This window comes from Acidobacteriota bacterium (assembly GCA_018001935.1).
Classification (GTDB): Bacteria; Acidobacteriota; JAAYUB01; order JAAYUB01; family JAAYUB01; genus JAGNHB01.
Genome location: JAGNHB010000038.1, coordinates 1 through 54,779 on the forward strand (window position 1 = coordinate 1; position 54,779 = coordinate 54,779).

Sequence of the window (54,779 nt, forward strand, 5' to 3'; positions counted from 1 at the left end):
CAGGAAATGGACATGCAGGACGATACTCCGTTGGGTTCAATGGGTGCAGGTGCGAAACCACCGTTCATACCTTTCGCATCGGAAGAAAACCTTGGACAAATTATCGCAAGTGACGTTGTAGGGCTATGGGGTGCCAAATCTGGATCGGGCACTCCATTGCGCGGCACATTCGCTGACCCTGGTGGCGCAAGCGGAGCTTCAACCCTTCGAAGAGCGAGACGGCCAGCGCGTAACGAAAGACATGCATTTCTATCGGTTGCCATGGCCTTCGGAAGTGCTTGCCGACCTGGGCGAAACACCGGTCAGCATGCGGGTGACCCTCTCCTATTTCATCGAGCCCGGGCCGGGGGAGGTGGGATGGCGCGACCGGTATCGATACGCTTCTCATGTGCTCCGCTTTGCGGTGAATGGGCCGATGGAGACGGAAGAAGAGTTCATCCGGCGGATCAACCGTCGCGCAAGAGAAGATGGAGCGTCACCTGATACCGAGGGGCCGCAGGATCGCTGGTTGATCGGAGAAAATACCCGGAATGTCGGCTCCATTCACTCCGACATCTGGCGCGGGTGGGCGGCCGATCTTGCTCAATCCAACCTGATCTGCGTGTACCCGGCTGTGGGCTGGTGGAGGGAGCGGCATCACCTGGGCAAGGTCAGTTATCGCACACGATACGCCTTGCTTATCTCCATCAATACTCAAGAATTGGATATCGACATCTACACGCCAGTAGCGGTGAAGGTGGGGACAGCTATTCCCGTCACGATTCGCGTGAGATAAAGGAATCGAACTCATCCTCTCATCGACCATACGGAAATCGTCTCCAGTCAACGGATTCGATTTCGTGCAGGTCTCCGCCTGAGGATCTTTTACGGCATCGACCGACTCGCCAATTTTCCTCGACAAACCCAACGCCGGCATCGAGGGCGAGATGAGGGACATCCAGCGCCAGAAAGACCCGGAGCTGCGGGAAGCGGTCCGGGAGACGGTGCAGGGGGACGTGTCGAAGGCGCTCGAGCGGCTCGGGGGAATGTGGTCCAGGTGGAGGAGCGCGGGCAGCGGCTCGGCCGCGTCGCGGGCGACTATGCCGCGCTCGCCCGCCCGGAGCGCCGGGAGACGGTGATCGTCACGGGGACCAACGCGGACCGGCGGGAGATCAACGAGCGGGTGAGGTTAAACCTCAAGGCCCGGGGCGAGCTGGAAGGCGACCGAGAGTACCGGACCTCCCAGGGCGCCCGGGAGTTCGCGCCGGGGGACCGGGTGATCTTCCTGAAGAACGACCGGGAGCTGGGGGTGAAGAACGGGCAGGTGGCAACCGTCCGCGTGGTGGGGGAAGAGCGGATGACCGTCCAGGCGGGGCGCCGGCTGCTGACGGTGGACCTGGGCCGCTACGACCACCTGGATCATGGCTACGCCCTGACGGTGCACAAGGCACAGGGGATTACCGCCGACCGGGCGCTGGTGCACCTGGACACCCGCCAAGGCGGGGTGAACAGCCGCAACGCCTTCTACGTGGACATCTCCCGGGCCCGTCACGCGGTGACCCTCTACACGGACGACGGCGCGAGGGTGGCCGACGTCAAGATGTGGGTCAAGATGGGGGTGCTCGCCCTGCTGGTCTGCCTCGTGATCCAGGTGACCCTCGTGGCGCTGGTCGCCCGCAGTGCCTACCGGGAGCAATTCACCTTCCAGGTTCGGCCGGGGTTGACCAAAGCGCTCCCCTTCAGCGTGCTCTGGAAATACTACCTGCCGTCCTTCGTCCTCTTCGGGCGGGAGTCCCGGGTCACACCCCACGCCGAAGTGAGGGGGTTCTTCCCGGGGAAGACCACCGTTCCCGTTTCGGAGTACCGTCAGGGCCTGGACCGTTACCTGGGAAGAAGGATAGCGGCGTTCGAGGCAACCTTCGTTTCCGTTTTCCGGTGGTCCTTCTTCAACGAGATCCGCTCCGACGCCGACTTCGACGTGTACGCCAAGATCGTCTTCACCCCGCCCAAGGAGGCGGTGGCCGACCCCTTCTGGCTCAACGCCGCCAAGGACGTCTTCGTCGCCGGGCTTCGCTTCCTCCACCTCTCCGGCAAACGCGCCAACGCCGACATCTGGGACTTCTTCTGCCAGGACCTGCCGGACATCACGCACCAGCTCCAGGCGCTCCCGCTCCACCACCGCATGGCCCTCAAGCACATCGACACCCAGAACAAGGGGCCCGGGGCCTCGGTGATCTCCGTGCTCACCGAGAAGATCTCCTTCTTCCGCTACCTCTCGGGCCTGGACGGGACCTTCTCCTTCAGAGACTTCATCACGTCCTCCCGGGGTCGGAACCTTTTCCTCCTCAATATCAAGAATTACGCCTCGATCTTCCGGCCCCTGATGACCTTCGCCTTCGACGTCATGATCCGCGAGACCCTCTCCCTGCCCGACACCGACCGGAAAGAAAACCGCCGGATATGGTTCTGCATCGACGAGATCGGGAGCCTGGACCAGATCTCCGTGCTGTTCGACCTGCTGACGGTGGCCCGTTCCAAGGGCGGGTGCCTCCTGGTGGCCAACCAGGACCTGGGGCGCATCGAGGACATCTACGGCCGGGCCAACCGGCGGACCTTCTACAACAACTTCAACACGAACTTCATCCTGCGGCTGAACGACCCCGACACCGCGGATTTCCTGAGCCAGAGCATCGGGGAACGGGAGGTGATCAAGGTGATGGGGTCCCGGCAGATGAGCCCCCGGGAGTCGGGGGACCGGAAGTCCTTCACGGACCAGGACAAGACCGAGAAGCTCATCCTGCCGTCGGAGTTCATCAACCAGCCGGACTTCCACTGCGTCGTCAAGGTCTCCGGCCACGGGATCTCCGAGGGCGTCATCCCCCGGACCTTCTATGACCCCGTCGCCCCCCACTTCCTGGACCGCTATGCGGGGCAGCCCCTGGAAGAGGCGATTTTACCGGAGGGATCCAGGGATACAATCGGCGAGAGAGGCGAAACCGCGCCGGCAGGGCCGATGACGGAGAACCCATCCCTTCCGGAGCACACAGAGAAAAATGGTGTTATCGAGTTTTGAAACCGGTTCAATTTCGCTTGCCGTCATCCAAGACCGGCATGCTTCTATTTGTCGATAAAAGGGGGAGACTTCTGTGGGGCGATGCCGGTCAAACACGGTTCCGGGAAGATCACCCCTCACCCAGGATGTGCCTCTCCCGCCATGCCGATCTTGGGCCGTAGTGGGGATTCATTCACCAACAAGTGACGGTCACCGAATGAACGGATTCCGCGAAGCGTACCTCGTCCGGCACTTACGGCAAGGACTCCCCGGCCACCACCCGCAGGTTCCAAGGACCTCCGCAAGGCCAAACTTTCTCTAGTAATTCGCCTTCTAAAATAGCGTCTCTGACTGGACCGAGGAACCGAATGATGCGTTCACCGATTTCATCGAACCGCGCGGGCGGCGGCACAAGCACTGCGCTGGCCGCACGGTAGTTACGCCAGCGTGTCGCGGTTTCGATCATCTGGTAGAAGGCCGGAGTGAGGACGCGAGGCGCTTCGTCCGTCCAGGCCGTCTCTCGGCGCGAAAAGCAGGCGGCCACTGCGCGTTGCAGTGCCGGCCCGGCGAACGTGAATGCACCGGCAAGCGCCCAGATATCGTGGAAATCCTTCATCCGGCTATTCCGGGTGTCGAGTTTGACCATTGTCTCGAACTTCTCCGCCACCGTCAACTCGCGTGGATAGGCCAGTAACCGGGGAGCAGGCAGCGATGCCAGCATTGTCGGATACGTGATCTCCTCCGGGTCGATTACCACGGCATCACCGACGCCGATGTCCAGTTGTACCGCGATGCGCGCCTTGCCGAGGAATGCGCGGAAACGAGCCCGTTTGCCGGAGTACTCTTCCTCCGGTCGGATCGTCTCGACGACCAGTTCGGAAAGATCGAAGCGCAGACCATCCTCGGAACAATGCACGGCGCAGATCTCTGCGACGAGGGACCGGATAGACTCGTCGTCTGTGGTGCCTGAGGCGAGAACATCCACGTCCCGGGTGGCGCGATAGGGATCGGGGAGCCAGACGGCTAGCAGGCTTGCCCCCTTCAGGAGGCAGCGATCCCGAGCTGCGGAGGCGCCGAGGCGGTAGAGCAGGCGCTCGGCGGCGAAGCGGGTAAGCGTGAGCTCGAACTCTTCGCTTTTCGCTTTCGCTCGGTTCAAGAGGTGGGATCGGATCGAAGCCGATATGTCAGGGCTCATATCACACCCACGTCCAGTGCTGCGTTCAGGCGACGCGACGGCAGGACCTCCGCCGCGTGCGACAGCTCCGCAACCGTCACCTTGCGCCGGCGCAGCGCATCCAGGAATGCCTCCATCGCGGCTTCGGGCCCTACGAGTCGCTCGAAGCGGAAGCAGTCGGCGATGGTGCGAGCGGGCGAGGTGATGCGCGATGGCACGCCCTCGAACTCCGTCTTCTGTATCCCGAAAGTCCATGCCGGACCGCTGAACCGTACGATGCGCAGTCGGAGTTCCCTCAGACACGGCCGGCGGGCCTTGTGCGGAATGGCGAGCCAGACCTCGGCCGGCACCTGGGTCCCGATGCCATGGACGCGCAGCGCCGAGAGCAGGCAGACGATGCTGTTCGGTACACGTGTGCAGGCCATGGCGAGGGAATAGTTCTCTGTCGGCTCAGAATCGCTAAGCCGGTAAATGCCCCGGGACACGCGTTCGACCAATCCGGAGCGAAGAAGGGCCGGGAGATGATTGCGTGTCAAACCAGCCGCCTCGAGCTGGCCGGCGCGGAAGAACCCAGTCATTCCGGCGGCGCACAGAAGGTCGAGGGGTTTGGTCCGTTTATTTCGATGCGTTTTGTCGGCATTCTCACATGACATGCCGACAATATGCGTCATTCTGGGCCGCTTGTCAAAGGAAAATGTCGGCAAGTTGGTGCCATGCACGATCTAACAAATCACACACGCCATAGAACAGGGCGTAATACAACCGGTTCACGGCCAGGGTCAACCGCCCCGCATTCAGAAGGCGAGGAGGAGAGAATATGTTCCATCCTCTAACTCCATTTTTTTCTTTCAAATATGACTACTCGACTCGCAATCCCCATAATATCAATCAGACATAGCGACGGTTCACCGGAAACGTACCTTCTTGGAAAGGTTTAGCCCCACCTGCACTTCCGCTCCGCGCACAAAGCGGGATTTTGGCAGACACACGGGTGTTTCGGGTTTCCTCCCCCCGCGCACCGTTGGGGATAGATCGCGCCGTGGGACCAGATCCCGTCCGGCGGCGCGTGGGGGGAAAGGGAAAAAGCGGGCCTTTGCTCTATAGAAAGCGCTTGCATGACATTGCAATAAAATGGGTTGCAAATGATGCTTTTTGGTTGAACGGACGGCATTCATGCCGCCCGGCGCTACCAAAATTCGGCTCCTGTCGGAGCCGGGCATCCCGCTGGGGAGTGCGGCGCGGAGGCCGCCGGAGCGCCGCTTTCAGCCATGCCCCGACAAGAAGGCGCGCAGGTTTCCGGAGCGCCGGAGTAAGGGGCATGCCCGTCTGTCGCGGGCGAATCGTGTAGTCCGGCTGGGGCACCGTCGATGCGCATTTTCCTCGGCCGCGGGCGAGGTTCCCGCGCCGCTCCGGAAGCCTGCGCGGCGCGCACAAAGCGGCGCTCCGTTCGAACTCCGCGCCGCACTCCGCGGTGATCCGGCGACTCACCGGTCTTCGCATCCCACCCCCGTTCCGGATGGAGCAGGGTATTGGCAGACAGGCGGGAGTTTCGGATTTTCTCCCACCGAGCGCCGCTGAAGGCAGATCGTGCCGTGGAAACAGATTTCGAGTGACCTGGCGGCGATATCGGACAAAACACAGTCCACTGAAATCCTTGGTCAGGAGCATCATCCATTCATGAACTGTGCGTTGCCCGGATCGAAGGTGTATACAGTTCCTAGCCTCTCGATTGAATCGAGTACAATACAGAAATCATTGAAGAAGCTCATCTCGGGATCATCGTCCCCCGAAATCTCGACCCTGACGGAACATTGCGAGATACGTTGCCGATGCGGGTGCGCAACGGCGAAACGATTTGCTATGTCGTCTGATTCCACGAGGACTGATCGTCCGGTATTTAAGGTAACCTCGAGCGCGTATCCCGGCCATTTTAAAATGAAACCCTCACCTTTTCGGATCATTTGTGCATTTCGAGATCCGGGATCTCTGCAGAAGTCCTTCAATTGCCTTTCAATATCGTCTGCCGTGATGGTTGTTTCCGGATCGATCAAGACGAGGGTGTCGTACATGTTTTCTCAAGATGCTGCTATATGCTTGGATTCCCCAACGCGCCGTTCATAGGCGTCATCTTTGCCTTCCGTGCCACCGATCATGCCATGACCGGCACTTGGTGTAAAGTCCCGCGTCCAGGGTTGACGAGAAGTGTCGGAGATCGTGCCAGGTACTGGCCCTACTGCAGAACCTTCCGCCTCGATCCGCTGGTGGAGGTGCATGACCCGGGGAGGGACGAATTCCATCAGAAGAGAGAAAGAGTGCCAGTCACCCACTAACTCCAATCGATTCAGTCAGACATAACTGCTCAACGCGCAACTCCCACAATAACAATCAGACATAGCGACAATTCACCGGGAACACGCCTTCTTGAAAAGGTTTAGCCACACCTGCGTTTCCGCTCCGCATGGAGCGGGATTTTGGTAGGCCGGCGTGTGTTTCGGGTTTCCTCCCCCCGCGCGCCTCCGGGGGGAGATCACACCGTGGAACCAGATCCCGCCCGGCGGCGCGCGGGGGAAAGGGGAAAAACGGGACATTTGCTACCCAAATGCGGCTCCTGGCGGAGCCGGGCATCTCGCGGGGGAGTGCGGCGCGCAGGCCGCCGGAGCGCCGCTTTCAGCCCTGCCGACAAGAAGGCGCGCAGGCTTCCGGAGCGCCGTCGAGACGGATCCGCCCGCCTTCTGCTTGGACGACCGTTGCCGGGCGGTCTAAACACTTGTCAAGGCGCCGGATCCCCGGTCTGGAGAAGGATGCTCCCGCTGCCCGGGAATCTGGCCGGTTTCGCGGGCCGACTTCTGTTTTGGCTCAAGCTCTCTCTTGGAGGTGTCAATTCAACTTCCGAAGCAGGAACTGGTCGGATCCACCAAGACCTGATCCGTGAATGGGCGGGATGATCAAGGTTGATTGGCGAAAATTGCCAAGGTAAAATGCCCGAGGTGAATTCTCGAATCAGGAAATGCGTGTAAGAGGAGGGCACAATGTCTGAGTACAATGTCTACCTTGTACCCGTCGACGAACCCACGTCTGGGAGGCGAGGAATTGGTGATCGGGTCCTGGCGAGCCTTGAGCGAAGAGAGATTATCAGTGCGTTTTATGATGAGGAGTTGGGTTGGTACGCTGCCGGGCCGAAGTCCAGGGATCTCTTCACCGATGTCACGTCCGAAGGACCAGCTTTCGAATATGCAATCATCTATGACCGTCAAGAGGCTCATTTCGTCCCGGACTCGCAGACCGCCGGTTTCGGCGCTCGATGCAGTGGCTGTCAGGCGGACTTGGACGAGGAAGTGTATGAGCTGTTGGAGGAACAGGGCGAAGGCGAGGAAGTCATCGATGTCGCGGGAAGAAAGCTGAATTGTTCCAAGTGCCGCCTCCCAAACCCTCTGGCGACCTTGAAAGCTGAAATCGACACCGCTGTAACCCGTTTCTACGTCAACTTCTGCGCAGTGGACAGTTTCAACCTGAACCCCGAGATTCTGGATGAACTCCAGAAGATCGTGGGTACCAAGTTCCGGCTGGTGGGTGAGCGTCTCTAATCTGAATGGACTACTGGATACTACTGCCAAAGGTCATAATTTGCTGAATGATCAGAGCAACGCGGAAATTTGCACCGAGGGCACTTTGATGGAGAAGCAAAAGCCGGAATTGGATTCGTGGGGTCGAAAATACTACGAACCAGGCGGAGGAGACGCGCTTCTCTTCTACGTCGTCTATGGGCGGGCCGATACAACCGCGCCACTCTCGCGATCTAACTACCGTTCGGACGGTATTCCGGCAGGGCTTGATGTCATGGCGTACGGTCCGCAGTCCAACCCGGAGGTCCCAGGTTCATTTCTCGAAGGTTACCTGTGGGAGCAACTCCGGTCAGAGAAGCCTGAGATGGCTGAAAACATTTCAGCACAGGATTCCTGCATCATTCTTCGGGGTACGTTTCCCGATCCACCTGACCTCAATTACCTTCGAGATACCATCGGATTGATTACCCATTTCCTCGATCATGGCGGAGTTGCGGTGTACGATCCCCAGATGTTCCAATGGTGGTCGCCCGACAAGTGGCGACAGCGAATCTTTGATCCGGCCGGTCCTGTCCCTCGCCACCACACGGTGATCCTCGTTTCCGGGGATTCCGGGGGCACAGAATGGCTCCACACGAGAGGACTCCGAAAATTCGGGCGACCGGACCTGAGCATTCCCAGAGTCCCGGAATTTCAGAAAAATGCATTCATCGATCTGTGCAACCGTTTTATTGAACTGCAAGCGTTCGGTGGCGTCATTCCCGAAGGTCAGAGGATTCGGATGCCATCCCTGCCCGACGGCTTGGTCTGTCACCACGAAGGCGATCTTGAAGACCCCGATTTTAACAACGTCCACGTCCGCATCGCACAAGAAAACAGCGAATATTAGACTGCCTCGAGCTGCTTTCGTGAAACGTGTTTGCCGTCAAGGGCCAAGCCGCTCTTTAAAACATTCGTTCGAGCAGTTTGAGGAAGAAGTCCTGACACCACACCCGGAGTCCCTCCTGCTCCCGAAGAGGCAGAAAGCGCTGCACGTCGGCCCGCGTGCCGTCCCAATCGATGCGCCGGATGGCCGCCGTCATGTTTTGCCGTAACCATTCCGGCGTCACTTGAGGGGGATCTCCGGCCCAGGGCCCCTGCTGGTACAAGGCATTCTGCAACAGACCGAGATCAGGTTGGGTTCTGCGCGAAACATACCACATGAAATCATACCAGTCGCGACCTTTAACGTACGGACGGCAGAGAAGAGCGTGCAGCTTCAGAGCGAATCCCGACTCCAGGGACTGCGCCGTCAAGGGCGTCGTGACCGGGAAGGTCAGGTAGTGGGTGGCGAAGGTCGATCCAAGGGGTGGATTGGTGTCAATTTCCAGTTTGATGCGGATCTTGCGGGCCTGGAATCGCTCGAAGGGGAGGTCGAGCATCAGGATCTTGCCGATGGAATCGGTCTTCAGGAATGCTTTCTGAACGGCTGCCCCCGCCTGGGACTTGTCCTGCACCTCGAACGGGATGCCGTCCAATTCGAGGTCTTTCCGGACCGATTCCAGGTAGCCCTGCCAGCGGAAGTCGGGGCCGGGTTCCTTGAGCAGGAAATCCAGGTCTTCCGAAAAGCGATTCATGCTCCATAAAATACGCAGACAGGTGCCGCCGTGGAACAGTGCCTTCAGGAAAAGGCCCGCCCGGGCGAGACTCGACAACACGTAATGCTGCATGAGTTCCTGGAGCATATTCTCCTGCTCCACCGGGTTCGCGGGCGAGTACTCGCGGATTTTCGCGCCGAGGACTTTATTCAGCATGACGGATCGCTCCTTTCAGCCCTTCGAGGTAAGCCTGGACGCGCCGGTTGCATAGGCTTTCCTTGATTTCCTCCAGCCGGTCGAAGGAGAGCGAATGAAGGTCGTCCTCCTCGATTCTCAGTGATTCGGTCAGGTAGCCGAGGCCATCCCGACGCCAGGTAATACCCCGGTTCAGGTAGACGGCGTCGGCGATGGCGCGCAGGGGGGTGGCGACGAAGGCCCAGGCGGCCCGGCCGACGGAGACGGCCTCCACCCCGGCCCGGGGCTGGCGGGCCGGCACGCGCTGGAAGCTGAACACCCCCTCCGGGGTGGAGAACACCCGGCTGCGGCCGGCCGTGACGCTGCTCACCTGGTAGACGGCCTCGGGGATGAGCCCGTGGTGGGCCAGGGCCGATTCCAGGCTGACGTGGGAGGGGAAGTGCAGGACTGCCGCCGTCACGAAGGGGTGCAGGGGCGACTTCCGAAAGGGTTGGGCCAGAACGAACAAGCCGGGTTTCAGGCGCAGGATCTCCCCGGCCCGGCACGCCCGGTGCACCAACTGCGTCCGGGCCCCCTCGCTGCTGTCCGGAAAGAGGTTGTGAATCACGGTCTCATCGAACAACCCGCCGGGTGGCGCCAGTAAAAATACTTTTTCGGTCAGTTTTTGCATTTTTTGCCTTTAGTTTATAATATTCGTAATCCGGATGCAAGAATTATTGCGGGTGCCGACAGGGGGTCCATCAAGGTTTCCGCCAGGACTGGCTGATCGGGTTGGGGTTGGCGTGAGGGGAGAAGGAACGGGAACACTCCACCTGGAGCAGGATGTGCCTTTCCCGCCATGCTGGATCTTGGGCCGTGAGATCGGATCGAAACCGCTGTGTCGGGGCTCATATCACACCCACGTCCAGTGCTGCGTTCAGGCGGCGCGACGGCAGGACCTCCGCCGCGCGCGACAGCTCCGCAACCGTCACCTTGCGCCGGCGTAGCGCATCCTGGAATGCCTCCATCGCGGCTTCGGGCCCTACGAGTCGCTCGAAGCGGAAGCAGTCGGCGATGGTGCGAGCGGGCGAAGTGATGCGCGCTTGCACGCCCTCGAACTCCGTCTTCTGTATCGAAAATTTTATCCTCCATCGCCCGGTTTGAAGACGCGATCTGTATATGCTTGCGTTTTAATGATGCCATCAACATTCTGCAAGGGTATTTTGCCGAACGGTGCTCGGTACCGCCTGCACGCGCTCAGGTCCGGCTCTTTTTCCATAATCCGAGCGCAGGGAAGATTTTGTCGACGAGTGATCCCGAGCCCATGGAGTGTTTGGATAGTGTGCATTACATATCATGCTTTTTTGATTGAAATGGGATTTTGATTTATATAAAATGCATTCATGTTGATCGATATCGGCCATCACATCCAATCCGAGAGAAAAAGGCGGGGACTCACCCAAAGCCAGGTGGCGGCGGCCCTGGGGATGAGCCGGACCACCATCGGCCAGATCGAGAACGGCACCGTGCAGGACGTGGGGGTCCGGAAACTGATCCGTCTGCTGGAGTTCCTCGAACTCGAACTGGCGGTCCGGCCGGCAGGGGCGCCCCCGACGCTGGATGAACTCCGTGAGGAGGTGGACCGTTGACGACGGGACCCGGGCCCCTGGCTGTCTGGGCGGGAGACTCCCGGGCCGGGACCCTGACCCGGGAACGGCGTCAGGACTACGTTTTCGCGTACCTCCCCGACGCCTCCCTCCCGGCGCAGGTGTCGCTGACCATGCCGATCCGCCTGGGGAGCTGGAACAGCCGGGAGCTTCACCCCATCTTCCAGATGAACCTGCCCGAGGGGGCCCTCCTGGACGTCGTTCGGCGGGCCATCGCCAAGTTGGTCGGCGAGGACGACCTCGCCGTCCTGAGCGTCACGGGCGGCAACCCGGTCGGGCGCAACCGCTTCACGGCACCCGGCGCCGACCCGCCGACCCAACCCCGGGCCACGGAGTCGCTGGACGCCCTGCTGACCTACCCCGACGCCCGGGAACTGTTCCACGAGCTTCTGGAACGCTATGCGCTCCGGTCCGGGGTGTCCGGGGTCCAGCCGAAGGTGCTTTTGGACGCGGCTGACCGGGGGGCCCTGGCTTCCACCCGCTTCATCGTCAAAAGCTGGGGGACCGACACACCGCAGCTGGCCGCCAACGAGTTCTTCTGCATGAGTGCGGCCCGGCGGGCGAGGATCCCGACCCCGGAGTTCCACCTTTCCGACAACGGCGGGCTGTTCGTCATGCGGCGCTTCGACGTCGCCCCCGATGGCGCCGCCCTGGGCTTCGAGGACATGGCCAGCCTGCAGGGGCTGGGGACCCCCGACAAGTACCGGGGGAGCTACGAGCGCGTGGCGCGCAGCCTCACGTCGTTCGTCTCTGGGGAACACCTGCCGGCGGCCCGTGAGACGTTCTTCGCCGTGCTGGTCCTCTCGGTGGTGGTCCGCAACGGCGACGCCCACCTCAAGAACTTCGGCGTGCTCTACCCCATTCCCGGCGGCCCGGTGGCGATGGCGCCGGCCTACGACATCGTGACCACCGCGGCCTACCTCCGCCACGACGTGCCGGCGCTCACCCTGGACGGGACGAAGCGATGGTGGCCGCGAAAGGCCCTTGAAAAATTCGCCCGGGTCCACCTGACCTTGCCGGTGAAGACCGTCCGGGAGACTTTCCAGCGGGTCGCCGACGCCGTTTCCGACACCCGCAAGGACCTCGTCGCCTACGCGGCGGAACACCCCGACTTCCGCGCCGTGGGTGACGCGATGCTCCGGGCCTGGGAGGAGGGGCTGCGAGAGTTGAAATGAGAGCCCACGGTCCTCACCGTGAAAGAGCATCCCCCGGGAGACCCCCGATGATCTTCGGCAGCTCCGACAGGGCGTAGAGGGGAACATTCACCAGCGGTCCCTCCGCGCGGTAGTCCGACAGGGAGGTCCTGACCGCCAGGGCCGGCCGGAACTTTTGAGTATAGACTTTCAGGCTTTTCGCCTGCAGGTTCTCCCCCGCTTTCACCTCGAGGGGGATCACGTCGCCGCCGAACTGGGCGACAAAATCCACTTCGGCGTTGCCGGAATCCGACGACCAGTAATACAACGGCGGCGGGTTGTCCATCGAGGTCAATTGTTGCATCACGAATTGTTCCGTCAGGGCACCCTTGAACTCCGAGAAAAGGCGGTTGCCGTCCAGCAGCGTCCGGGGATCGAGCTCACCCATCGCACCCAGGAGCCCCACGTCCACCAGGAAGAGCTTGAAGGCGCCCGTATCCTCGTACGCTTTGATGGGGATGGAGGGAGCGGACAACCGGTGGATCCGGTGCAGCAGGCCGCAATCGCACAGCCACGCCAGTTCCTGAAGGATCTCCCGCAATGCGCGCACACTGTCCTCGACTGTATGCGCCTCAAATCGCGCAAGCATCTGACGTACGGCTTCATTCATCTTCAATGACCTCCGAGATGCGGCATCGGCGTCCCGCCGAGGATAAACAGAAGAGTCGCGAATTGATCTGGAGAGACTTTTCGATTGTTGCCGGCATTATCATGCCTTGCCCAATCGCCGACTGAGGTTTCGGACCAGTCCGCCCAACAGACGCATTTTCCGGGAACGACAGCGCTCCGCGATGGTATCGATTGCCTTTGCGTTGAATTCGGCCAGGGCTTGGTCATCGATGCGCAGATTCTCAACCAGATAAGAATGGATCTCGGCCTGGCTGTGCAAGCCAGCGCCGCGATCATGGTGGATTTTGTCGCAAAGGGCCTTTTCCGGGGTGGCGATGAGAAATGCACCCTGATCGAGAGCGACCCGGTCAATGCCCTCCTGATAAGCGGCTGACGGCGTCATGCTGTAGGTGAATAGCCCGGCCGGGGTTTGAAAGCGGCGGCTGCGTCCGTAGGACACGGAGGTGAGGGTCTCAACCCGCTCGGGGATCAGACCATGGTAATGCAGGGCATAGTCCAGAGAGACATAGGAGGGGCCGTAGATCATGTTCGCGAGGATCTCACGGGAATACGGGCGGCGGGCGTAAGCTGGGCCGAAGACATAGATGCCCTTTTTAATGCGCACGATGACGCCTTGGCGCAGCAGGGCGGTGATCTTATCTCGCGGACGCTCATAGCCGCGCAGGCAGTCGAGAAGTGCCTGATAGTCAAACTCCTCGGTGGATATGCGCTTGCGTAGCTCCAGTATCATAAAAAATCGCATCCTCTCCTTTGCGGACATATATCATATTACAGCATAGTATGTCGACAGATTTTCGACATACTATGCTGAAACGAGTTCTGCCTGTCAATCACCCTATTCGGGATTCCCCGAAATGATGCCCATCGCCTTCAACCTCAGATTCTATAACCGGGCCCACACCAGGGGAATAGCCGTCCCCTTGGACCCCGTAGGCGTGAGAACCACAGGCCCGCTTCCGGATCGGCCGACGGGCGGCCTCGCTTCCAGGCTTGCCGGACACTCCGGCTCCACCCGCCCTTCGCGCGCTCCTGGCACCAGTTTTTTCCGTCACTCGTCGCGCCTGCCCGGATCCGGGCGGGCTCCGCCGGCGTCAACGGTGGCCCGGCCCTCCTCCCCCCGGCGCACGGGTCGCGCCGGACCTTTCCCTCCGGCCGGGCTCCGGCCTGGGGCGGCGAGCATAAGCGACTCCCTCCCCGCCCGGGCTCGGGTCCCCTCCCATTATCCCTCTCAGCAGCTCCGCTTCGCTTTCCGTCCTCCGGTCCCGTCCGTCACGCCCCGTGCCGCCTGCGCGGCCGGGGCTTCGTCGGTTCCGGGCGCCGTTCGCGCCGTCGCCGGCGACCGCGCCAAGGGTCACGCCAGGGGTCTTCGCTTGCTCCGGCCCCCGTCATGCCCCTTGCCTCCGGGCGGCCGTTGCGGCTCCGGTGCGGGGTGGACTTTTTTCAATGTTCCCCCCTGCGGCCTCAGCCCACGGTGAAGGCCGCAGGGGGAAACAATGTTTTTCGCCAAGGCGGTCAAAACCAATCACGGAGGTTTCCATGTACTCGGGAGATGAATTCTACGGCGACGAGATCACTTCATCCATCGACGGCGAGGAGGCCGTTCTCCTGCGCTGCCCGCGCTGCGGCGTCATGGACGACGCCCCCTGGCTGTGGGTCAGCAACGGCGGGCAGCGCCGCTGCGACCTGTGCTGGGAGGTCATGGTCCCGGAGGACCCGGACTTCACCTTCTCGGAGCCGGAATGGAACGACGACTTCGACGTCTCCTCCGCCCTGGCCTCCGCCGGCTGGGGGACGGACGAGGACTACGGCTGTTTCGGCGAGGAATGAACACCTCGGGGGCCGCGCATCCGGACCACGCGGAAAGGAGGAAAACCATGAACATGAACGCGAACGACGCCCGCCTGTGGGACGTCCTGTGGATGGCCCGCTGCGCCGCCGCCCGGGCCATGGCCGGGGAGAGCGAGGTGGAGGTGAAGCGGAAGCTGTACCTGTTTGAGCCAAAGCATTATTAACGTTTACACTTTGTTTTCCGGGAAACAGCCTGAGGCCTCTGAGAGAGGGAGCGCGGTCGAATGGGCGCCCATTTTCGTTTAATAATCAAGATCCCGAGTATTGCGTCCTCAATGAATCTGTGGGAAGATTACTCCATCAGATCGGCGAGCTTTTGAAGAGGCAGGGGATCAATAACACGAAAGAAGGACAATCGGAGGTATCTCTGTGCCCCAAATCTATCTGATTGGAGGCCCGAACGGGGCCGGTAAGACAACGTCGGCCATGACACTGCTGCCGGAACTGCTCCAATGCGAGGAATACGTGAATGCCGATGCTATCGCGGCAGGGTTGTCCCCCTTCGCTCCAGGCACGGTGGCCATCACGGCGGGTCGGCTCATGGTGCGAAGAATTGAGTGGCTTGCCCAGCATCGAAAGGATTTTGCGTTCGAAACGACAATGGCTTCCCGAATGTTCGTATCGTTTCTGCAGGAGCGGAAACGGGATGGATATTCGGTTAACCTCCTTTATCTCTGGTTGATGAGTCCGGAACTGGCCCTCCGGCGCGTAGCTTCAAGGGTGATGGACGGGGGGCACCATGTTCCGGAAGAATTAATCAGGAGACGATATCGGACTGGCTTGATGAATTTTTTCAATCGCTACATTCCTATTGCCGATTCATGGACCTTGTATGACAATTCAGGGTTCGAGCCCCGCCTGGTCGCCCTGGGTTCCGTGGAGGAAGCATTGACGATCCGTGATGAGCCCACTTGGGCCTCAATTCAGGAGATGATACGATGAAAGCGAGTGAAAAGCAGGAGTTATTCAGAAAGATCGACCTGGGAGTCCGCCGCGGTGCTGCCCGGGCGCAAGCCGAGCATAAAAAGGCTGGGCGACCGATCTATGTCTGGAAGGACGGAAAAGTGGTCGAGGTGCCACCGGAAGAGATCATCATTTCTGAGATAAAGGAAGACTCGATCAACAAACAGGCCCCGAAGGTGCACCCTTGCGCTCCAGAAGGGTAGGGAACGAAAGACACTCCGTGGCCTGGCGCCTGGCCTGATGGGAGATTGGCCCGGCTCGATTTCACAGGCTGGCCTCCAGTTTCTCCCGGAGTAGTTTCTCCGCCAGTTCCCGCTCGCGCGCCCGGCCTTCCCTCAAAGCGTCCACCAGAGCGAGAAGTTCGCAGAGTGCGGCATCGCGTCAGGCTGCCTCTGAGGGTCGTAGAGCCTGGCCGCCATCGCCCGCTTCAGGCCGCCATGGACCTCCGAGGGGCTCATGACCAGTTCCTGGGCGAGGGAACCGTAAGACCAGGGCAATGGACCCCGAACGATGAGTTTTAAAAGAATGACAACATCCTGCGGTTTAGAATCATGACCATATTCTATTCGCGAATAGCGAATGACGTAAGGGAATTCCGCTTTCCGATGTAGTTGACGACCGTTGGGTGCTCCGGAAGCCTGTTCGCTGAACTCCCGAGAGAGCTCACTGAGCCGCCAGTATTCCCGCCCATCGCCGGACTCTGTCGAGACGGCCCTCGAGGGCCAATGCAGCGGCTTCCGCAACCTTTCGTTCACGGTCTTCCGTCTCGGAGAGCCCCAGGATGCTCCGGGCATATTTAGCCGACAGGGAGTTGCCCGTGTAGCCGGCCAAACCCTGTCGGGTTTCATGCGCGACGACCGCCCCTTCGGCGCACAGAAGCTCGAGCAGAAGTTGAAGCAGTTTATCGCTGCCCTTGGGATGCATGGACCTGGGCACGCCAAGGCAGATCTCGAGGCTGCGCGCGATCGTCAAGGCATGCAAGGTCGATATCTTCGCTGCCTGCTGCAGAACCTTGGCCCATCGCGGGGGCCGGGCGAGCCCAGTTTTGAGGTATCGAGCAAGGGATTTTCCCAGATTCAGACCATCAATCCGTCCGTCGCAGATTCCCGCCACGATCGCGTCGGTGGCCAGGGCGCTTTCACGGGGGTCCTTGGCGGAGAGGCCCATCACCACGAGGGCGAGCCCATTTTCCCCAACCGGGGCATCGGGTTCGAGTAGAGGTTCCAGGAAAGCGATGTTGTCCCATCTCGCCTCCCACCAATCCAGATTTGCCGCGATGGCCCTTGCCGCCATCGAAAAGAAAGGCTCCCGGTTACCGGGCCAGAGCAGGTTTTCCAGACGGATGTTGTCGACTCCGGCCGGCGGTGAGAAGCAGAAAGCCGCGAGAGGGTTCACGTCCAGTTGGTCCTGCCCCGCGGCGGGGTCGGTTTTCACCTCGAGATCGTAGAAAGTGTAGGGGGCACTCACCCGGGTGCGTACCTCGAGGGCCGTTCTTCCCGCCCGTCCGGCGAACGGGCCTCCACCGGGGAATCTTCTTTCTACCCTCGAATCATCCTCCAGGGGGGACCGTGCCCTGCAGGCCGCGTACCAGAGCCCGGGGATGTTCCCGATTTCCACTCCCTCCATACCGAGTGCGTACCTCAGTGCATCCCCGATTTCCCCGGGGATCTGTCCCGCCTCCCGCCTTGCCTCGACTCTTCCCCAAGGGGCCATTCTCAGTAACGCGAGAGTGATGTCCGCGGAGTCTTTCTCCCACACGGCAGGTCCTGTCGCCAGGCGATCGACCAGTTCGGTGGGATCGATGATTCCGCACTCATGTGTGGGGAAACTCACGAGTGGCCGGATTTCTCTCGAGACAACCCTCTTTGCCACTTGATACAACCGGAGGGCATACAACGGGTGGACACCCAATCTCGATCCGAACGCGGTTTGTTCGGGACTCTGTTGCCTCAGGAACGAAGGGGTCTCTCCGTTTATCCAGCAGCGGACAAAGGGAAGGAGTTCTCCGGAATACGGATGGCATAGCTTTTCCAGCCGTTTGAGCAGGGGGCCGGTCATGGCGGCGAAATCCCGGGGCCGTTCCCCGCACAACCGGCTGATGCCGTCGAGGACCCGTTCGGTGCGGATCACGTCTGAGGGGTCTTCAATCATCGCCGCGCACTGCTCAACCAGGGTTTCCAGGTCCGGGATGGCCTCTACTTTTCGGGAAAGGTCGGGGAAAGGGAAGGGTGTCCTCCAATGGGTGATGGCACGCGGCAGCCGGCGCTCCCGGAGTGCGGCGATCGCCTCGTCGAGTTCGGCAAGCTTCGCCTCCTGCCGAAAGTCAGTCGAAATCGCGCTTGCGTGTGAAACCAGATCGCCGGGTACGGGTGATTCCAAGATGGTTGGGTTTCCAGCCCGAGCCTCTCCCGGTGAGGTTTCCACCATCCAAAGCGCCGCGCGCTTCTGCACCGAAGGCGAGAGTGAATCAATGACCGTCGCCAGACGATGTAGAACCGTATCTAACGCCCCCCCTTTCGCCAGTTTGAACATCATCTCGAGCGCGATCTCCTGGATACCGGCATTCGCGCTTGCCATCGCTTCGGCGGCCATTTCCACGACCTGGACCTGGAGATCCCGGACAACGGCCTGATCTTTCTGCTTCAGACATCGGAGGGCGATATCGAGGGCGAGTTTGACCGTGGCCTTGGCCTCCATCCGCAAGGCCGGAAAGGCGCCGTCGAAATACTCACCTGCATCCAATTGGCCGTGCTTCTGGATAATGTCGAGCGCTTTCAGGGCGAACGCTACCGTCGGCGGAATGGGGCTCGACAACAGGGCCAGATATCGATGGACCAACCTTCCGCGTTCCTCGGGCGTGGGTGAGAGCGCCTCGTGGAACCGGGAAAACCACCCGGCCCTGAATTACGCGAAATCCATGTTGAGCGCCCGAAGGCTATCATCCAAGAGCTTTTCGCGGGCCAAGAGCCCATCGGCGCACAGGGAGCAAAGGGCATTCGACCACGACTTATCCTCCGGCATGTACTTGTCACACGCCGCGAGACTGTTCTCGCCGATGCCCTCGACTTCAAAAAGCCTGTGCACCCTGCCGAGGAGCACCAAGGATTCCCGGAAAGCCGAGTCGATGGAGCTGTCTCGCCACCGCAGGGCAAGGGTATGGATCATCCCTGTGATGGAGCCGTCGCTGTCGGGGAGGAGGCAGAGTCCGGCCCTTGCCATTGACCAGACGTATTGCCATTTGTTTGGATCTGCGGCCAGGGTGTCGGCCAGGTCCTGGAGCCATGGGGGCCGACGGTGGCCCAGCATCTGGAGGGCCTTTTCCGAATCCGCCCAGAAACAGTCGAAGCGGATTGCCGCCATCTCGGCCACCGAGGCCGTGGCGATCACGCACAGGGCGGCTGCATCCAGATTTTCCCTGGTGCAGGCCGTGTTCTTTTCTCCATTCCCGTACTTCAGGCTCCAAAATCTCTTGTGCAGTGAGCTCCACTCAGCCAGGGCGGTTTTCGCGAGCTTCCGACGTTCCGTCTCCGACATTTCACGGAAGAACTCCACGCAAGACGGGAGGTCCGCCGACAGGATCAAACGGGACAGTTCCGGGTCACTCATCCTGCCCCTCCGTGATCTGGACAGCCAGTATGTGTTTGCAGGGACCCCGCTGGCCCTGGTGACGGGAGAACCAGGGGCAGGTGCACCGGTATCCGCCTTCTGCCGAGCGGACCCGGTGTTTCACACCGGTCCCCGGGACCCATGCCTCGATCTCGCCTCCGGTTCCCCGGGTTATCCGGATCTCTCCCGACCCGGCCAGTTTGCGCGCTTCCAGAAGGCGAGGGTTCAGCCGGAGGACCTCCGAAAAATCATAGGGCAATTCCCTGTGAAAATAGGAACCGGCGGCCAGGGAATATCCCACCTTGCCGGTGGACGCCAGAAGCGCAAATCCCCGGAGGACCAGGTCCGGCGCGAGGGCATGCCGGGTGGCGGTTTCGTTCACGTCGATCACTCCTTGCCACGCCAGACTGGCCTTTATTCGCTCAAATCCCGGGAATCGTTCCCCTTCGGCAAGAATTTCCAGGGCCTGACCCTCTCCAGAAAAGCCCCGCCACACATCCGGGCTCAGCACGAGGGTGAGGCTTGCCTGTTCCTTGAAGGCAAGCTCAAACGCGATGGCACCGGAAGCTTCCGAGTAGATGGCCATGCCTTGGGCACCCCTCGCGGCCATGTCCAGGAGCCTGAGTCTTTCGAGCCCGCCCACGGGAATGGCACCGGGGGATTTCAGGTGACTGATCCGAAGAGACGAACCCGACGGTGCCAGGAACATCGGTCCTTTCACTTTCTGTTTGGGGAGGTTCTGGAAAAAGCGGGAGACATGAACGCCGGAAAGTTCGGCGGCCTTCTTCATGCGGGCCTGATAAGCCTGTACTTCGAGAAAGGCTTTGAGCCACCGACTGGGTAGCTTGACCTTGCGTTCGGTCACCGTGACGTTCGGCGTGGCGATCTCCACCTCACGCGGTCCCACTGCCAGGTTGAGCGGTTCATGGTCGCGGACAGTGGCCAAGGACGCACGCATCTCCGGATTGAAATCAACGTTGGTCGTCCCTTTGCCCGTGTGTTCTCCATCGAAGAGTGAATGGGGAAAGTCCGCTCGCACATAGGCCCCGGCACACCCCGAGAAGGCTTCGAACCGCAGGTGGCCCATATCCGAGGTGACCACCGGGTCGGCAAGAGCCAGAATTTTTTCCAGCATGGCCGGGGGAATGTGGAACCGTGTGCGGGCAGTCCGGGCGACGGTCAGCAGCAGTTCGGCAAAGAGACGGGGGGCGAGCACCCTTCCGGCGAAAAATCTATGGTTTTCCGCTGTTCCGCCGCAAGTGGCCAGCACAAGGCGGGGCCCCTGACGGTCCACGGAAAAGCTCGAGGGACGGTTGTAGCGGTAGAGATATTCAGGTTGGGCTGACATGGGTGAATAATATCCCAATCCGCGCCGGTTTTCAAATCGGCATGGGAAGGTTTGGACCGGGTGTCTTCGCTGTTCCGGCGTCAGGAACGACGATCAAGCATCTGGCGAAGCGTGATGCTGTCTTCACGCCGCGACATAGAGCGTCTCCGCCTCACGAAGGACCTCGTCATGCCCCTCGCGCCCTGGAGGCTGCTGCAAATCCGGTGCGGGGTGGACTTTTTTCAATGTTCCCCCCTGCGGCCTCAGCCAATGGTGAAGGCCGCAGGGGAAAACATCTTCTTTCGCGGATTTCAAAAGCGGCCGGGCGCACCTTCCCCTTCACCCCCCCGGTCGAACCTGCCCTGTTCTGAAAAAACGGGTGGCCCGCTCCCTGCTCGGCCGCCGGGTGGTCTCGCTTTCTATCCACAGCTCTTAGGTCGTTCAATTTGGAACTGGTGCAAGAGCCTAAAACGGCTTAAGGATTGGCCGAGCAAGTCAAACGCAAGAAACCTTTGCCTACCTTGCAGACAAAGGAATGGGTGGTCGAAGCGGAAGTGAAAAGACCCTATGTTGACCTGCCGCAGCTACCCTATCCCTACTCCAAAGCTCTGATGGATACTCGCTTCTCAGCGCCGGAGCAAAATTCGGAGTTCACGAATCACCACCCTTTTTAGATCACTACCCCGTCCTTGTTGCTCGTACAGGTCTTCTGCCTTGTCCACGTATCGTTCGATTTCTTGCGTTTTGTTGTGTGTTTTTGCCAGAAGTACGAGCACCCGTTCTGCTACGTCGGCCTCTTGGATTCCTTTGAAACGAAAAGCAACCCACCGGCCTCATTCTTCCCCAACGAGGACACCATCCCGTTCGCATCCCGGCGAAGCCCCGGGCCTCCTCGCTCGACTATGGGGTCTTCAAGGCGGTGATACGTGACAACGTCTCACCCATCCGGGCGGCCGTGGCGATCTGGGGCGCTCTGGAACGGAGGTCTTGAATTCCTTATCGTTATTTCCTCGTCCTTCAATAGCAAACAATCAGTTTTCTCGATTCAAGTCGATGAATATAATAATAATTTTCGGTTGCAAACGCTTTTTCTTGGCTATATACTTTTTCCATGATCAAACGAACCCTACAACAAAACATCGTGGAGCAACTGTTCAAGGGCAAGGCGATTCTCCTGTTCGGACCGCGACAGACAGGCAAGACCACGCTCTGTGAAATGATGACCTCGACACGCACCGATGTGCTCTGGCTGAACGGAGACGAGCCCGACATCCGGCAACTCCTGGATACCGTCACCTCCACCCGGCTGAAGCAGCTCTTCGGTTCAAAAAAAGTGATCATCATCGACGAAGCCCAGCGCATCCGGAATATCGGCTTGACCCTCAAACTCATCACCGACCAGATCCGGGATGTCCAGGTCATTGCCACCGGTTCGTCGGCATTGGATCTCTCCAGCGAAATCAAAGAACCGCTGACCGGCCGGAAGGTCGAATTCCTGCTCCTTCCCCTCTCGTTCGAGGAGTTGAGCCGGCAGACCGACTTTATCGATGAGAGGCGCTCCCTGGAACATCGCCTGGTGTTCGGATACTATCCGGAAGTTGTTTCGCGACCGGGCGAAGAGACAGGAATTTTGAAACTTCTCAGTGACAGTTATTTGTACAAGGACCTGTTCACCCTGGAGAAACTCAAGCGGCCCGCCTTGCTGGAGAAACTGGTCCGGGCCCTGGCCCTGCAATTGGGCAGTGAGGTGTCCTACAACGAAATCGCCCAGCTGATCGGGGCTGACAAGGAAACGGTGGAACGCTATATCGACTTGCTGGAGAAGGCCTTCGTGGTTTTCCGTTTGCCGGCGCTGAGCGGGAATGTACGCAACGAGATCAAGAAGGGGAAAAAGATCTATTTCTGGGACAACGGCATCCGCAATGCCGTCATCAACAACTTCAATCCCTTCGAAATGCGGACCGATAGGGGGCCTCTGTTCGAAAACTTCCTGATCAGCGAGCGAATCAAACTGCTCAATTATCATCGGCACCTGGCCAATTCCTATTTTTGGCGGACGGTGCAGCAGCAGGAAGTCGATTACATCGAGGAATCCGGCGGAGCATTCTCCGCATACGAGTTCAAATGGAGTCCGCGAAAGAAGGTCCGCTTCCCGAAAACTTTCCTGAATGGTTACCCCGGCAGCGCCACCCGGGTCATCCACCTGGAAAACCTCCAGGACTTCATCCTCTGGCCGGAGGAATGAAACGGTTGCTCCGGCAGGCAGCACAACACCTGATCATCAAGGAAGAAGCGGTGGACATGCGATGCTTGACCTCCACCGGAAGGAAGGCACATCCTTCCGCCAGGGTCCGGCGAGGTCGTCCCACCAGGGATTGTAGACGCGAAGCAGGGGGGCGAGATCTCGTTGGGGCATGGTCTTACCCTTTTCGGGACAATCAAATGCGCCTCATCGGAAAAATGTGTGCAGCATAAGGCCCATATCTGCCAAAGGCAAGTCATTTCATAGGATCTCAGTGGTTTCACTCCCAAACGTCTATTCTGAAAATGACTTCATCGCGGTGACGCTCTCTCCCAGTCCATCCTTGAACCGACAGCGTCGATTAAGGCGCGTACGCCCTGGTTGTCGGCGGGGTTGAGCCAAAGCATCCGTTCGAAGACCTGCCCGGCTTCCTCGAATCGCCGGAGCCGCCACAAGCACAGGCCGTAGCCCTTCAGACAGCGCAGATAGGGCCGGTTGTCGATGTGGAGCCATTGCAGCAGGCCGTCGAAATCCGGGGCGAGGGAGAGCTCGCCGATGCGGACGCCGGCCTCGAAGTGGCGGATGGCCTCTTGGGGGCTGTGTTGGAAGACGAAATTGCCCAGGTGGGCATGAGCGTCCAGGCAGCGCAGGTCGGCCAGGCAGAGCCCCATCAGGATCTTGTAAGCGGCCGCATGGTCTCCGGCCTCCCAGAGGTCGTTGGACCGGCAGATCGGGTCGGAGTCGGGGTCGCTCGGGTCGTGACCCGGCAGGACCTGCTCCATCTCGAACGAGGGACGAGGCCCTCGCGCGATGATCGGTTTGGCCCATTCCTCGATCGGGTCCTCCGGTTCGCCCCAGTAATGCTCCTCGGGGGTCCACTCTTCCCGGCTTTCGAGTTGGAGCGGCACGAGGCCCAGCGCTGGGATGTCGAGCCGCACGGACTCGATTTCACCCGACAGGTACGGATGGCCGGCGTAGCGCCACTGCTTGCGCGGCTTGATCACGGCGATCTCGCCTGGGGCGACCTCCACCCAACCGCTCGGCCGTATGGTGATGACACGATCATCGCCGACGGGCCGGCACCGGACGGTTTGCTGCTTGACCGCCAGGACGACGAGCTCGACCGGGCGGCTCAAGTCGAGGTCTCCCAAGCCGACCTTGGGCTGCGGCCGGGGACGGATAGGGGCGGGGGCGGGCTTGGGCAGGGGATCAAGCCCCAGCCAACGGCGGTAGGCGGCCAGCACCTTCGCGCCGGGGAGGTCAGGAGCCATGACCACCTCCGAGGCCGCAACGGCGTGCTCGGAACCGTCCGCGCGCCGGCACCGCGCCGTCAGGCCGCGCCGGGGATGGCCGTCGTAGTCGATAGCCATCACCGAGACGTGTTCGCCCATGACGCAACCCTCTCCCGGGAGGCCGTCCTCGTCGTTTATGGCGCAAAGGAAAGCCCGGAGTTGTTCGTCTTCGCCGTCGGCATCGGTCGCAATCTCTTCGATCAGGCGGTCCAGGTCGGCCGGTTCCCAGTCCATATCCTGAAGGTCTTTATTCATTTTCTCCTCCTTTGGCGATCATCCCAATGCGCCTTCGCCCGCTTGAGAAAGGACGGTTCCCCGCCGGGTCCCCTGCCGGCCGCCAGGCGCTCGAAACCGGGCATGAATCCGGTCTTGCGCGCATGGTCCGCCCGGACCCGGTCCACGGTCCTCTGCCAATCGGCCGCGAGTCCGGCCTGTTCATAACAGCGCTTCGCGCGCTCGAAGTTCGACAGGGCGGCGGCGTAGTACTTGCTCTTCCCGGCTTTGACGATCCGCATCCCCTGGGCACGCCAAAGCCGGGCGCCGAGGTCGGGTCGGGTCTTTTCAAGCACCCTGGCGGCAGGTTCGGTGGTGTAGTGGCTCAAGCTTTCCAGTTCCTCGTCATTGGCCTTAAGCACCCGTTCGGCGAGCCGTTCCGTCTCCCCGGTCGCCAGGAAGAGCTCCATGGCCGAATCAAGGTCAGCCTTTCCGGACGCCTCGATGGCTTTCGCGTGCCATTGAGGGCGCTCGGCCTTGGGCACAAACTTCATCAGCTCGTCGTAAGTGTATTTGCCCGGTCGCTCGCGATAGTCGCCCCAGGCCTCTTCGAGGGCCTCCTCGCCACGCCCGAGCTTGATCAGCAGTTCGCGCCTGAACATGGCCATGTAATGCCCGTCCATTCCGCGCGCCGTCTGCCGGTCCAGTTCGATCCCGCGCTCGATCCAGGCCAGGGCTTTCCGGGGTTGGTTCCGGCCGGCCCACAACGAGGCGAGGACCTGGCAATCCGGGACGGTGAGGCCGGTTTCCGCGGCCAGAGCCTCATAGGCTGTTGCCGCTTTCTGGGCGGCGTAGAGGACCCGCAGGGCTTCACCCCAGCGGCGGCGGTCGGCCTCCGGGTTGCCGAACCGGGCCCCTTTCGCCGGGGAGGCCGGTCGCGCCGCGGCGTCGAACCTGTCCCTGATCGCCTGCACCAGGGCGGACCGGTTCTCTTTGTCCATCACCGCCTCGACGTACCGCTCGAGGCCGTAAAAGAAACCGTAGGCGTCGTGGTCCATCCAGGCCAGCAGGCTGCGCGCCGTCTCGCGCGCGTCGGCGCCGGCGGCCTGGCGGGCCTCGACCCAACTGCAGCAAAGATCCTCGATGAACTGGCCGAACCAGCCGGTCGAGTCGTCGATTTCCTCGGCCTTCTCGCAGCACGCGGCGATGAAGGTCTCCAGGAGAGCGGTCGCTCGCGAAGGGTCGCTGCCGATGAGCGGGGCGATCAGGGCGTTGACCGCCTCGAGTCCGGTCACGAACGACAGGCAGGCACGGTCCTCAACATAGGCGCCCGGGCGAAAGGCCCGTTCGATCTCCGATTCGAGGGGGTCCGGTTTGCGGGGCATTGAATCTCACCTCTCCTTGGTCATAGGCGGAAAATAGGCGTGAAGACGAGCGAAGTCAAGAGAGAAGGAAGCCACCTTCCCGCTGACACCCGGAGGTTATACCAACCACGCTCCCGCCGGTTTAGAGAAAAACTCCGCCAGCGGAATCCCCTGGGCACCCACCAGCAGGGCTTCAGCCACCGGATAGCGGGTGCGGAAGCGGTTCAGCCCTGACGCTTTGCCGCTGCTGCCGCTTTTTACCTCGATCGCCCAGACCTCGCGGCCACGGGAGACCACGTAATCGACTTCGTAATTTCCCTCCCGCCAATAGGTAACCGAGTATTCCACCGAAATGAGGCTATTACACAGATGCGCCCCCACGGCATTCTCCACCAGTCGGCCCCACCAGGCCGTGTCCGCGAGCGAGCCGGCAAAGCTCTGCGTGGAGAGAGCGTTCACCAGTGCATTGTTCCAGAGCACCAGCTTGGGGCTGCTCCCCCGTTTGCGCTGCACCCCCTGCGAAAACAGCTCCAGACCACTGGCTAAAAAAGCGGCTTCGAGCAGTTTCAAGTAATGGGCCAGGGTGGTGGTGTTGCCGGCGTCGTGGAGCTGGCTCAGCATCTTGGTGTAGGAGACACATTGGGCGGGAAGCGTGGCGGCAAGGGCAAAGAGATGACGCAGCAGCACCGGCTTGGCGACCTTGCTCATCTGGAGCACATCGCGGGCCAGAACGGTTTCAATCAGGGAATCGGAAATATAGCGTTTCCAGGTGGTTTCGTCACCGGTGAAGACGGCGGCGCCCGGATAAGCGCCGAAGTAGATCCACTGTTCCAGGTTCCAGCCAAAGGCAGCTTGGACTTCCGGATACCCCCAATGACTGCAGCGGTGCAGAAAGAACCTTCCCGAAAGGCTTTCGGTCAAACCTTCCTGCATGAGAAGGGCGGAGGAGCCAAGAATCAGTACCCGGATATCCAGCGTGGGAGCCCGGTTGTCCCAGAGGAGTTTGAGGGTTTCGCTCCAGCCGCGCACTTTTTGCAGTTCATCGAGAATCAGCAGGACCGGTGTGCCGGAACGGGTTGCCTCGGTGACCGCGCGGCGCCACTGGGTTTCGATCCAGGCTGCGTCGAGGGGCACCGGGCTGTCAGCGGTGGCATAGATACCCGGGATGCCGATGGCTTCCTGAATCTGTCGGGCAATGGTGGTTTTTCCCACCTGGCGGGGACCGATCAGGACATGAATGACCGGGGCCGGTCGTAAAAGTTCGGTCAGGAGGGTAGCCTGCAAGGGTCGTTTGTAGCTCATAACCACTTTGTATCAAAAAACTTTATTCCATTCAACTATTTTTACTCAATGATTGAGTAAAAATACTCAATCGTCTCAGCCTTTGTCGTGATGGACGACGCGCCCGAGCTCCGGGTCAACAACGCGGCCGGCGCCGCGGTGACTTGTGCGGGGAAGTCATGGGCCCGGAGGACCCGGACTTCGCCTTCTTTTCGATGCCCATCAGTTACCGTTCCGGCCGTCTCCCGGGGGGGTGGTCAGCTCCGCCCAGAGGTCGTCGGCTTCAATCGGGTTGAAGGCGCGGATTCCCCGGACCTCGAACCGTTGCGCCCCGTTGTAAAGGACCACTCCGGAGCGGCTCCCCCGGGCGCCGAACGAAGGGAAACGTTCCAGAACCCGGACGAAATCGGGGGTGAAGGTGGCGGCGGACTTGATCTCGACGGGCGTCAGCGCCCCGTTCTCCCGGATGATCAGGTCGACCTCGGCGCCGTTGGAATCCCTGAAGAAGTAAAGCTCCGGCCGAATCCCCCGGTTCAGGGCGCCCTTCACGATATCGGCCACCACGAGGTTCTCGTACAGGTTGCCGCGCAGGGGGTCCCGGGCCGCCTGCTCCGCCGTGTGAATCCCCAGCAGGAAGGCCGCCAGGCCGACGTCCGTGAAGTAGATCTTCGGGGACTTGACCAACCGGCGGCGGATGTTCTCGAAGAAGGGGGGCAACTCGAACACGACGTAAGACGCCTTCAAGACCGAGACCCAGTTGCGGAGGGTCGTCGCCGAAACCCCCACGTCGCCGGACAGGGAGGCCAGGTTCACGATCTGCCCGACCCGCCCCGCCAGAAGCACGAGGAAGGTCTGGAACTGCAGAAGGTCGCGCAGGTTGATCATGGCCCGGACGTCGCGTTCGACATAGGTCTGGAGATAGCCGTTGTAGAACCGGCGGGGTTCGAGCCCTTCCTCGTGCAGGCGGGGGAAGCAGCCCCGGACGACCAGGTCGAAGGGGTCCAGGGCCGCCGGGTATCGGCGCAGCTCCCGACAGGAGAAGGGCCAGAGGGTCAGCATGGCGGTCCGACCCGCCAGGGACTGGGTGATCGCCTCGTGGAGGCGCAGTTGATGACTGCCGGTGAGGATGAAACGCCCCCGGCGGGGATCCTGGTCCACCATGCCCTGGAGGTAGGAGAGCAGGACCGGGAGCCGCTGGATTTCGTCCAGCACGGCGGTGTCCTGCCGGCCGAGAAAGCCGCGCGGGTCGGCCTGTGCCGCCATCCGGACGTCCGGGTCCTCCAGGGAGAGGTACGGCTTGCCGGGGAAGGTCGTCCGGGCCAGGGTCGTCTTTCCCGCCTGGCGGGGCCCCAGGATCGTGGTGACGGGATACTCGTCGGCGGCCTGGGTCAACTCGGCGGTGAGGTCTCGGGTGATCATGCGTTCAGGTTATCGCGAAAGCATGAAAAACGCAAATCAAAATTCTGAATTGCATAATTTGTGACACGATGCTGGAAAGGCCGGCCACATCGTTGCCGCCTTCCAACCAAGAGCCCGTCAGGCAGAAAACGCCGGGCGATTCCGGTCGAGGTAAATTTGTCGGTTGTACAGGACAGAAATCCATCAGCATGGATTTTGTACGACACCACGTACATTTTAGGCCGGCGATCGTCCCGAATCAGCCTCAAGCCCCGAGAAACGGTCAGAGTGCCTCGTCGAGCCATCGCGGCATCGGAGCAACCGCGTACAGGGGGATGGAAAGGACCCCGTCGTGAAGGGACAGCGGGAGGTTGGAAAAGCGGACCCCCAACGGGCAGGCGTGCTCCTCCCGGTAGAGCTTCAGGCTCCTGAGCCGGCCGGTCTTGCCGGCTTTCACCTCGACGGGGAAGGCCCGGCCCCCGTACGGGAACAGGTAATCCACTTCCGCCTGGCTGCCCCGGCAGTCCCTCGCCCAGAAGAACAGCTTCCGGTCTTCGTAGGGGTCTTCCGTGGCCAGCATCTCCTGGCCGACCCATTGCTCGGCCACTGCCCCCGCCTGGATGGACAGGACGTCGTCAGACAGGGCGATCCGGTGATCCAGGCCGCAGGCGTGCTGCATCAGGCCAACGTCCAGAAACAGGATCTTGAATTTTTCCTCGTCCGCGTGCACCTCGAGGGGCAGACCGTGCCCCGACGTCGCCCGGATGCGTGTCACCACCCGGGCATGCTCGAGCATCTCCAGGGCCGCCTTCAACTCCCGCGATCGGTCGTCCCGGCTGACGTCGACGTAACGGAACCGTTGTCCGACAAGGCCGGGGGCCTTGAGAAAGACTTTCTGGAGGTGCTCGAGCCGGGTCGGGCCGGCGTACTTGCCGAAGTCATCCCGGAAGGTCTGCAGGAGCGAGGCGTGGACCCTCCGGACCGCCACCGGGCTGCCCTGATCCAGGTACACCCGGACGGCCTCGGGCATCCCGCCGGTCAGGAGGTAGGTTTTGAACTGACGGGAGAGTTCGTCGTGAAGGGGGGGCTCGATACCCTCCCGGAGGGTCACACGCTCCAGGTAGTCCCGGAGGGACGTCTTGCCCACGGCCGCCAGGAATTCGCCGAAGCGCATCGGGAACATGTGGAGGTACTGGACCCGCCCCACCGGCATGCTCAATTCCGGGGCCCGGAGGCTGAAATCCACCAGGGAGCCTGCCGCCAGGACATGCCGTTCGGGGGCCCTCTCGCGGAAATACCGCAACGCTGTGAGCGCGGCCGGGCATCGCTGGATCTCGTCGAGGAAGAGAAGGGAGGCGCCCGGCCGGAGGGGTTCGCCGGTGAGGATTTCGAGGGTCCGGACGATCCGCTCCGGATCGGGGGACTCGAAGGCGCGGGCCATCTCCGGCTGACGTTCGAAGTTGACTTCCAGCAAGTTCTCGAAGTGCTCGCGACCGAACTTCATCACCGTGAACGTTTTTCCCACCTGCCGTGCGCCCCGGAGGAGCAGCGGCTTCCGCCCGTCCTCGTCCTTCCAGGCCTTGAGCACTTTCTCGACGTCTCTGTCCATCGCCTCTCTCCTGTTGGTCTGGGGGTATTTTAGCCTTTGTTTGGCTGAAAAACAAACCTATTTCAGCCAACTTTTGGCTAAAATGCAGGGTAATACACACAAGCCATCCAGGATGAGAAGGTTGGACTCGTTGAGAAGGAAGACGCCGAAGCGGAAAGCGCATCATGCCTGGCGCAGGGTATGAATCGCTCCGCCGGGGTGCCCGACGAAAGGACAATGGGCGGGCCCTTCCGGACCGGCCCTGCGATCCGGGGCGGAGGACTTTGACCGTCAGGATCGGGGTGGAAATTCACCCGATGGGGAGTCCGGTTGACTTCGTCCTTCCGTTCCGGTTTTTTTCACCTCGGAGCATTTTGTGGCATTTTTCCCGGCATTTTTATTTTGAAGAAATTTTATGTTGTGTTTTTGCAGTTGGTTGCGCCGGAGTTCAATTCCCTGCACCGAAAGGCGGATTCTGCCGCGCCCGAGCGGCCACTGCCATGCGGGTTTCTTGGTGGAAGGGGGCTGAATCACCCGTCCGGGCCGGGTGCGGAAGCTACGGGATCAAGCGGCTGCAGCGAAACTCAGGCGGGCGGCCTGCGTGTGAGCCAGACCGGCGGCTTCCAGCATGGCCAAGCGAATCAGACAGACGGTCGTCAGGTGAGCCACCCGTTCCTGCTCGAAGGTGTCCGGAGTGGCGCAGTGCCAGTGCGTGGCCTGCAGGGTTCGCTTTAAATCGCGATATAGGGCGGCCGGGTTTCAGGCAGGGCCAGGGCGGTGTGACCGGCGGCCAGGACGCGCAAACCGTGCCAACGTTCCTTGCCGGTGCGTTTGGCCAACTCAGCGGTCAGACGCCCGCCCCAGGGACGCGGCAAGATCGAACGCTTCTTCGGCACCGTGAGGATGCAGTTCCTCGACGTCCACCGCTTCAGAACCCTGGAGGAGATCAACCCGGCCTTCGCCCGCTGGTTGGTCGAGTACCACCAGACCCTCCACGCTTCTCTGAAAGCCACGCCCCTCGGCCGCACCACCGTCCACTTCCTCCCCTGGGACCTCTCCCGCGTCTTCTACGGCGACGACCAGCGGCTCGCCCGCCCCCTCGACCGCGCCCAAAACGCCCGCCGTTTCGACCACCCCGCTTCCCGGCCCTGCCCGGAGGACCGCCATGAAAACTGAAAACACCCCCTCCCTTGCCGAGTTCTTCGGCTGGAGCCATCACCCCTTCGCCGACACCCGCCCCCTGCCGGAGCCTTTCCTGAGTCCCCGCGACCAGTCCTTCCTGCGCACGGCCGGCGAACTCCTGGCCCGCTCCCGACGGTCCCGACCCGGTCGATCCCGACCCGGTCGATCATGCCCCTGACGAGCCCGTCGCGGACGATCATGCCCTGGACGATCAACTGCCGGACTCGATGAAGCATGAACCCGATGATCACTCAAGCGCCAGTGATCCTTCCATGGCCGATCTCTGGTAAAATACCCCTGGACACATGCGGGATTTCAGGGCGGAAATCAACACCGTTTCATTCCTCCGGCCAGAGGATGAAGTCCTGGAGGTTTTCCGGATGGATGACCCGGGTGGAGCTGCCGGGGTAACCATTCAGGAAACTTTTCGGGAAGCGGACCTTCTTGCGCGGACTCCATTTGAACTCATATGCGGAGAATGCTCCGCCAGATTCCTCGATGTAATCGACTTCCTACTGCTGAACCGTCCGCGAAAAACAGGAATTGGCAGAGAGGATTTGGTGCCAGGTGCTATCTTACGGCAGCGAAATCAGTCAGACATCGTGATGGTAGGTGTAACCCTTTTGATATCTGTCGAACAAAAGGATCGTTCGCTGCGGGCTCGTCGGGGGCTTCGGCCGCGGGGAGGGTCCGCTTTGCCGGGGAGACCGGATCTGGCTTGATCTGCAACCGGATTCCGTCTATCCTGCTTTCGTCCGCACGCTCGTTCACCACCCCACGAAAAGGAGACATCGTCATGGCCCGGCAGAACAAGGTTCATCTGAGGCTTCCCAACGACCAGGAGTTTCTTCCCGTCGCGCAGGCCTTCATCCGCGAAACCGCCTCCCGCTTCGGTCTCGGCGGGAGTTCCCTGGGGCAGATCGAGGTGGCCTCGGAGGAAGCCATCATCAACGTCATCAAGCACACCTACGACGTGGAGGAGAACGACACCTTCGAGATCGTCTGCGAGCGGCTGCCGAACGGCATCCGGGTCGTCATCAAGGAACGGGGGATCCCCTTCGACCCCAGCCAGGCGCCCCGCTACCAGCCCGCGGCCGGCATCGAGGACGCCGACTCCTCCGGCCTCGGCATTTTCCTCATGCGGGAACTGGTGGACGAGTGCACGTTCCGGAACCTCGGTCCCGAGGGAAAGGAAACCGTGCTGGTCAAGTACAGCGAGAACGCCGACGCCCCCATTCCGGCACACGACGCCTCTCCCGGCCCGGCCGAGCCGGAGGTGATCCGGGAGGAGCTGGACTACACCGTCCGGCACATGGCCGACCACGAGGCCATCGAGGTCTCGCGATGCGCCTACAAGTCACACGGCTACAGCTTTTTCGACGATCACATCTACTACCCTGAACGCCTGGTGGAACTCAACCACTCCGGCCAGATGATCTCGGCCGTGGCGGTGACGAAGGACAACCGGTTCATGGGCCACAGCGCCCTCCTGTTCCAGGACGACGCCGACCGGATCGCGGAACTGACTTTCGTGTTCGTCAACGTCGAGTACCGGGGCCAGGGGGCCCTCGGCCGCATGATCGAGTTCCTGTTCGACGCCCCGGCTTCCCGCCCGCTGGACGGTCTCTACGCCTACTCCGTGGCCAACCACCCCTTCACCCAGAAGTCCACGACCCGGTTCGGCATCCACGACTGCGGCATCCTCCTGGCGACCAGCCCCGCGAGCTGGAAGTTCCGCGGCATCCCCGGCGACCCCACCCAGCGCATCAGCGTGGTGCTGAGCTTCAAGTACATCACGCCCCCCGTCCGCCAGACGCTTTACCCCCCCGCACGCCACCGGGAGATGGTGGAGAGGCTGTACCGCAACATCGGGGCCGACCACGACTACCGCGTCCCCGACCCGCACCGCCCGCACGACCCGGCGGCCCTCACCCGGATCGTGACCAGCGACAACGCGTCCGAAGGGTGCGCGGAACTCTACCTGTCCCACTACGGGCCCGACGCGGTGCTCGCGGTGCGCCGGCTGCTTCGCCGGTACTGCCTGCAGAAGTACGCCGCCATCAACCTGTTCCTGAACCTCGGTGACCCCGACACGTTCCACCTCACGGGCGAGTTCGAGAAAATGGGGTTCTTCTTCGCGGGGATCCTTCCGCGCGCCCGGGTCGGGGACACCCTGATGCTTCAGTACCTGAACAACGTGGACCTGGCCTACGACAAGATCTGCGCCGTTTCCGACGTCGCCCGGGACGTCCTCGCCTACATTCGGGCGAACGACCCCAACGCCGACCTGTGACACGGACCGTCGGGGCCATGGATTTACAGCGCCTCTTCCCGCAGCTTCCCGGGCCGCGGACGGGTCCCGTCGACCTGGATGCGGAGTCCGTCCGCTGGCGTCAAGCCCACCGGGACGACTTCCCCGCCGGCGGGCCCAACCCCCTGCTGGACCCGCGTGTCTGCCAGCGTTTCATCGACGGGATTCACCGCGAACGCGGCCTGGACTGGTCGTACGGCGGTTACCTCGAGGACCGTTCCCGCCTCTGGGCCGGGAGTTACCTGGACGCCGCCGGAAACTACCTCCACCTGGGGGTGGATTTCCACGTGCCGCCGGGGACGCCGGTCGCGACTCCCGTGGCCGCGACCGTGATGATGGTGGACGACGACCACGACGCGGACGGGGGGTGGGGGCCCCGGGTGTTCGTCCAGCCCTCGGGGCCCGACCTGTCCGGGGTGGTCCTGCTCTTCGCCCACCTCCGGGACGTTCGCCGGCCCGTCGGGACCGTCCTGGCCCCGGGCACGGTCCTGGCCGAGGTGGGCGGCCCGCCCGCCAACGGCAACTGGGCCCCCCACCTTCACGTCCAGGCCGTGGCGAAGCCGTATTTCGAGGAAATCCTGCTGGACCGGTTTCACGAACTCGACGGGTACGGCTGCGCCGGCCAGCGGGAGGAGCTGGCCCGGCTCTTCCCGGACCCCCTGGCCTTCCTCTTTTCCTGAGCGGACGGCGCCGTCCCGACCGCTTCCCCGGGCCCTCAATCCCTCCGCTGGAGCAATTCCTCCCGGCGTTTCCAGTACTCGGCGGTGGAGATCTCCCCCCGGTTCCGCTGGACCTCCAGTTCACGGACCGCCTTGTCGTAGTCGAAACGGGGTGCGCCGTCGGCGCCGCCGGTGTTCACCGCGCCGCCCCAGGCGGGAGCCGGCGCCGGCGCCGGGGCGACCGCGCCGGTCCGGAAAGCCCACTCCAGGAGGAAGTCGGCCAGCCCCAGCGGGATGAGCACGAACGCCGGGCCGACCCACAGCAGGAGCTTCAGAAACATGTTGAGGAGAAAAACGAAGGACGCACCCCCGAACCCCCGGGGCGCCTCGCTGCTCTGGGCCACTGTGGCCATCAGGAGGGTCACCCCCGTGACGACGAGCCACGCGAGGGCGAGACGGTAGGACTTCCGGCCGTACTCCTCGTTCATGGGCCGGCTGAAGGTGAGCAGCAGCATGAAGACCGAGGAGAGGACGAGGCAGACCAGCCCCGCCAGGGTGAGGAACCCCACCAGGAAGGGCATGAACCCGCCGGCTTGCATGAGGAGGAACGGCTGGTAGAGCCCGACGGTCTCCAGCGAGCTTCCCCGCGGGACCAGAAGGCTGACGAGGAACAGGCCCCCGCCCACGCCCCCGGTCCACACCGCCGTCAGGTTTTCCCGTTGGAAGCAGATGGCCAGTCCCCCGGCGAAGAGGCCGATCATCCCCAGGCTCGAGAGCACGGAGGCAAAAGCCGCCTCGGGACGTGCGATGGCGAACATCTTCAACTGGGAACCGCCCTCGAAGAGGAACATCAACAGGGGGAGCAGGCCGATCCCCGCCATCACCGCACCTCGGGCCCACCCCGCCAGGACGTTGGTCAGCACGAAGACCCCGATGGCGGCCAGGAGGGGATAGAGCGCCAGGAAGATCAGGACGCCCGGCACCCCCTCCTGGAGGAGCAGCCAGATGTTCAGGAAGACGATCCCCTGCCGGGGCTCGATCAACGGCAGCAGGAACCCTGCCAGCAGGAGAACCGCGAGAAAACGGTAGGGGGAGGGGCTGAGCTGGTTGCCGCCCGGGTTTCCGGTCAATTCGGACCACACGGTTGATGCCATCGTTCCTCCTGGGGTGCCCCGGGCCCGGCGATTCGGGCAAGCGTGCGGACCCGGATCCGGAATCGGTTGAAACTGGTTTTCAAACGGGCTCACAGTGTACCTTCAAATGATAGCCGGGAACGGGCCCGCCTGCAAGGAAAAAGACGTTGGGGTGCTCCGGGCCCGGGCCCGCCCGAGAAGCGTTACCCCCTTTTTCCGCTTGCCATTTGAAGCAATGTCGGATAGGCTTGAAATTGGCTTTATCGGGAAACGACACCTGACCGCACCCTGACGGTCGTGTCGTGTTTATTGTTCCCTTGGGGAGAGAGAAACCGTGCCCCAATCGGAAACCGTGGTCCTGGATCTGTGCCGTCGCCTGTTCGGGCAGGCGGGGGAGGCCGTTTTCCTGTTGCGGGACGGCCGGGTGGCGGAGTGCAGCGAGGCCTTCCCCGCCCTGCTGGGATGTCGCCGGAACGATCTGCTGGGGCGCGATTTCCTCCGCCTGACCGGCGAACACCGCCCGAGCGGACACACCCCGTCCGCGTCCCTGGCCTACAGCCTCCGGGCCGCCCAGGACGGATACCCCCAGAACATCGTGGTATCCTTGGCGACCGCGGGGGGCCCGATGGCCCTCGAGCTGTCGCTGGGCCCCGCGGATCTCCCCGGCGCTCCGGCGGTGCTGGGCATCGCGCGGCGGCCGCCCGGGGAGCCGGCCTCCGGGGAGGTGCCGCGCCAGTCCGACGAGGGTCTCCGGGCGATCTTCAACAAGGCCATGGACGGGTTCCTGCTGGCCGACGTCGACACCCGCCGTTTCCGCCTGGGCAACGACGCCATCTGCCGGATGCTGGGGTACACGCCGGAGGAGATCCTGACCCTGGGGGTGGAGGACATCCACCCCGAGAAGGACCTCCCCACCGTGGTGGGCTTCTTCGACCGGCAGGCCCGCGGGGAGATCAAGATCGCCCCGGACGTCCCCCTGAAGCGGAAGGACGGGACGGTCCTCTACGCCGACATCAACTCGGGCCCCGTCCTGATCGGCGACCAGCGTTACCTCCTCGGGATCTTCCGGGACAACACCGAACACCATCGGCAGCAGGAGCAGCTTCGACGCTCCGAACGCGAGTGGTGGGCCACCTTCCAGGCCATCGGCCACCCCACGCTGCTCATGCGGCCCGACCACACCATCCTGGCCGCCAACCGCTCCACGGTCGCCGCCCTCGGGATGCCCGAGGCCGACCTGGTCGGCCGGAAGTGCCACGATCTCTTCCACCCCGGCGTCCCTGACCCTCCCGACTGCTGCCCGCTGGGGACGGTGGTCTCGTCAGGGAAGCTCGAGACCCAGGACATGGAGATCGAGGCCCTGGGCGGGACCTACCTGGTTTCGTGCACCCCGCTGCTGGACGAGGGGGGGAAAGTCGACCGGGTCCTCCACATCGCCACCGACATCACCGTGCGGAAACGGGCGGAACACGATCTTCGGAAGAGCGAGCAGCGGTTTCGCACCATCCTGGACTCCCTGGACGATGCCGTCCTGATCCTGGACGCCCGGGATTACCGGATCCTGGACGTCAACCACCGGACCCTGGAGATGCACGGCTTCGGACGGGAGGAGGTCCTGGACCTGGCGGGTGCGGACCTGGGGTCCGGGCGGCCCCCTTTCACCCGGGAGGAGGCTGTCGCCCGCCTGCGCCAGGCGGCGGACGGGGCGCCGCAGGTCTTCGAGTGGGAAGGACGGCATCGGAGCGGGGACGTCTTCCCCATCGAGGTGAACGTGCGGAGGGCCATCATTGACGAGCAGGAGCGGTTGCTGGTGGTCGTCCGGGACGTTTCCGAGCGGAAACGCTGGGAGAGCGAGCGGGAAAAGCTCCAGCAGCAGCTCGTCCAGGCACAGAAGCTGGAATCCATCGGGCGTCTCGCGGGAGGGGTGGCCCACGATTTCAGCAACCTCCTCACCGTGATCCTCGGGTATGCTGAAATTCTGCTGCGCGACCCGGCGTCCCGCGACCAGGCGGCCCACGGCCCCCTGACCGAGATCCAGATGGCCGGGGAGCGGGCCCGCCACCTGACCCGGCAGCTGCTCGCCTTCGGGCGGAAACAGGAGCTTCGCATGGAGCCCGTGGACCTCAACGAGGTCGTCCGACGGTTCAACCTCATGCTGGCCAGACTCCTGGGCGAGAACATCGAGATCGAGATCCGGCTGTCACCCGCCATCGGACTCATCCGGGCCGACGTCGCCCAGGTGGAGCAGGTCCTGATGAACCTGGCGGTCAATGCCCGCGACGCGATGCCGGCAGGAGGGCGTCTCATCATCGAGACCACCCCGGCGTGCCTGGCGGAGGATGCCGACCCGGTCCTCGGGAGCCTTCCCCGCGGGGACTACGTGGTGCTCTCCGTCTGCGACACCGGGTGCGGCATGGACGGGGAAACGCTGAAGCAGGTTTTCGAGCCCTTCTTCACGACCAAGGGCAAGGAACAGGGGACCGGCCTCGGCCTGTCCATGGTGTACGGCATCGTCAAGCAGCACGGCGGCGAGATCTTCGCCGTCAGCCAACCGGGTGCGGGGGCGGTCTTCCGGATCTACCTGCCCGTGGCCCGCCCCGGCCAGAAGGTCTCGTCGTCCCTCCCCACGCCCGGTCGCGGGGCGGAAGGGGGCCGCGGCCTCGTCCTGGTGGTGGAGGACGACGTCGGACTTCGGCGGTTGGCCTGCAACATCTTGAGCCGGCATGGTTACGATGTCCTGGAGGCCCTCGACCCGCAGGATGCCGTCCGCCTCGGCTTCGAACACCGCGACCAGCTCGAGGTCGTCCTGTCGGACGTCGTGATGCCGGGGATGAACGGCCCGGAGGTGGTCTCCCGGATCCGCGGCTTCTGCCCCGGGGTCCGGACCGTCTTCATGTCGGGCTACACCGAGGAGTCCATCCGTCCCCTGGGCGTCCGGATCGAGGGGATCTCCTTCGTCGCCAAGCCGTTCACACCGAAGGACCTCGTCCAGGCCGTCCGGGAGGCCCGTGCGGAAACGGCCGGACCGCTCCCGCCCGACGCTGCGGGCCCGGAGGCCCCGCGGTGATCTTCCTGGCCCTGCTCAACAACATCACGCTCCTGGTCTCGCTCTGCTTCGTGCAGAGCCTCATCATGCGCCGCTGGAAACAGGGCGCCATGACGGGACAGGTCCTGTCGGGGCTGCTCTTCGGCGTCGTGGCGCTGATCGGGATGCTCAACCCGCTGACGCTGCGGGAGGGGATCATTTTCGACGGGCGCTCCATCGTGATCAGCACCGCCGGGTTGTTCGGGGGGCCCGTCACCGCTTCCGTCACCGCCGTCATCACCGCCGCCTGGCGCATCTTCGCCATCGGCGGGGCGGGGACGCTGATGGGCGTTGGCGTCATCGCGGAATCGGCCCTCCTGGGGGTCGCCTACCACTACCTGCGCCGCCGCCGCCCCGACCTCGTCCGCATCCACCACCTCTGGCTGTTCGGCTTCGTCGTCCACCTCGCCATGCTGGTGCTCACCCGGGCTCTCCCCAGCAAGGTCTCCTTCGAGATCTACACGCAGATCGCCATCCCCGTCATCGTGATCTACCCCCTGGCCACCGTCCTCGTCTGCCTGCTGATCCTCCAGCAGGAATCCCGCCTGAAGGCGATCTCGGACCTGGCCGAGAGCGGGAACAAGCTGCGCCGCCTCACCGAGAACATCCCCGGGATCGTCTACCAGTTCTACGTCCGGCCCGACGGGAAGATGGGGTTCCACTACGTGGGCGAGAACGTGTACGACGTCTACGGGCTGGAGGCGAACCTGGACACCCTCCTGGAGCGCTTCATGGAAGGCATCCCCGCCGGGGACGCCGAGCGGTTGCTCGAGTCGATCCACCAGGCGACCCGGGACCTGAAGCACTGGGACTTCGAGGGACGCTTCACCCGGCCGGACGGTCGGGATGTTCACTACCGGGGGCTATCGACCCCGGTCTGCCTCAAGGACGAGGTGGTGTTCTCCGGGGTCATCCTGGACATCACGGCCCAGAAGCGCGCCGAAGAGGAGAAGGCCGCCCTGGAGAGCCAACTGCGCCAGTCCCAGAAGATGGAGGCCATCGGGTTGCTGGCGGGGGGCGTCGCCCACGATCTCAACAACCTGCTCAGCCCCGTCCTGGGCTACACCGACATGATGTTGACGGACCCGACCCTGCGGGAAGATTTCCGGCGGGACCTGGAGGAAATCCTCAAGGCCGCGGAGCGCGCCCGGGACCTGGTCCGGCAGTTGATGGCCTTCGGGCGGAAGCAGGTCCTGGAGGTGCGCGCCCTCGACATGAACGAGGTGGTCGGCAACCTCTCGAAACTGCTCCGCCGGATGCTCCGGGAGGACATCCGGCTCTGCTTCGACTACGCCCCGGCCGCGTGTGTCGTCAACGCCGACCTCGGGCAGATCGAACAGGTGATCATGAACCTGTCCGCCAACGCTCAGGACGCCATGCCCCGCCAGGGGACCCTCACCATCGCCGTCGCGGCGGTCGGTCCCGACACGGATTTCGCCGCCCGCTTCCCGGGTCTTCCCCCCGGACGTTACGTTCTATTGAGCGTCACCGACACGGGTGTCGGCATGGACGCCGGGACCCAGGCGAGGATCTTCGAGCCTTTCTTCACCACCAAGGAGAAGGGGAAGGGCATGGGGTTGGGCCTGGCGTCGGTGTACGGGATCGTCAAGCAGCACGGCGGCCACATCTGGGTCGACAGCTCCCCGGATTGCGGGACGACGTTCCGGATCTGCCTCCCCTCCGCCGACGTCAAGGCCGAGGCGCCCTGCGACGCCGCGACGGGCATGGACATGCGCGGGGGCGCCGAGACCATCCTGGTGGCCGAGGACGAGGCCCCCGTCCTCCAGATGGCCTGCAACATGCTGCGTCGCCTGGGCTACCACGTCATCAGCGCGAACTCGGTCGGGGAGTGCCTCCAGGTCGCCGCCGATCACCGGGGCGACATCGACCTACTCCTGACGGACGTGGTGATGCCCGAGATGAGCGGCGTGGAACTCCTCTGCCACCTCCGCAGGCAGCGCCCCGACCTGAAGGTCCTCTTCATGTCCGGGTACACCGCCGACCACCTGGAGAGCCGGGGAACACCGGGCAACGACGGGGAGTTGATCCTCAAGCCGTTCACCCACCAGGACCTGGCCGGGAAAGTCCGCCAGGCCCTGGACGCCTGAAACCGCGGGCCCCTCCCGCCCGGCGGGCCGTCCGCGCGGCCGGTCCCGGAGCAGGCCGGCGGGGAAGCCCGCGCCGCCCGCCGCCGGGCCACGAATCCACACCGGAGGTGTGCCATGAAGTTTTTCATCCGATTGCTAACCCTGTTCCTCTGCGCATCCCTGGCCCTGGCCGGGCCCGGCGACAAGAAGGGGGGGAAGAAGAAGTCCGGGGAGAAACCGGCCGTGGAGGCCGCGGAGGAGGAGGCCCCGGCGGCGGCGGAGATGGACCCCCAGGCCCGGGCCATGATGGACGCCTACATGAAAGCGGGCCAACCGGGTCTCTACCACCGTTTTCTTGCCCAGTTCGAGGGGCGGTGGAAGGCGGTGTCCAAGGCCTGGATGGGCCCTGGCGAACCCCTGATCAGCGAGGGGGAGGGCGTGAACCGGATGATCTTCGGCGGCCGCTACCTCCACCAGGAGTACCACGGGAAGTTCATGGACATGGATTTCGAGGGGATGGGGCTGCTGGCCTTCGACAACGTCACGAAGCAGTTCGCCACCGTCTGGATCGACTCCATGTCCACCTGCATCGCGACGGGGACCGGTACGCTGGACGAGCAGGGTAAGGTCCTCACCACCACCCTGACCTTCTCCGACCCCCTGACCGGGGCGGCCAAAACCAGCCGCGAGGTGCTGCGGGTCGTGGACGAACACACCCACGTCATGGAGATGTACGAGACGGGGGCCGACGGGAAGGAGACCCTGACCATGGAGATCACCTACACCCGCGGGAAAAAGTAGCGGGGTTTCGCCACGCTTCCCGAACGAAGGCCGCCGGCGGCGAGGGGGCCGGCCCCGCGCCCCCCCGGCCGTATGACGGCGGGCCTTGCCCCCGCGATGATCCGGGAGCGGGCCCTCGCCGGGATCCCTGAGCATTTCCGTTGCGGACTTCCCGGTCTTGCGCTATAGTCAGCGACTCACGTCGGGACGCCCCCGAACCGGGGGCGGCGGTGCGTACAACCGTCTTCGAGGAGAACATGAACCAGCACGCCGAAATGCTCAAGCATCGCATCGAATCGCACGAGGCCCGGGTGGGGATCGTGGGGCTCGGCTACGTCGGGCTGCCCCTGGCCCTCGCCTTCGCCGCGAAGGGGTTCGAGGTCCTGGGTTTCGACATCGACCCCGGGAAGATCGAGGCCCTGGAGGCCGGGCGGCCCTACATCCAGCACCTCGACTGGCCGCGGGTCGATCGGGCCGTGCGTGACGGCCTCCTGAAAGCCACGACCGACTTCGCCCGGCTCGGGGAGCCCGACGCGCTGCTCATCTGCGTCCCGACGCCCCTGACCCCCCAGCGCGAACCGGACATGACCTACATCGTCCAGACCGCGGAGCAGATCCGGAAAAGCCTTCGCCCGGGCCAGTTGGTGGTCCTGGAGTCCACCACCTACCCCGGGACCACCGACGATCTGCTCCGGGGACTCCTGGAGAAGTCCGGCCTGCGCAGCGGGGAGGACTTCTTCCTGGCCTTCTCGCCCGAGCGGGAGGACCCCGGGAACCGCGATTTCGGCACCACCAACACCCCGAAGGTGGTGGGCGGGGTGGACCCCGTTTCCGGCGACCTGGCCCAGGCACTCTACGCCCGGGTCATCGACCGGACCGTCCGGGTCTCGTCGGCGCGGGCCGCCGAGGCCTCCAAGCTCACCGAGAACATCTTCCGCGCGGTGAACATCGCCCTCGTCAACGAGTTGAAGATCATCTACCAGCGCATGGGGATCGACGTCTGGGAAGTCCTGGACGCCGCCGCGACCAAGCCCTTCGGCTTCATGCGGTTCAACCCCGGCCCCGGCTGGGGCGGGCACTGCATCCCCCTGGACCCGTTCTACCTCTCCTGGAAGGCCCGGGAATACGGCGAGGCGCCCAAGTTCATCGAGATCGCCGGCGACGTGAACGTCCAGATGCCCCGTTACGTGGTCGAGCGGCTGTCGCTGGCCCTCAACGATCGCCGGCGGCCCGTGAAGGGGAGCCGGGTCCTGGTGCTGGGCCTGGCCTACAAGAAGGACATCGACGACCCGCGGGAGAGCCCCGCGTTCGAGATCATCCACCTGCTCCTGGCCCTCGGCGCGGACGTCTCCTACCACGACCCCCACGTGCCGCACTCCCCCCGGATGCGATCCTGGCCCAGCCTGCCCGCCATGGACTCGCGGCCGCTGACGGCGGAGACCCTCGAAGGTTGCGACGCTGTCGTCATCGTGACGGACCACGCGGCGGTGGACTACGACCGGGTCCTCAGGCATGCGCCGCTGGTGGTGGACACCCGCGGGATCTACCGCGGGATTCACCCCAACGTGATCAAGGCCTGAGGACGGGGGGCTGCGGGATGAGCCGGATCCTGGTCACGGGTGCAGCGGGCTTCATCGGCTACCACCTGTCCGACCGCCTCCTGGGCGAGGGGCACGAGGTCACCGGGCTCGACAACCTCAACGACTACTACGACGTGAACCTGAAAACGGCCCGGCTGGCCCGGCTCGAGGGGCGCCCGGGCTTCCGCTTCGCCCGACTGGACCTGGCGGACCGCGCCGGCATGGACGCTCTCTTCGCCGGCCTGCGGCCCGAGCGGGTCGTCCACCTGGCCGCCCAGGCGGGGGTGCGCTACTCCCTGACCCACCCCCACGCCTACGTGGAGAGCAACCTCACCGGGTTCCTGAACGTGCTGGAAGGGTGCCGGCACCACGGGGTCGAACACCTGGTCTACGCATCCTCCAGCTCCGTCTACGGGGCGAACACCCTCATGCCCTTCTCGGTCCACCACAACGTGGACCACCCCGTGAGCCTCTACGCCGCCACGAAGAAGTCCAACGAACTCATGGCCCACGCCTACAGCCACCTCTACGGCATCCCGGTCACGGGCCTGCGCTTCTTCACGGTCTACGGGCCCTGGGGGCGTCCCGACATGGCCCTGTTCCTCTTCACCCGGGCCATCCTGGAGGGCCGGCCCATCGACGTCTTCAACCGCGGGGAGATGGAGCGCGACTTCACCTACATCGACGACATCGTGGAAGGGGTCGCCCGCGTCACGTTCCGGTTGCCCGGGGGCGACCCCGGCTGGACGGGGGACCGGCCCGACCCCGGGACGTCCCGGGCCCCCTACCGGCTCTACAACATCGGGAACAACCAGCCCGTCCGCCTGATGCGGCTCATCGAGGTCCTCGAGCACGCACTCGGGCGGACGGCCGAGAAGCGGTTCCTGCCCATGCAGCCGGGGGACGTGCCGGCCACGTGGGCCGACGTGGACGACCTCGCCCGGGACGCGGGCTTCCGCCCGCACACCCCCGTCGAGGAGGGCATCGCCCGCTTCGTGGCCTGGTACCGCGAGTATTACCACATTCCGGCGTAGCGCGGGGGACCGCGCACGCGAGGAGGGTCCATGATTCGGAAAGGCATCATCCTGGCCGGAGGCCACGGGACACGGCTGTGGCCCGTGACCCGGGCCGTCAGCAAGCAGCTCCTCCCGGTCTACGACAAGCCCATGATCTTCTACCCCCTGAGCGTCCTGATGATGGCGGGGATCCGCGACATCCTCGTGATCACCACCCCCCAGGACCGCCCGCAGTTCGAGAAGCTCCTCGAGGACGGGTCCCGCTGGGGCATCACCCTCCGCTACGTGATCCAGGAACACCCCAACGGGCTCGCCGAGGCCTTCCTGCTGGGGGAGGACTTCCTGGCGGGCGAGGCGGGCGCCCTGATCCTGGGGGACAACATCTTCTACGGCCACGGGATGGGAGAGATGCTCCAGCGCGCCGTCCGGCGGGAGTCGGGGGCCACCGTGTTCGCCTACTGGGTCCGTGACCCCGAGCGCTACGGCGTCGTCACCTTCGACGGGGGCGACCGGCCGGAGGCCATCGAGGAGAAGCCTCCAAAGCCCCGGTCCAACTGGGCGGTCACGGGGCTCTACTTCTACGATGCGGACGTGGTGCGCAAGGCCCGCGCCCTGAGCCCCTCCGCCCGCGGCGAACTGGAGATCACCGACCTCAACCGGGTCTACCTCGCGGCGGGCGCCCTGCACGTGGAGCGCCTGGGCCGCGGGTTCGCCTGGCTCGACACCGGCACGCCCGAAGCGCTGAACCAGGCCGCCAACTTCATCGAGACCATCGAGACGCGGCAGGGGCTCAAAGTGGGCTGCCCCGAGGAGATCGCCTGGCGGATGGGCTTCATCGACCGGGAGCGCCTGGCGGGCCTCGCCGCCGCCTACCGGGGAAACGACTACGGGGCTTACCTGTCCTCGCTGCTGGCCTGAGCCCGGGTCCGGGTTCCGGCACGGTTGCGCGAACCCCCGCGCTGTGATAAGGTGCCCCCAACCTTTCCTTTCGCGGAGGCGCCCCATGGAAACCCGCTTCGTCGAGAGTCCCGACGGGACCCGGATCGCCTACGAGGTGGACGGGTACGGCCCGCCCCTGGTCCTGCTCCACGGCGCCCTGTCCCAGGACCGTCACAGCTGGCGCGAGACCGGCTACGTGGAGAAGCTCCGCCGCTCCTTCACCGTCTTCACGCCCGACCTGCGGGGCCACGGGGAAAGCCCCTGCCCGCCGGATCCCGGTCGCTTCCACCTCGACCGCCTCCTGGAGGATGTCCTCGCCGTGGCCGACGCGGAGGGCGCGGACCGTTTCCGGCTCTGGGGGTTTTCCTTCGGCGCCACGATCGGGATGCGGCTGGCGGTCCGGACGAACCGCGTCAAGCGGGCCGTGCTCGGCGGTGCTTTTTTCGGCCCCGTCTTCACCCCGGCGTACGAGGAGCGGACCCGGGCCGTCTTCCGGGAGGTGGACCGCGCCCGGTCGGAGGGTGTGGCCATCGGGGCGGACCTCTCCCCCAACGAGCGGTGGCTGGCGGAATCCGGCCTCTACCCCCTCGCCCGCTCCCTCTTCCTGGCCATGTCGGCGTGGCCGCCCGTGGAGCCCCGTGAGGTGAAGTGCCCGATGTTCCTTTACGCCGGCGCCGAGTTCAAGACGGCCGCCGACGCGTACGCGCGCGACGCCGAGGCCATGCGGGCGGCCGGCGTGGAGTGGCGGGTCTGGGCGGGCCTCGACCACATGGCGGAGTTCTCACGCATCGACGTCACGTTCGACGAGGCTTTCGCCTTTCTTCACCAGGCCGGCGAACCTTGATCCATTTCAGGGAGGGGCACCGCGCGCAATCCTGTCGTCGAGGGTACCCGGATGAAAAGACTCCTTATCATCGGAACCGTCATGCTGGTCGGCCTCCCGTGGCTGCCGGCGGACTCCTGGACCGAGCTGTTCCCCCCGACGGTCCCCCCCGCCCGCTACGGGCACACCCTGACCCGGGTGGGCGACGTGCTCTACCTCTTCGGGGGCCGCGGCAACCCCCCGCCGGGTGCGAAGCCGGGGCCGGAATTGAACGATATTTGGAGTTTCAATAATGACTTGTTCGAAGGAATCGATGCCACTGCGCCTCCCCCCGTCCGCTTCGGGCACGGGGCGGCGGGGTCGGGCGGGAAGCTCTGGGTGGCTTTCGGCTTCGGCGACTTGTCCACCCGGGGGGATGCCCACGCCTTCGACCCGGCCGCCGGCAGCTGGGCCCCCGTGACGGCGGGGTCCGTCCCGGCGCGGTCCTTCCCTGCCCTGGCCCCGTTTCCCGACGGGAGCCTCTACCTCTTCGGGGGGCTCTCCTCGGACGGGAGCATCGCCCTCCCGGACCTCTGGCGTTTCAGCCCCGGCACCTCCGCCTGGAGCGTCCTGCTTTCCATGCCGGGGACCGGCCGGTACGGCGCCATGGGTTTCCAGGCGGGCGGGAAACTCTACGTCTTCGGGGGCGACGACATGAGCGCCTACTCGAGCGCCCTGTGGGTCTTCGACCCCGCATCGGGGGCCTGGAGCGACACCATGGCGTCCAACCCGCCGCCGGCGCGGGCGTTCGGGGCCGTGGCGTCCTCGGGCGACCGGGCGTGGGTGTTCGGAGGGGAAGACGCGGCGGGCAACCCGTTGCAGGACACGTGGGAATACAGCGTCGCCGGCAACGCATGGACCCGCAAGACCGACCTGCCGTTGCCCCTGGCGGGCGCGGCGGCGGCGATGCGGACGGAGGTCGGGAGCCCGGCCGTCCTGGTCTTCGGGGGACGCGGGCTGGGTGGGTTGGCGATGGCGAAGGTGTTTCTCTATCGGCCGGACGGGTCGCCGGCGGGGGACATCAACGGCGACGGGGTGGTGGACGCGGCGGACTACCTGCTGCTGGCCACGTTCCTGAGCGGGGTGCCGTCCCAGTGGGGTTTCGAGACCCCGGAGGCCGCAGACGTCAATGGGGACGGCGCGCTGGACGCCATGGACCTGGTGGCCCTGCTGCTGCTCCTGATTTGACCCCGGAGCGCGGCGGCCTGACGCCGCACTCCTGGGTCAGGCCTTCCGGCGCATCGCGGCGATTTCCCGGACCGCGTCGATGGCTGCCTGGACGTGTTCCTCGGTGTTGAAGGGGCCGATGCCGAAGCGGACGGCCCCGTGGATGGCGGTCGTGCCGATCCCTTCATGCACCAGGGGGGCGCAGTGGAGGCCGGTCCGGCAGGCGATGCCGTAGTCCACGTCCAGCAGGGTGCCGGTGTCCGCCGCTTCCAGGCCGTCCACGTTGAAAACCAGGACGCTGATGTGGTTTTCCAGGTCGTCCTGGCAGTAGAGGGTGACCCCGTCGATGGCGGCCAGCCCGTCCCGCAGCGTGCGGTTCAGGTGCGCCTCGTGGGCGCGGATGTTCTCCAGGCCCTGCTTCTGGACCCACCCGACCCCGGCTTTCAGCCCGGCGATCCCGGCCACGTTCGGCGTACCGTACTCCAGTCGGTAGGGGTACTCCTCCAGGTGCGTCTTGACGGCCGACCGGACCCCGGTGCCGCCGGCCCGGGTCAGGCGGATGTCGATCCCTTCCCGGACGCACAGCCCGCCGATCCCCGTGGGGCCCATGAGGGACTTGTGGCCCGTGAAGGCGATCACGTCGATGTTCTGGGCCGCCATGTCGATGGGGAGCATCCCCGCGGTCTGGGACGCGTCGATGAGGAAGGGGATGCCGCGCTCCCGGCAGCGGGCGCCGACGGCGGCGATGTCCTGGACCGTGCCGATGACGTTGGAGCCGTGGTTGACGGCCACCAGGCGCGTGTTGGGGCGGAAGGCCCGGGCGATGTCGTCGGGGTCCACGAACCCCCTGGCGTCGAAGGGGACGTAATCCACCTCGACCCCGTCCAGCGAGAGATGGTACAGCGGCCGCAGGACCGAGTTGTGCTCGAGGGTGGTGGTGATGGCGTGGTCCCCGGGCTTGAGCAGGCCGAAGATGGCGAGGTTGAGGGCGTCCGTGGAGTTGTAGGTGAAGACCAGGCGGTTCGGGTCGGTGCCGTTGAAGAATCGCGTCAGGATGCGCCGGGTGGTTTCCACCATCTCGCCGGTCTCCATGCAGAGATCGTACCCCGAACGTCCCGGGTTGACCCCGAACTGCCGGTAGAACTGGTCCATGTAGGTGTAGACCTCTTCGGGCTTGGGGAAGGACGTGGCGCCGTTGTCGAGGTAGATCAGGTTTTCCATGGGGCTCCTTCGGGGGAAGATCGCGATCCCGCCCGGGAGGCGCCGGTTCGGTGAAGGAACGGGCCCGGACGCCGGGCGAAATCTGATTGTAGGGCTTTTCTCCGTGATTTCAAGCAGGAAAAAAGGTAAAACCCACCCGGGAGCGGGGCAACTCCCCCGCCGGGGGCGGGACACGGGGTGACCCCCCGTCAACCTCGCGGGGGCCCGGCCGGAGGGGCCAGGGTGTTCAGGTCGAAATACCGGACCGAGGAACCGACCAGGTAGAGCCGGTGGTCCACCCGGCAGACCCAGTAGAAAAGGTCGGGGTCGGACCCGGCCCGGTAAATTGCGATCTCCCGGCCGTTCCGGGACGCCGTGACCCCCCTCAGCCGGCCGTCCCCGTCCGACTCGTGGGCGGCGCCGCCGGAGACCCGTTCGACCCGGATCGCCCAATCCCCGACCGGCGACAGCGAGCGGAAGGCCGCGTCGTCGACGACCTCGCCGACGGTCGATCCCCGCAGGCGTTCGATCTCGGACGCGAGGTTGGTCTCCACGAACGTGCCGTCGTTGACGAAGAAGTGGACCCGGTCGTCACCGGCGTCGGTGAGGTCGCCCGTGGCGGGGTCCGCCCTGCAGACCGTCTTGCGCAGCTCGGTCAGACCGTCGAGCTCTCCCCGCGCGGCCGCGGCCGCCAGGTCGTCGGCGCCGGGGGCGGGGCGATCGTCGGTGTAGAGCGTGACGCGGCCGTAGTACGTCAGGGGGGTCAGGCCGCCCGACCGGTCCACCCGGAAGGCCGCCGGGCGGTCCGAGCCCGGGGTGGAAAAGAGGGCGTAGACGCACTCGCCGCCGTACACGAAGCGGTTGACGGACAGGCGCCCCGGGTCGGGCAGGTCCACCGGCGTCACCCGCTCGCTCTCCAGGTCCACCAGGTAGAGCCGGCGGTTCTCCCAGGCGTTGTCGGCCACCACCGCTTTCCGGCCGTCGTCGAAGACCATGGCCACCTTGGGGCCGAAGTCGGTGAGCTGCCGGAAGGTGCCCCGGTGGACCGTCCGCCACCCCGGCGCATCCCCTCCGCCGGGCGTCGAGAGGCACCCGGCCGCCGCCGCGCCGAACAGCATCACCAGAACGACCTGACCAAGATTCCACCATTCCTGCTGATTCATCCTGCTCTCCCGCCATCGTATTTTCGCTCCCCGGCCGGTTTCGTCCCGGGAAAGGGCCGGCCGTGGGGAGAACGACAAGGACCGAAAGGACCAAAAGGACGTAAAGGACCAAAAGGACTTATGGGACGCCGGGGGTTAAACCTCATTGATCTGTCTTGATCTGTCTCTATCCGTGTTCATCTGTGTTCATCCGTGGTTATCCGTGGTTATCCGTTGCCGGGTGTTCACAGGCGGATGAGGGGTTCGAGGTCGACCGGGTCGGGGTCGCCCTCGTAGAGGACCTTCTCCAGGAAGAGGCCGGAGGGGGCCGCCGTCAGGCGGGCCGGCTCGGGGGAAGGCGCTGACAGGAACCGCGCGACGTCCTTCTCGGAATGGTCCCCCCGCCCGATGGCCACCAGCACGCCGACCATCCGGCGGACCATCTTCCAGAGGAAGTGGGACCCCCGGAAGCGGAAAAGGATGAGGTCCCCCGCCTCCCGGACCCGCGCCTCGTCGAGGGCGACGAGGGAGGACTTGTCCCCCGCCCGGGCGTCCATGAAGGAGCGGAAGTCGTGGAAGCCCTCGAAACGGCGGGCGCAGCGCGCCATCCGGGCGACGTCGAGGGGTTGCCGGACCCACCAGACGAAGCGCTTCGCCAGGGCGGTCCGACGCCGGGACACCTGGTAGAGGTAGACCCGTGCCCGGGCGTCCTTGCGGGCGTGAAAACCCGGCGGGGCCTTGGAAAGTTCGAGGACGTGGATGTCCGGGGGCAGCGCGTCGTTGAGGGCCAGGCGGAGGCGCTCCGGGGCCAGGGCGGTGTCGGCGTCCAGGTGGGCGGCCTGCCCGAGGGCGTGGACCCCCGCGTCGGTCCGCCCGGCGCCCTGCAGGTCGAGGGCGTCCGTCCCCAGGGCGCGCCGGGCCGCCGCCAGGATCTCCCCCTGGACCGACCGGGCGTTGGCCTGCACCTGCCACCCGCGGTACCGCGTGCCTTCGTACTCTAGGACAAGTTTGAACCGGGGCATGGGGTCACTCCCGCCTTTTCGGACGTTTCTCTCGCGCAAAGGTGCAGAGTCGGGTGCAGAAGCCTTTATGGTTGAAAGGCATGATCAATCTTCCCATATCGCTGGTCTTCCATAGAAGAACTTGAATCTCCCGTTTGCTATATTGATAGAGTCCTGCGTAATGTATATCACCCGCTCCGGGTTCTTTATTCCTTTTGCCTCAACCAGGAATCTCTTTTTATCCCTGCTGAGGTACCCTTTGAAATCGTAGTTTTTCAATACGAAATGATTGTCGGCAATGACCGGATTGCCCAGCTTCCAGGGCTTATATTTCTCTTCAAGATACCCGAGGTATATGTGGTCCAGATCCGTGTATTCCTTGTGCCTGAGGTAGTGGTCTTGCTGGTTGAACAGAATTTCGGAAAGCAGTTGTTGTGCAAACTGATCGTCAGACCACTGCAGGGAACAGGACACCTCGAACGCCATCCAGACGGAAATCACGAGGAAAACCGCCAGAACGCCAACGAGGACCTTGTCGTATGTTTTCATCACCGGCCTCGTTCGTGTGGTTCGTGTCGTTCGTGGTTGAAAACCGGTCTTTCGGGGGTCAGCTCTCGCCCAGGCGCTTGATGAAGCCTTTCTTGTCGATGTAGAAGTCCGGGGGGAGCTTCTCCTCCACCTTCTTGCGGAAGCCGGTCACCTTCCACTTGAGGTCCTTGAGCAGTTCCAGGACCCGGCGCTGGACCCGCGGCTTCTCCTCGTCGGCGGTCAGCAGGGCCAGGAAGGCGTCCCGGACGCGTTCTTCCTCTTCCACGTGCCGGGAAAGGATGTCCAGCGAGCCCACCACCACGTCGTCGTTGGGGTCGGCCAGGAACGGCAGGAGGGCGTCCACGATGCCGGGGCCGCTGTACTCCCCGAGCGCGGCGATGAGGTCGGTCTTCTTTTCCGGCGCCCGGTTGTACTCGGGGGCGAAATCTTTCAGGGAGTTCATGATGTGGGCCCGGCAGGCCTCGTCCCCCGCGATTTCCCGCAGCAGGCGGAGCGGGTAGACCAGGCTCTCCTTCTCCCGGATGTAGCGCAGGATGGCCGGCACCGCCTCCTCTCCCCGCTCCAGGACCAGGTGGTAGACGTGGCGCTTCTCCTCCTCGTCCTCGATGATCTGGGGCGACTGGAAACCGAAGCGCTGCAGGAGGCCGAAGATCGCGTCCTCCCCCTCCATGTTGCCCAGTTCGTCGGCGGCGGCGTAGCGCTCGTAGGACTGGGCGAACTTCTGGCAGAGCCGGCGGACCAGCTTGTCGTACTTGCGCTTGTCCTGCTTTTCGCGGTACTGGGAGAAAAAGTCCTTGAGCCCCACGTTTACCTCCGTACGCGATCCAGCTCGCTGAAGAAGTAGGCGATTTCGAAGCGTGCCGTCTCCGGGGCGTCGGAGCCGTGGACGGCGTTTCGCGCGATGCCGGCGCCGAAACGCTTGCGGATGGTCCCCTCCGACGCCTCCGCGGGGTTGGTGGGCCCCATGAGGTCGCGCCAGCGGGCGATGGCGTTTTCCGCCTCCAGGACCATGACCAGGACGGGCCCCTCGGTCATGAAGGCCGTCAGCGAGGGGAAGAAGGGGCGTTCGCGATGGACCTGGTAGAAACCCTCCGCCTGCTCCCGGGTCAGGTGGACGAGCCGGACCGCCGACAGGCCGAAGCCGGCCTCGAGGATCATGTCCAGGATCTTTCCGGCCGCACGGGCCTTCATGGCGTCCGGCTTGACGATGGCCAGGGTTTGTTCCGTCATGTTGATTCCTTTCCGGTGAAAGTCTTTCCCGGTGTCCCCTCGCGGGGCCGGTCCGCCACTATACGCCGGAACGGGGGGCTTTGCAAGGAGGGAGAAACGGGGGCCCGTGCGCCGGGGTGACCGGCGGGTATTCGTCACCCGGGTCCGGCAGGGCCCGGCAAGCCGCCCGCGCGTGCGGCCGGGGATCACTTCCCGTCGGCGGGCTTCTTGCCTTCCGGTTTCTCTTTCGGCGGTTCCGTTGCCGCCGACCGGGGAGCGGGAGGCGCCGGCTTCGCGGCCCAGGCCTCGAACAGTTCCCTCACCAGTTCGTCCAGGGCCTCGTTCGCCTTCTTCCCGGCGATGTTGGCCAGGAGGACCACCGCGAAGTCCGCCTTCGGGTCGAGGTGGACCTGGGCGATGTTCATCCCGTTGGAGCCGCTGTGGCAGAGGATGGGGTCGGGGTGGAAGTCCCGCACCCGCTCGCCCCAGCCGAGGGCGTACTTGCCGCCGGCCGGGGTGCCGACGGGGGCGTCCGCCGGCGGGGGAATGGTCACGACGGCGGTGTGGAGCCTTTTCAGGGTCTCCGGTTTCACGAGGGCGGGGCCGCGCTTTCCCTCCCCCGCGTTCCATCCCGCCCACCGGGCGAAGTCCAGGACAGACATGTGGGCGATCCCCGCGGGGCCGATCACCGCGGGGTTGTCGGACAGGGGTCCCGCCAGCAGCGGTTTGATCTTCCCGTTCACCACGGCGTGCGGGAGGGGGGCGTCCGTCCGGCCCGGGGTCGACTGCGTCCCGAGGCCGGCCGTGCGAAGGTTCAGGGGACGGAAGATCCGGTCGAAGATCAGCTCGTCCCACGTCTTCCCCTCGAGACGCTCGATCATGGCGCCCACGATGACGTAGTTGAGGTTGGAGTACTCGAACGTCCCGCCGGGCTTGCCGGGCATCGGAAGGGCCGCCCACCGGCGGACCAGCCAGGCCCGTATCTCGTCGAGGTTACCCACCGGCCAGTCGTCGGAGACCTCCGTCAGGGCCATGTAAGGAACGGCGTCCCTGGACAGGTTGTCGCTGGGGAGACCGCTGGTGTGGGAAAGCAGCTGCTCGAGCGTCAGCCGGGTGAAGACCGGGTCGGCATTTTCGCCGAGGTCGGGAAAGACGTCCCCGACGGTGGAGTCCCACCGGAGTTTCCCCTGGTCCACCAGGATGGCCGCCAGGGTGGCGGTCATGGCCTTGGTGTCGGAGCCCAGGTGGAACCGGTCGCTGGGGGTCACCGGGATGTTCTCGCCCCACCGCCGGGTGCCCACCGCCCCCGCGGCGACGATCCTCCCGTCCTTCACGACGGCGGCGGCCAGGGCCGGGATCTCGTACTTCGCCAGGTACGGTTTCAAGACGGGGTCCAGCGAGGCCTGGGCCGGTGCGGCCACGCAGAGGAGGGCCAGCGCCAGGGTCGCGACCCCGGCCGACCGGCTGATTCGGGTGTTACTCATCGTGCTGCCTCCGGCGGGAAGTGCGCGTTTCGCGGTCCCTTCCGGGATGGGAGCCCCGGAACGGGTGAATGGCGCGGAAAAGGCAGGGAACGCCGTCGCTCGGCGCCCCCTGCCGGTTTGTGTCCTCCCGGACCTGGGTTCAGGCGGAGCTAGCGACGGGATCCACCGCCGCCCCCGGAGCGGCCGCCGCCGGAGGAGCCGCCCCCCGAGCGCCCTCCCCCGGAGAAGCCGCCGCCGGAGCGACCGCCCGGGGACCCGCCGGAATACGACCGGCCCCCGGAGGAGCCGCCCGAGTAAGACCGGCCGCCGGAGTAGCCCCCCGAGTAAGACCGGCCGCCGGAGGAGCCGCCCGAGTAGGACCGGCCGCCGGAGGAGCCGCCCGAGTAGGACCGGCCGCCGGAGTAGCCCCCGGAGTAGGACCGGCCGCCGGAGGAGCCGCCCGAGTAGGACCGCCCCCCGTACGAACCGCCCCCGTACGACGGCCGGCTCCCCGAGTAGGATCGCCCGGATCCCGTGCCGTAACCGGCGTAGGAGGAGCGCCCGCCCGCGGAGTATCCCCGGCTGGTGGAACGGTCGCCGCCGGTGGACCGGCTGCCGTAGGCGGACCGGCTCCCGGCGTAGCTCCGGCCGGTGTCGGCGGATCGGCTCCTGGAGGCGTAGCGGTCGGACGCCGTCCCCCGGGTCGTGTCCCCGGACCGGCTGTAGGCGGCGCGGCTGGTTCCGGCCCCCCGGTCCGCGGTGGCGTAGCGGTCGGAGGCCGCCCCCCGCCCCGTGCTCCCGGACCGGCTGTAGGCGGCGCGGCTGGCGCCGCCGGCGCGCTCGCCCGACGTGGCGGAGCGGTAGGCGTCAGACCGGCCGGGGGCGGACGGCGTGCCACGGGCGTTACCCGCCCGGTCACCCATGGCGCCGTTGGCCCGGTATTCCGCGAGGCTTCTCCCCGCGCCCCGGCCGACATCGTTCCGGCTGTAGGCGCCCGCTTCGGCCCGTGACCCCCGCGTGGTGGCGCCGCGGGTGTTCTCGGACCCGTAACGGCGGGCGACGTCGCTGTTGCGGTAGGGGACCCCTCCGCGATGGTTGGGGTCATGCTGCCAGGGGCCGACGCGGCCATGGCCGCCGTGATGGTCGTTGCCGCCATGGTGACCGTAACCGCCGTGCCCGTAGCCGTAACGGTCGCAGAAGTGGCCGTTCCTCCAGACGCAGCCGTGGTGCCCCCAGTGGCAGCCCCAGCCCCACCCGGACCAACCCCAGCCCCAGCCCCAGCC

At 64.2% G+C, this 54,779-nt stretch carries 49 protein-coding genes; 24 read left to right on the forward strand and 25 right to left on the reverse strand.

All coding sequences use genetic code 11. The annotated features are described in order from the left end of the window. Positions 1-130 precede the first annotated feature (130 nt). Together KA419_13855 and KA419_13860 are read left to right on the forward strand one after the other, a co-directional pair. Positions 131-775, forward strand: coding sequence for a hypothetical protein (locus KA419_13855; GenBank protein ID MBP7867022.1), 645 nt, complete (start codon positions 131-133; stop codon positions 773-775). 261 nt (positions 776-1,036) lie between these two features. Then, positions 1,037-3,052, forward strand: a complete 2,016-nt coding sequence (locus tag KA419_13860; protein MBP7867023.1) for a type IV secretion system DNA-binding domain-containing protein — start codon at positions 1,037-1,039, stop codon at positions 3,050-3,052. Positions 3,053-3,284: 232 nt separating this feature from the next. Here KA419_13860 and KA419_13865 read toward each other — a convergent pair whose 3' ends face one another. From KA419_13865 to KA419_13875, 3 genes are all read right to left on the reverse strand, one after another. Beyond that, positions 3,285-4,187: a nucleotidyl transferase AbiEii/AbiGii toxin family protein gene (locus KA419_13865; GenBank protein ID MBP7867024.1), complete on the reverse strand. Its 903-nt coding sequence runs from the start codon at positions 4,185-4,187 to the stop codon at positions 3,285-3,287. 35 nt (positions 4,188-4,222) lie between these two features. Further along, positions 4,223-4,876 (reverse strand): type IV toxin-antitoxin system AbiEi family antitoxin domain-containing protein, encoded by a 654-nt coding sequence (locus KA419_13870; protein ID MBP7867025.1) that lies wholly within the window; start codon positions 4,874-4,876, stop codon positions 4,223-4,225. A 996-nt stretch (positions 4,877-5,872) separates the two neighbouring features. Continuing rightward, a complete protein-coding gene (locus KA419_13875) occupies positions 5,873-6,274 on the reverse strand; it encodes a hypothetical protein (GenBank protein ID MBP7867026.1) in 402 nt (133 codons plus the stop codon). Between the two features lie 960 nt (positions 6,275-7,234). On the opposite strand from KA419_13875, the gene KA419_13880 reads away from it, so the two are divergent. Together KA419_13880 and KA419_13885 are read left to right on the forward strand one after the other, a co-directional pair. After that, entirely contained in the window at positions 7,235-7,789 is a 555-nt protein-coding gene (locus KA419_13880; GenBank protein MBP7867027.1) for a hypothetical protein, read from the forward strand. A gap of 88 nt (positions 7,790-7,877) precedes the next feature. Continuing rightward, positions 7,878-8,657, forward strand: coding sequence for a hypothetical protein (locus KA419_13885; protein MBP7867028.1), 780 nt, complete (start codon positions 7,878-7,880; stop codon positions 8,655-8,657). Positions 8,658-8,712: 55 nt separating this feature from the next. Here the strand turns inward: KA419_13885 and KA419_13890 are convergent, their stop codons facing one another. The 3 genes from KA419_13890 to KA419_13900 form a co-directional block, all read right to left on the reverse strand. Continuing rightward, on the reverse strand, positions 8,713-9,561 hold the full coding sequence (locus KA419_13890; GenBank protein ID MBP7867029.1) for a nucleotidyl transferase AbiEii/AbiGii toxin family protein: 849 nt from the start codon (positions 9,559-9,561) through the stop codon (positions 8,713-8,715). Continuing rightward, positions 9,551-10,210, reverse strand: coding sequence for a hypothetical protein (locus tag KA419_13895; protein ID MBP7867030.1), 660 nt, complete (start codon positions 10,208-10,210; stop codon positions 9,551-9,553). Before KA419_13895 ends, KA419_13890 begins: the two co-directional genes overlap by 11 nt. 217 nt (positions 10,211-10,427) lie before the next feature. Next, positions 10,428-10,628: a hypothetical protein gene (locus KA419_13900; GenBank protein MBP7867031.1), complete on the reverse strand. Its 201-nt coding sequence runs from the start codon at positions 10,626-10,628 to the stop codon at positions 10,428-10,430. 294 nt (positions 10,629-10,922) lie between these two features. Between KA419_13900 and KA419_13905 the strand changes: the two genes are divergently transcribed. Beyond that, complete coding sequence (locus tag KA419_13905) at positions 10,923-11,168, forward strand: helix-turn-helix transcriptional regulator (protein MBP7867032.1); 246 nt, start codon at positions 10,923-10,925, stop codon at positions 11,166-11,168. Continuing rightward, entirely contained in the window at positions 11,165-12,361 is a 1,197-nt protein-coding gene (locus KA419_13910; GenBank protein ID MBP7867033.1) for a type II toxin-antitoxin system HipA family toxin, read from the forward strand. Before KA419_13905 ends, KA419_13910 begins: the two co-directional genes overlap by 4 nt. A 13-nt stretch (positions 12,362-12,374) precedes the next feature. Here the strand turns inward: KA419_13910 and KA419_13915 are convergent, their stop codons facing one another. Beyond that, positions 12,375-12,989, reverse strand: a complete 615-nt coding sequence (locus KA419_13915; protein MBP7867034.1) for a DUF4143 domain-containing protein — start codon at positions 12,987-12,989, stop codon at positions 12,375-12,377. Between the two features lie 99 nt (positions 12,990-13,088). After that, positions 13,089-13,739: a hypothetical protein gene (locus KA419_13920; protein ID MBP7867035.1), complete on the reverse strand. Its 651-nt coding sequence runs from the start codon at positions 13,737-13,739 to the stop codon at positions 13,089-13,091. An 806-nt stretch (positions 13,740-14,545) separates the two neighbouring features. Between KA419_13920 and KA419_13925 the strand changes: the two genes are divergently transcribed. The 4 genes from KA419_13925 (at position 14,546) to KA419_13940 (ending at position 16,023) form a co-directional block, all read left to right on the forward strand. After that, positions 14,546-14,836 (forward strand): hypothetical protein, encoded by a 291-nt coding sequence (locus tag KA419_13925; protein MBP7867036.1) that lies wholly within the window; start codon positions 14,546-14,548, stop codon positions 14,834-14,836. Between the two features lie 47 nt (positions 14,837-14,883). Then, positions 14,884-15,021, forward strand: coding sequence for a hypothetical protein (locus tag KA419_13930; GenBank protein ID MBP7867037.1), 138 nt, complete (start codon positions 14,884-14,886; stop codon positions 15,019-15,021). A gap of 205 nt (positions 15,022-15,226) precedes the next feature. Next, on the forward strand, positions 15,227-15,799 hold the full coding sequence (locus KA419_13935; GenBank protein ID MBP7867038.1) for a zeta toxin family protein: 573 nt from the start codon (positions 15,227-15,229) through the stop codon (positions 15,797-15,799). Beyond that, on the forward strand, positions 15,796-16,023 hold the full coding sequence (locus KA419_13940; GenBank protein MBP7867039.1) for a hypothetical protein: 228 nt from the start codon (positions 15,796-15,798) through the stop codon (positions 16,021-16,023). Before KA419_13935 ends, KA419_13940 begins: the two co-directional genes overlap by 4 nt. 460 nt (positions 16,024-16,483) lie before the next feature. Here KA419_13940 and KA419_13945 read toward each other — a convergent pair whose 3' ends face one another. The 3 genes from KA419_13945 to KA419_13955 all read right to left on the reverse strand — a co-directional run bounded on the left by KA419_13945 (position 16,484) and on the right by KA419_13955 (position 20,774). Continuing rightward, the gene (locus KA419_13945) at positions 16,484-18,658 is read right to left on the reverse strand and encodes a hypothetical protein (protein ID MBP7867040.1); all 2,175 of its coding nucleotides are present in this window, start codon (positions 18,656-18,658) and stop codon (positions 16,484-16,486) included. A 66-nt stretch (positions 18,659-18,724) separates the two neighbouring features. Continuing rightward, entirely contained in the window at positions 18,725-19,426 is a 702-nt protein-coding gene (locus KA419_13950; GenBank protein MBP7867041.1) for a hypothetical protein, read from the reverse strand. After that, positions 19,419-20,774, reverse strand: coding sequence for an SWIM zinc finger family protein (locus KA419_13955; protein ID MBP7867042.1), 1,356 nt, complete (start codon positions 20,772-20,774; stop codon positions 19,419-19,421). Before KA419_13955 ends, KA419_13950 begins: the two co-directional genes overlap by 8 nt. 1,090 nt (positions 20,775-21,864) lie before the next feature. Here KA419_13955 and KA419_13960 point away from each other — a divergent pair. Next, positions 21,865-22,998 carry an ATP-binding protein gene (locus tag KA419_13960; GenBank protein MBP7867043.1) on the forward strand — a complete coding sequence of 378 codons (1,134 nt, stop codon included), beginning with the start codon at positions 21,865-21,867 and terminating at the stop codon, positions 22,996-22,998. A gap of 308 nt (positions 22,999-23,306) precedes the next feature. On the opposite strand, the gene KA419_13965 is transcribed toward KA419_13960, so the two are convergent. The 5 genes from KA419_13965 to KA419_13985 all read right to left on the reverse strand — a co-directional run bounded on the left by KA419_13965 (position 23,307) and on the right by KA419_13985 (position 30,152). Continuing rightward, positions 23,307-24,521 carry a cytoplasmic protein gene (locus tag KA419_13965; GenBank protein MBP7867044.1) on the reverse strand — a complete coding sequence of 405 codons (1,215 nt, stop codon included), beginning with the start codon at positions 24,519-24,521 and terminating at the stop codon, positions 23,307-23,309. A 17-nt stretch (positions 24,522-24,538) separates the two neighbouring features. Beyond that, entirely contained in the window at positions 24,539-25,885 is a 1,347-nt protein-coding gene (locus KA419_13970; protein ID MBP7867045.1) for a hypothetical protein, read from the reverse strand. A gap of 96 nt (positions 25,886-25,981) precedes the next feature. After that, positions 25,982-27,166, reverse strand: a complete 1,185-nt coding sequence (locus KA419_13975) for an ATP-binding protein (GenBank protein MBP7867046.1) — start codon at positions 27,164-27,166, stop codon at positions 25,982-25,984. 201 nt (positions 27,167-27,367) lie between these two features. Further along, on the reverse strand, positions 27,368-28,564 hold the full coding sequence (locus KA419_13980) for an ATP-binding protein (protein MBP7867047.1): 1,197 nt from the start codon (positions 28,562-28,564) through the stop codon (positions 27,368-27,370). 262 nt (positions 28,565-28,826) lie between these two features. Continuing rightward, the gene (locus KA419_13985; GenBank protein MBP7867048.1) at positions 28,827-30,152 is read right to left on the reverse strand and encodes an ATP-binding protein; all 1,326 of its coding nucleotides are present in this window, start codon (positions 30,150-30,152) and stop codon (positions 28,827-28,829) included. Positions 30,153-30,461: 309 nt separating this feature from the next. Here KA419_13985 and KA419_13990 point away from each other — a divergent pair, with 309 nt between their 5' ends. The 5 genes from KA419_13990 (at position 30,462) to KA419_14010 (ending at position 34,304) form a co-directional block, all read left to right on the forward strand. Continuing rightward, a complete protein-coding gene (locus tag KA419_13990; protein MBP7867049.1) occupies positions 30,462-30,866 on the forward strand; it encodes a hypothetical protein in 405 nt (134 codons plus the stop codon). Between the two features lie 96 nt (positions 30,867-30,962). Further along, a complete protein-coding gene (locus KA419_13995; protein MBP7867050.1) occupies positions 30,963-31,307 on the forward strand; it encodes an integrase core domain-containing protein in 345 nt (114 codons plus the stop codon). Next, on the forward strand, positions 31,297-31,491 hold the full coding sequence (locus KA419_14000; GenBank protein ID MBP7867051.1) for a hypothetical protein: 195 nt from the start codon (positions 31,297-31,299) through the stop codon (positions 31,489-31,491). Before KA419_13995 ends, KA419_14000 begins: the two co-directional genes overlap by 11 nt. A gap of 618 nt (positions 31,492-32,109) precedes the next feature. Then, on the forward strand, positions 32,110-33,606 hold the full coding sequence (locus KA419_14005; protein MBP7867052.1) for an ATP-binding protein: 1,497 nt from the start codon (positions 32,110-32,112) through the stop codon (positions 33,604-33,606). Between the two features lie 17 nt (positions 33,607-33,623). After that, positions 33,624-34,304, forward strand: coding sequence for a peptidoglycan DD-metalloendopeptidase family protein (locus tag KA419_14010; GenBank protein ID MBP7867053.1), 681 nt, complete (start codon positions 33,624-33,626; stop codon positions 34,302-34,304). Between the two features lie 35 nt (positions 34,305-34,339). Here the strand turns inward: KA419_14010 and KA419_14015 are convergent, their stop codons facing one another. Further along, complete coding sequence (locus KA419_14015) at positions 34,340-35,437, reverse strand: hypothetical protein (GenBank protein MBP7867054.1); 1,098 nt, start codon at positions 35,435-35,437, stop codon at positions 34,340-34,342. A gap of 313 nt (positions 35,438-35,750) precedes the next feature. Here KA419_14015 and KA419_14020 point away from each other — a divergent pair, with 313 nt between their 5' ends. From KA419_14020 to KA419_14055, 8 genes are all read left to right on the forward strand, one after another. Next, complete coding sequence (locus tag KA419_14020) at positions 35,751-38,483, forward strand: PAS domain S-box protein (protein MBP7867055.1); 2,733 nt, start codon at positions 35,751-35,753, stop codon at positions 38,481-38,483. Further along, the gene (locus KA419_14025; protein ID MBP7867056.1) at positions 38,480-40,609 is read left to right on the forward strand and encodes a response regulator; all 2,130 of its coding nucleotides are present in this window, start codon (positions 38,480-38,482) and stop codon (positions 40,607-40,609) included. The genes KA419_14020 and KA419_14025 overlap by 4 nt, the downstream gene beginning before the upstream one ends. 114 nt (positions 40,610-40,723) lie before the next feature. Continuing rightward, complete coding sequence (locus KA419_14030; protein ID MBP7867057.1) at positions 40,724-41,389, forward strand: DUF1579 domain-containing protein; 666 nt, start codon at positions 40,724-40,726, stop codon at positions 41,387-41,389. Between the two features lie 236 nt (positions 41,390-41,625). Further along, positions 41,626-42,948 (forward strand): nucleotide sugar dehydrogenase, encoded by a 1,323-nt coding sequence (locus KA419_14035; GenBank protein MBP7867058.1) that lies wholly within the window; start codon positions 41,626-41,628, stop codon positions 42,946-42,948. Positions 42,949-42,965: 17 nt separating this feature from the next. Further along, complete coding sequence (locus tag KA419_14040; GenBank protein MBP7867059.1) at positions 42,966-43,982, forward strand: NAD-dependent epimerase; 1,017 nt, start codon at positions 42,966-42,968, stop codon at positions 43,980-43,982. 30 nt (positions 43,983-44,012) lie between these two features. Further along, complete coding sequence (gene rfbA, locus KA419_14045) at positions 44,013-44,882, forward strand: glucose-1-phosphate thymidylyltransferase RfbA (GenBank protein MBP7867060.1); 870 nt, start codon at positions 44,013-44,015, stop codon at positions 44,880-44,882. Between the two features lie 85 nt (positions 44,883-44,967). Then, positions 44,968-45,747 (forward strand): alpha/beta fold hydrolase, encoded by a 780-nt coding sequence (locus KA419_14050; GenBank protein MBP7867061.1) that lies wholly within the window; start codon positions 44,968-44,970, stop codon positions 45,745-45,747. Positions 45,748-45,798: 51 nt separating this feature from the next. Beyond that, entirely contained in the window at positions 45,799-46,953 is a 1,155-nt protein-coding gene (locus KA419_14055) for a hypothetical protein (GenBank protein ID MBP7867062.1), read from the forward strand. Positions 46,954-46,989: 36 nt separating this feature from the next. Here KA419_14055 and KA419_14060 read toward each other — a convergent pair whose 3' ends face one another. From KA419_14060 to KA419_14095, 8 genes are all read right to left on the reverse strand, one after another. Beyond that, entirely contained in the window at positions 46,990-48,153 is a 1,164-nt protein-coding gene (locus tag KA419_14060; GenBank protein MBP7867063.1) for an aminotransferase class V-fold PLP-dependent enzyme, read from the reverse strand. A gap of 188 nt (positions 48,154-48,341) precedes the next feature. Further along, positions 48,342-49,295, reverse strand: coding sequence for a hypothetical protein (locus tag KA419_14065; protein MBP7867064.1), 954 nt, complete (start codon positions 49,293-49,295; stop codon positions 48,342-48,344). A 224-nt stretch (positions 49,296-49,519) separates the two neighbouring features. Further along, the gene (gene truA, locus KA419_14070; protein ID MBP7867065.1) at positions 49,520-50,296 is read right to left on the reverse strand and encodes a tRNA pseudouridine(38-40) synthase TruA; all 777 of its coding nucleotides are present in this window, start codon (positions 50,294-50,296) and stop codon (positions 49,520-49,522) included. Between the two features lie 84 nt (positions 50,297-50,380). Further along, entirely contained in the window at positions 50,381-50,824 is a 444-nt protein-coding gene (locus tag KA419_14075) for a hypothetical protein (GenBank protein MBP7867066.1), read from the reverse strand. Between the two features lie 58 nt (positions 50,825-50,882). Then, a complete protein-coding gene (locus tag KA419_14080; GenBank protein MBP7867067.1) occupies positions 50,883-51,629 on the reverse strand; it encodes a hypothetical protein in 747 nt (248 codons plus the stop codon). Between the two features lie 2 nt (positions 51,630-51,631). After that, positions 51,632-52,054 carry a nucleoside-diphosphate kinase gene (gene ndk, locus KA419_14085; protein MBP7867068.1) on the reverse strand — a complete coding sequence of 141 codons (423 nt, stop codon included), beginning with the start codon at positions 52,052-52,054 and terminating at the stop codon, positions 51,632-51,634. 185 nt (positions 52,055-52,239) lie between these two features. Next, positions 52,240-53,517 carry a beta-lactamase family protein gene (locus KA419_14090; GenBank protein ID MBP7867069.1) on the reverse strand — a complete coding sequence of 426 codons (1,278 nt, stop codon included), beginning with the start codon at positions 53,515-53,517 and terminating at the stop codon, positions 52,240-52,242. A gap of 149 nt (positions 53,518-53,666) precedes the next feature. Further along, positions 53,667-54,779, reverse strand: a 1,113-nt coding sequence (locus KA419_14095) for a hypothetical protein (protein MBP7867070.1), incomplete at its 5' end; no start/stop codon positions are given.

Excerpts from the sequence above, each read along its gene's own strand:
- KA419_13870 (MBP7867025.1), bottom strand. The coding sequence starts at position 4,876 with ATGACGCATATTGTCGGCATGTCATGTGAGAATGCCGACAAAACGCAT.
- KA419_13875 (MBP7867026.1), bottom strand. The coding sequence starts at position 6,274 with ATGTACGACACCCTCGTCTTGATCGATCCGGAAACAACCATCACGGCA.
- KA419_13880 (MBP7867027.1), top strand. The coding sequence starts at position 7,235 with ATGTCTGAGTACAATGTCTACCTTGTACCCGTCGACGAACCCACGTCT.
- KA419_13885 (MBP7867028.1), top strand. The coding sequence starts at position 7,878 with ATGGAGAAGCAAAAGCCGGAATTGGATTCGTGGGGTCGAAAATACTAC.
- KA419_13890 (MBP7867029.1), bottom strand. The coding sequence starts at position 9,561 with ATGCTGAATAAAGTCCTCGGCGCGAAAATCCGCGAGTACTCGCCCGCG.
- KA419_13895 (MBP7867030.1), bottom strand. The coding sequence starts at position 10,210 with ATGCAAAAACTGACCGAAAAAGTATTTTTACTGGCGCCACCCGGCGGG.
- KA419_13905 (MBP7867032.1), top strand. The coding sequence starts at position 10,923 with ATGTTGATCGATATCGGCCATCACATCCAATCCGAGAGAAAAAGGCGG.
- KA419_13915 (MBP7867034.1), bottom strand. The coding sequence starts at position 12,989 with ATGAATGAAGCCGTACGTCAGATGCTTGCGCGATTTGAGGCGCATACA.
- KA419_13920 (MBP7867035.1), bottom strand. The coding sequence starts at position 13,739 with ATGATACTGGAGCTACGCAAGCGCATATCCACCGAGGAGTTTGACTAT.
- KA419_13925 (MBP7867036.1), top strand. The coding sequence starts at position 14,546 with ATGTACTCGGGAGATGAATTCTACGGCGACGAGATCACTTCATCCATC.
- KA419_13930 (MBP7867037.1), top strand. The coding sequence starts at position 14,884 with ATGAACATGAACGCGAACGACGCCCGCCTGTGGGACGTCCTGTGGATG.
- KA419_13940 (MBP7867039.1), top strand. The coding sequence starts at position 15,796 with ATGAAAGCGAGTGAAAAGCAGGAGTTATTCAGAAAGATCGACCTGGGA.
- KA419_13950 (MBP7867041.1), bottom strand. The coding sequence starts at position 19,426 with ATGAGTGACCCGGAACTGTCCCGTTTGATCCTGTCGGCGGACCTCCCG.
- KA419_13955 (MBP7867042.1), bottom strand. The coding sequence starts at position 20,774 with ATGTCAGCCCAACCTGAATATCTCTACCGCTACAACCGTCCCTCGAGC.
- KA419_13960 (MBP7867043.1), top strand. The coding sequence starts at position 21,865 with ATGATCAAACGAACCCTACAACAAAACATCGTGGAGCAACTGTTCAAG.
- KA419_13965 (MBP7867044.1), bottom strand. The coding sequence starts at position 24,521 with ATGGACTGGGAACCGGCCGACCTGGACCGCCTGATCGAAGAGATTGCG.
- KA419_13970 (MBP7867045.1), bottom strand. The coding sequence starts at position 25,885 with ATGCCCCGCAAACCGGACCCCCTCGAATCGGAGATCGAACGGGCCTTT.
- KA419_13975 (MBP7867046.1), bottom strand. The coding sequence starts at position 27,166 with ATGAGCTACAAACGACCCTTGCAGGCTACCCTCCTGACCGAACTTTTA.
- KA419_13980 (MBP7867047.1), bottom strand. The coding sequence starts at position 28,564 with ATGATCACCCGAGACCTCACCGCCGAGTTGACCCAGGCCGCCGACGAG.
- KA419_13985 (MBP7867048.1), bottom strand. The coding sequence starts at position 30,152 with ATGGACAGAGACGTCGAGAAAGTGCTCAAGGCCTGGAAGGACGAGGAC.
- KA419_14000 (MBP7867051.1), top strand. The coding sequence starts at position 31,297 with ATGAAAACTGAAAACACCCCCTCCCTTGCCGAGTTCTTCGGCTGGAGC.
- KA419_14005 (MBP7867052.1), top strand. The coding sequence starts at position 32,110 with ATGGCCCGGCAGAACAAGGTTCATCTGAGGCTTCCCAACGACCAGGAG.
- KA419_14010 (MBP7867053.1), top strand. The coding sequence starts at position 33,624 with ATGGATTTACAGCGCCTCTTCCCGCAGCTTCCCGGGCCGCGGACGGGT.
- KA419_14015 (MBP7867054.1), bottom strand. The coding sequence starts at position 35,437 with ATGGCATCAACCGTGTGGTCCGAATTGACCGGAAACCCGGGCGGCAAC.
- KA419_14030 (MBP7867057.1), top strand. The coding sequence starts at position 40,724 with ATGAAGTTTTTCATCCGATTGCTAACCCTGTTCCTCTGCGCATCCCTG.
- KA419_14035 (MBP7867058.1), top strand. The coding sequence starts at position 41,626 with ATGAACCAGCACGCCGAAATGCTCAAGCATCGCATCGAATCGCACGAG.
- KA419_14040 (MBP7867059.1), top strand. The coding sequence starts at position 42,966 with ATGAGCCGGATCCTGGTCACGGGTGCAGCGGGCTTCATCGGCTACCAC.
- rfbA (MBP7867060.1), top strand. The coding sequence starts at position 44,013 with ATGATTCGGAAAGGCATCATCCTGGCCGGAGGCCACGGGACACGGCTG.
- KA419_14050 (MBP7867061.1), top strand. The coding sequence starts at position 44,968 with ATGGAAACCCGCTTCGTCGAGAGTCCCGACGGGACCCGGATCGCCTAC.
- KA419_14055 (MBP7867062.1), top strand. The coding sequence starts at position 45,799 with ATGAAAAGACTCCTTATCATCGGAACCGTCATGCTGGTCGGCCTCCCG.
- KA419_14060 (MBP7867063.1), bottom strand. The coding sequence starts at position 48,153 with ATGGAAAACCTGATCTACCTCGACAACGGCGCCACGTCCTTCCCCAAG.
- KA419_14065 (MBP7867064.1), bottom strand. The coding sequence starts at position 49,295 with ATGAATCAGCAGGAATGGTGGAATCTTGGTCAGGTCGTTCTGGTGATG.
- truA (MBP7867065.1), bottom strand. The coding sequence starts at position 50,296 with ATGCCCCGGTTCAAACTTGTCCTAGAGTACGAAGGCACGCGGTACCGC.
- KA419_14075 (MBP7867066.1), bottom strand. The coding sequence starts at position 50,824 with ATGAAAACATACGACAAGGTCCTCGTTGGCGTTCTGGCGGTTTTCCTC.
- ndk (MBP7867068.1), bottom strand. The coding sequence starts at position 52,054 with ATGACGGAACAAACCCTGGCCATCGTCAAGCCGGACGCCATGAAGGCC.
- KA419_14090 (MBP7867069.1), bottom strand. The coding sequence starts at position 53,517 with ATGAGTAACACCCGAATCAGCCGGTCGGCCGGGGTCGCGACCCTGGCG.